The organism is Pseudoclavibacter sp. RFBJ3 (assembly GCF_002931375.1).
Classification (GTDB): Bacteria; Actinomycetota; Actinomycetes; order Actinomycetales; family Microbacteriaceae; genus Pseudoclavibacter.
The window spans coordinates 171,664-229,206 of the sequence record NZ_PSXZ01000005.1 but is presented as its reverse complement, the minus strand read 5'-3'; the positions used below and the strand labels follow the sequence as shown (position 1 = coordinate 229,206).

General features: G+C 69.8%; 47 protein-coding genes and 1 tRNA gene (2 of these 48 cut by a window edge). 16 read left to right on the top strand and 32 right to left on the bottom strand.

Annotation, left to right across the window (positions count from 1 at the left end; all coding sequences use genetic code 11):
* The 8 genes from C5E07_RS07215 to C5E07_RS07180 all read right to left on the bottom strand — a co-directional run.
* Positions 1–350, bottom strand: partial view of a universal stress protein gene (locus tag C5E07_RS07215; protein ID WP_104298942.1) — the beginning only. It extends 493 nt beyond the left edge of the window; only the first 350 of its 843 coding nucleotides appear in the window; it begins with the start codon at positions 348–350; its stop codon lies beyond the left edge, outside the window.
* A gap of 31 nt (positions 351–381) precedes the next feature.
* Complete coding sequence (locus tag C5E07_RS07210; RefSeq protein WP_104298941.1) at positions 382–1,554, bottom strand: hydroxymethylglutaryl-CoA synthase; 1,173 nt, start codon at positions 1,552–1,554, stop codon at positions 382–384.
* Between the two features lie 26 nt (positions 1,555–1,580).
* Positions 1,581–2,627 (bottom strand): hydroxymethylglutaryl-CoA reductase, encoded by a 1,047-nt coding sequence (locus C5E07_RS07205; protein WP_104298940.1) that lies wholly within the window; start codon positions 2,625–2,627, stop codon positions 1,581–1,583.
* Positions 2,624–3,709, bottom strand: a complete 1,086-nt coding sequence (gene fni, locus C5E07_RS07200) for a type 2 isopentenyl-diphosphate Delta-isomerase (RefSeq protein ID WP_104298939.1) — start codon at positions 3,707–3,709, stop codon at positions 2,624–2,626. Before fni ends, C5E07_RS07205 begins: the two co-directional genes overlap by 4 nt.
* Entirely contained in the window at positions 3,702–4,790 is a 1,089-nt protein-coding gene (locus C5E07_RS07195; protein ID WP_181057866.1) for a phosphomevalonate kinase, read from the bottom strand. The genes fni and C5E07_RS07195 overlap by 8 nt, the downstream gene beginning before the upstream one ends.
* Entirely contained in the window at positions 4,787–5,794 is a 1,008-nt protein-coding gene (gene mvaD, locus C5E07_RS07190) for a diphosphomevalonate decarboxylase (protein ID WP_219820053.1), read from the bottom strand. The genes C5E07_RS07195 and mvaD overlap by 4 nt, the downstream gene beginning before the upstream one ends.
* Positions 5,791–6,738: a mevalonate kinase gene (gene mvk, locus C5E07_RS07185; RefSeq protein ID WP_104298998.1), complete on the bottom strand. Its 948-nt coding sequence runs from the start codon at positions 6,736–6,738 to the stop codon at positions 5,791–5,793. Before mvk ends, mvaD begins: the two co-directional genes overlap by 4 nt.
* 125 nt (positions 6,739–6,863) lie before the next feature.
* A complete protein-coding gene (locus C5E07_RS07180; protein ID WP_104240842.1) occupies positions 6,864–7,274 on the bottom strand; it encodes a VOC family protein in 411 nt (136 codons plus the stop codon).
* A 113-nt stretch (positions 7,275–7,387) separates the two neighbouring features.
* Between C5E07_RS07180 and C5E07_RS07175 the strand changes: the two genes are divergently transcribed.
* The gene (locus C5E07_RS07175; RefSeq protein WP_104240841.1) at positions 7,388–7,816 is read left to right on the top strand and encodes a YdeI/OmpD-associated family protein; all 429 of its coding nucleotides are present in this window, start codon (positions 7,388–7,390) and stop codon (positions 7,814–7,816) included.
* A gap of 33 nt (positions 7,817–7,849) precedes the next feature.
* On the opposite strand, the gene C5E07_RS07170 is transcribed toward C5E07_RS07175, so the two are convergent.
* Positions 7,850–8,422 (bottom strand): TetR/AcrR family transcriptional regulator, encoded by a 573-nt coding sequence (locus tag C5E07_RS07170; protein ID WP_104298997.1) that lies wholly within the window; start codon positions 8,420–8,422, stop codon positions 7,850–7,852.
* A 70-nt stretch (positions 8,423–8,492) separates the two neighbouring features.
* On the opposite strand from C5E07_RS07170, the gene C5E07_RS07165 reads away from it, so the two are divergent.
* Positions 8,493–9,086 (top strand): NAD(P)H-dependent oxidoreductase, encoded by a 594-nt coding sequence (locus tag C5E07_RS07165; protein WP_104298937.1) that lies wholly within the window; start codon positions 8,493–8,495, stop codon positions 9,084–9,086.
* Here the strand turns inward: C5E07_RS07165 and C5E07_RS07160 are convergent.
* Positions 9,050–11,818: a rhomboid family intramembrane serine protease gene (locus C5E07_RS07160; protein WP_104298936.1), complete on the bottom strand. Its 2,769-nt coding sequence runs from the start codon at positions 11,816–11,818 to the stop codon at positions 9,050–9,052. The two genes, C5E07_RS07165 and C5E07_RS07160, sit on opposite strands and share 37 nt — an antisense overlap.
* 118 nt (positions 11,819–11,936) lie before the next feature.
* Here C5E07_RS07160 and C5E07_RS07155 point away from each other — a divergent pair, with 118 nt between their 5' ends.
* From C5E07_RS07155 to C5E07_RS07125, 7 genes are all read left to right on the top strand, one after another.
* The gene (locus tag C5E07_RS07155) at positions 11,937–12,173 is read left to right on the top strand and encodes a hypothetical protein (RefSeq protein ID WP_104240838.1); all 237 of its coding nucleotides are present in this window, start codon (positions 11,937–11,939) and stop codon (positions 12,171–12,173) included.
* Positions 12,174–12,278: 105 nt separating this feature from the next.
* Positions 12,279–22,712: a non-ribosomal peptide synthetase gene (locus C5E07_RS07150; RefSeq protein ID WP_104298935.1), complete on the top strand. Its 10,434-nt coding sequence runs from the start codon at positions 12,279–12,281 to the stop codon at positions 22,710–22,712.
* A gap of 80 nt (positions 22,713–22,792) precedes the next feature.
* Entirely contained in the window at positions 22,793–23,002 is a 210-nt protein-coding gene (locus C5E07_RS07145; RefSeq protein ID WP_104298996.1) for an MbtH family protein, read from the top strand.
* Positions 22,999–23,982: an ATP-binding cassette domain-containing protein gene (locus C5E07_RS07140; RefSeq protein ID WP_104298934.1), complete on the top strand. Its 984-nt coding sequence runs from the start codon at positions 22,999–23,001 to the stop codon at positions 23,980–23,982. Before C5E07_RS07145 ends, C5E07_RS07140 begins: the two co-directional genes overlap by 4 nt.
* On the top strand, positions 23,979–24,779 hold the full coding sequence (locus C5E07_RS07135) for an ABC transporter permease (RefSeq protein WP_104240835.1): 801 nt from the start codon (positions 23,979–23,981) through the stop codon (positions 24,777–24,779). Before C5E07_RS07140 ends, C5E07_RS07135 begins: the two co-directional genes overlap by 4 nt.
* Positions 24,776–25,540, top strand: coding sequence for a 4'-phosphopantetheinyl transferase superfamily protein (locus C5E07_RS07130; protein WP_181057863.1), 765 nt, complete (start codon positions 24,776–24,778; stop codon positions 25,538–25,540). Before C5E07_RS07135 ends, C5E07_RS07130 begins: the two co-directional genes overlap by 4 nt.
* Positions 25,541–25,644: 104 nt before the next feature.
* Positions 25,645–25,914, top strand: coding sequence for an acylphosphatase (locus tag C5E07_RS07125; protein WP_160070539.1), 270 nt, complete (start codon positions 25,645–25,647; stop codon positions 25,912–25,914).
* A 36-nt stretch (positions 25,915–25,950) separates the two neighbouring features.
* Here the strand turns inward: C5E07_RS07125 and C5E07_RS07120 are convergent, their stop codons facing one another.
* The 16 genes from C5E07_RS07120 to ileS all read right to left on the bottom strand — a co-directional run bounded on the left by C5E07_RS07120 (position 25,951) and on the right by ileS (position 42,508).
* On the bottom strand, positions 25,951–26,703 hold the full coding sequence (locus C5E07_RS07120) for a DUF1345 domain-containing protein (protein ID WP_181057861.1): 753 nt from the start codon (positions 26,701–26,703) through the stop codon (positions 25,951–25,953).
* Between the two features lie 85 nt (positions 26,704–26,788).
* Positions 26,789–26,864: transfer RNA gene (locus C5E07_RS07115), tRNA-Ala, on the bottom strand.
* Positions 26,865–26,940: 76 nt separating this feature from the next.
* Entirely contained in the window at positions 26,941–27,726 is a 786-nt protein-coding gene (locus tag C5E07_RS07110) for a sulfite exporter TauE/SafE family protein (RefSeq protein ID WP_258063086.1), read from the bottom strand.
* A gap of 5 nt (positions 27,727–27,731) precedes the next feature.
* Positions 27,732–28,136 carry a ribosome silencing factor gene (gene rsfS / locus C5E07_RS07105; RefSeq protein WP_104298995.1) on the bottom strand — a complete coding sequence of 135 codons (405 nt, stop codon included), beginning with the start codon at positions 28,134–28,136 and terminating at the stop codon, positions 27,732–27,734.
* 70 nt (positions 28,137–28,206) lie between these two features.
* Positions 28,207–29,046 carry a hypothetical protein gene (locus tag C5E07_RS07100; protein WP_104298931.1) on the bottom strand — a complete coding sequence of 280 codons (840 nt, stop codon included), beginning with the start codon at positions 29,044–29,046 and terminating at the stop codon, positions 28,207–28,209.
* A complete protein-coding gene (nadD, locus tag C5E07_RS07095) occupies positions 29,043–29,672 on the bottom strand; it encodes a nicotinate-nucleotide adenylyltransferase (RefSeq protein ID WP_104240830.1) in 630 nt (209 codons plus the stop codon). The genes C5E07_RS07100 and nadD overlap by 4 nt, the downstream gene beginning before the upstream one ends.
* Before the next feature lie 20 nt (positions 29,673–29,692).
* Positions 29,693–29,962 (bottom strand): hypothetical protein, encoded by a 270-nt coding sequence (locus tag C5E07_RS07090; RefSeq protein ID WP_104298930.1) that lies wholly within the window; start codon positions 29,960–29,962, stop codon positions 29,693–29,695.
* Positions 29,963–29,990: 28 nt separating this feature from the next.
* Positions 29,991–31,499, bottom strand: coding sequence for a GTPase ObgE (gene obgE / locus C5E07_RS07085; RefSeq protein WP_104298929.1), 1,509 nt, complete (start codon positions 31,497–31,499; stop codon positions 29,991–29,993).
* Positions 31,500–31,604: 105 nt separating this feature from the next.
* On the bottom strand, positions 31,605–31,859 hold the full coding sequence (gene rpmA / locus C5E07_RS07080; protein ID WP_068481308.1) for a 50S ribosomal protein L27: 255 nt from the start codon (positions 31,857–31,859) through the stop codon (positions 31,605–31,607).
* Positions 31,860–31,877: 18 nt separating this feature from the next.
* Positions 31,878–32,186, bottom strand: coding sequence for a 50S ribosomal protein L21 (rplU, locus tag C5E07_RS07075; protein ID WP_068481311.1), 309 nt, complete (start codon positions 32,184–32,186; stop codon positions 31,878–31,880).
* Between the two features lie 222 nt (positions 32,187–32,408).
* Positions 32,409–35,066, bottom strand: a complete 2,658-nt coding sequence (locus C5E07_RS19735; RefSeq protein ID WP_258063798.1) for an Rne/Rng family ribonuclease — start codon at positions 35,064–35,066, stop codon at positions 32,409–32,411.
* A 287-nt stretch (positions 35,067–35,353) separates the two neighbouring features.
* A complete protein-coding gene (locus C5E07_RS07065; protein WP_104240827.1) occupies positions 35,354–36,616 on the bottom strand; it encodes a M20 family metallopeptidase in 1,263 nt (420 codons plus the stop codon).
* 105 nt (positions 36,617–36,721) lie between these two features.
* Entirely contained in the window at positions 36,722–37,144 is a 423-nt protein-coding gene (ndk, locus tag C5E07_RS07060; RefSeq protein ID WP_104240826.1) for a nucleoside-diphosphate kinase, read from the bottom strand.
* Positions 37,145–37,218: 74 nt separating this feature from the next.
* Positions 37,219–37,671 (bottom strand): DUF4233 domain-containing protein, encoded by a 453-nt coding sequence (locus C5E07_RS07055; protein ID WP_258063797.1) that lies wholly within the window; start codon positions 37,669–37,671, stop codon positions 37,219–37,221.
* Positions 37,668–38,996: a folylpolyglutamate synthase/dihydrofolate synthase family protein gene (locus C5E07_RS07050; protein ID WP_104298994.1), complete on the bottom strand. Its 1,329-nt coding sequence runs from the start codon at positions 38,994–38,996 to the stop codon at positions 37,668–37,670. Before C5E07_RS07050 ends, C5E07_RS07055 begins: the two co-directional genes overlap by 4 nt.
* Before the next feature lie 221 nt (positions 38,997–39,217).
* Entirely contained in the window at positions 39,218–42,508 is a 3,291-nt protein-coding gene (ileS, locus tag C5E07_RS07045) for an isoleucine--tRNA ligase (protein WP_104298927.1), read from the bottom strand.
* 356 nt (positions 42,509–42,864) lie between these two features.
* On the opposite strand from ileS, the gene C5E07_RS07040 reads away from it, so the two are divergent.
* Positions 42,865–43,350 carry a hypothetical protein gene (locus tag C5E07_RS07040; RefSeq protein WP_104240823.1) on the top strand — a complete coding sequence of 162 codons (486 nt, stop codon included), beginning with the start codon at positions 42,865–42,867 and terminating at the stop codon, positions 43,348–43,350.
* 78 nt (positions 43,351–43,428) lie between these two features.
* Here C5E07_RS07040 and C5E07_RS07035 read toward each other — a convergent pair whose 3' ends face one another.
* Both C5E07_RS07035 and C5E07_RS07030 read right to left on the bottom strand, forming a co-directional pair.
* A complete protein-coding gene (locus C5E07_RS07035; protein WP_104298926.1) occupies positions 43,429–44,922 on the bottom strand; it encodes an HNH endonuclease signature motif containing protein in 1,494 nt (497 codons plus the stop codon).
* Positions 44,923–45,097: 175 nt separating this feature from the next.
* Positions 45,098–45,736: a TetR/AcrR family transcriptional regulator gene (locus C5E07_RS07030; protein WP_258063796.1), complete on the bottom strand. Its 639-nt coding sequence runs from the start codon at positions 45,734–45,736 to the stop codon at positions 45,098–45,100.
* 46 nt (positions 45,737–45,782) lie between these two features.
* On the opposite strand from C5E07_RS07030, the gene C5E07_RS07025 reads away from it, so the two are divergent.
* The 4 genes from C5E07_RS07025 to nikE are packed head-to-tail and all read left to right on the top strand — an operon-like array spanning position 45,783 to position 50,959.
* Positions 45,783–47,432: an ABC transporter substrate-binding protein gene (locus tag C5E07_RS07025; RefSeq protein WP_104298924.1), complete on the top strand. Its 1,650-nt coding sequence runs from the start codon at positions 45,783–45,785 to the stop codon at positions 47,430–47,432.
* A 40-nt stretch (positions 47,433–47,472) separates the two neighbouring features.
* Positions 47,473–48,456 carry an ABC transporter permease gene (locus tag C5E07_RS07020; protein WP_104298923.1) on the top strand — a complete coding sequence of 328 codons (984 nt, stop codon included), beginning with the start codon at positions 47,473–47,475 and terminating at the stop codon, positions 48,454–48,456.
* The gene (locus C5E07_RS07015) at positions 48,453–49,343 is read left to right on the top strand and encodes an ABC transporter permease (protein WP_104298922.1); all 891 of its coding nucleotides are present in this window, start codon (positions 48,453–48,455) and stop codon (positions 49,341–49,343) included. The genes C5E07_RS07020 and C5E07_RS07015 overlap by 4 nt, the downstream gene beginning before the upstream one ends.
* Positions 49,340–50,959, top strand: a complete 1,620-nt coding sequence (gene nikE / locus C5E07_RS07010) for an ABC transporter ATP-binding protein (protein WP_104298921.1) — start codon at positions 49,340–49,342, stop codon at positions 50,957–50,959. Before C5E07_RS07015 ends, nikE begins: the two co-directional genes overlap by 4 nt.
* Positions 50,960–50,989: 30 nt before the next feature.
* Here the strand turns inward: nikE and C5E07_RS07005 are convergent, their stop codons facing one another.
* The 3 genes from C5E07_RS07005 to C5E07_RS06995 are packed head-to-tail and all read right to left on the bottom strand — an operon-like array spanning position 50,990 to position 53,774.
* Positions 50,990–51,832 carry a hypothetical protein gene (locus tag C5E07_RS07005; protein ID WP_104298920.1) on the bottom strand — a complete coding sequence of 281 codons (843 nt, stop codon included), beginning with the start codon at positions 51,830–51,832 and terminating at the stop codon, positions 50,990–50,992.
* Entirely contained in the window at positions 51,829–52,557 is a 729-nt protein-coding gene (locus C5E07_RS07000; RefSeq protein ID WP_104298919.1) for a response regulator transcription factor, read from the bottom strand. Before C5E07_RS07000 ends, C5E07_RS07005 begins: the two co-directional genes overlap by 4 nt.
* Positions 52,545–53,774, bottom strand: a complete 1,230-nt coding sequence (locus tag C5E07_RS06995; RefSeq protein WP_104298993.1) for a sensor histidine kinase — start codon at positions 53,772–53,774, stop codon at positions 52,545–52,547. The genes C5E07_RS07000 and C5E07_RS06995 overlap by 13 nt, the downstream gene beginning before the upstream one ends.
* Before the next feature lie 128 nt (positions 53,775–53,902).
* Here C5E07_RS06995 and C5E07_RS06990 point away from each other — a divergent pair, with 128 nt between their 5' ends.
* Entirely contained in the window at positions 53,903–54,439 is a 537-nt protein-coding gene (locus C5E07_RS06990; protein ID WP_104298918.1) for a metallophosphoesterase, read from the top strand.
* A gap of 33 nt (positions 54,440–54,472) precedes the next feature.
* On the opposite strand, the gene C5E07_RS06985 is transcribed toward C5E07_RS06990, so the two are convergent.
* On the bottom strand, positions 54,473–55,954 hold the full coding sequence (locus C5E07_RS06985) for a helix-turn-helix transcriptional regulator (RefSeq protein WP_104298917.1): 1,482 nt from the start codon (positions 55,952–55,954) through the stop codon (positions 54,473–54,475).
* 201 nt (positions 55,955–56,155) lie between these two features.
* On the opposite strand from C5E07_RS06985, the gene C5E07_RS06980 reads away from it, so the two are divergent.
* Positions 56,156–57,543, top strand: the 5' portion of a protein-coding gene (locus C5E07_RS06980; protein WP_104298992.1) for a phosphoenolpyruvate carboxykinase (GTP). 487 nt of this gene lie beyond the right edge of the window; the window shows 1,388 of its 1,875 coding nt (coding positions 1–1,388); the start codon lies at positions 56,156–56,158; its stop codon lies beyond the right edge, outside the window.

Sequence of the window (57,543 nt, the reverse complement as noted above, 5' to 3'; positions counted from 1 at the left end):
CCACTCGCCCGCCCTGAGGACTCCCCCCGGTTGCTGCCGACCACAAGGAGGCTGGACGTCTTGGACAGCTCCGTGAGGGTCTCGATGATGGCTCCGGTCATGACGGCCGTCTCGACCTCGAGCGCCGCGTCCACGGCAAGCGCCGCCTCCGCGGCCTCCTGGAGGATGCGAGCCGCAGCGCTCTCCGCTTCGATGAGGAGGTCTGGGTTTCCGGCCCCCGCGATCCTCGGATCGACGATGTGCACGAGCTTCAGACGTTTCCGACCGCGAGAGGCTCGCGCGGCCGCCCATCGCGTGGCGACGATTCCAGGCTGGTTTCCGGCGACTCCGACGGTGATGTTCTCGCTCATACCCGAATGCTAACGCCGTCGCCCAGTGGAATCACTGCGTAGAGGTGTACTCCCGCTTGAGATCCGTGAATCCCGCCAGTCGGAATGGGCCGGGCGTCTCGTTGGGGAGCGTGAACTCGCCAAGTCCACTCGGGTCGCGTCGCTCATGCCACACGAGGTATTCCGCGGCGTCGATGGGGACTCGCGCCTCGAGAACCGCCCGATTCTCCTCGGCACGCAAATGCTGTCGATATCCGGGCTGCACCGTCCCCGCGAAGAACTCCGCGACACTTCCGGAGCCATAGCTGAGGAACCCGATCTTCGCTGCCTCGAGGTCCTCATCGCTGTCCAAGAGGCTGAGGAGCGCCAGATAGATCGACGCGGTGTAGGTATTTCCTATGATTCTGTTGTATTTCAGCGTCGACGCGATCTGCGCGTCGAGCACCCCGGCGTCCAGATCGCCACCCGCGGTCTTGATGAGGTGACGGTGCGCTTTCGACGCCATCTTGGTGAACGGCTGGTGATAGCAGAAGCGGCTGAATTCGCTGATCGGGAATCCACCCTGGGCCGCGTAATCGCTCCAGGCGTTCTCGACGGCCTGCAGGTAGGCGCGAATGGAGTACTTTCCATCGACGAGCGCGGTGACTCGCCCGTTCGGCCGCCAGAAGTCCATGATGTCGCTCGTGAAGACTCCGGAGCCTGGCTCGATGACCACCAGGTCCGGGTCCGCAGCGACGAGCATCGCGACAGCCCCCGCGCCCTGCGTGGGCTCCCCGCTCGAGCCGAGCTCGTAGCGCGCGATGTCGCTGGCGATGACGAGCACCCGCTGACGGGGATCACGGGCGACCAGGGCGGTGGCGAACTGCAGCGCGGCGGTCGCCGAATAGCAGGCCTGCTTGAGCTCGACGACGCGGCAGGTCGCCGGAAGGTCCAGCAGCTGGTGCACGTACACACCGGCGGCCTTCGACTGGTCGATGCCGGTCTCCGTCGCGAAGAGCACCGTCCTGATGCCCTCGACGCCGTGCCGGTCGATGATCTGCTTGGCCGCGGCCGCACCCATCGTGACGACGTCCTCGTCGGCAGCGGTGATGCTCATCCGCTCCTGGCCGATGCCGATCGTGTACTTCTCGAGTTCGGTCCCGAGCCGCTCGGCGATGACCGAGAGGTCGAGCACGCGTGACCCCGTCGCGAACGCGAGGTCGTGGATGCCGATTGGTGTAGTCATAGTCTTCGATCGTCTCCGAGCGTCGCTCAGTTCGCGGCGCGTTCCAGCTTGATGTGCGAGGCCATGAGCTCGCCTTGGTTCGTCTGGGCGGCCATGAGGGAGAGCTCGCCGCAGAGAACGGTTGCCGCACACAGTACGGCCAGTCTCCGAGCGTTCGCTCCGGGCTCTCGCTCTTCCTTGCAGCCGAGTCGGGCGAGGTTCGCCTCGATGAAGTCGAGGCCCTTGCCGTTTCCGACGCTGCCGACGATCAGATTGGGCAGCGTGCAGGAGAAGTACAGGTCGCCGTCGCGCACCTCCGCATGGGTGATGCCCTGCGAGCCCTCGACGATGTTCGCCGCATCCTGGCCGGTCGCGAGGAAGAACCCGAGGAGCATGTTCGCGTAGTGCGCGTTGCCCGCCCGGAGACCGCCGGCGAGCATCGTGCCGATGAGGTTCTTGCGGACGTTGAGCTGGGCGATCTTCTCAGGGGTCGATCGCAGCCACCGCTCGACGGTGCGGCGCGGGAGCACCAGCTCGGTGACGACGTTCTTGCCCCGGCCCAGGATGCCGTTGACGGCAGTCGCCTTCTTGTCTGAGCAGAAGTTGCCAGAGATGGACTCGTAGCGAAGCTCGGGCCAGCGACGCAGGATGAAGTCCATGAGTCGCTCAGAGGCGAGCGTCACCATGTTGTGGCCGGAAGCATCCCCGGTCGTGAGCTCGAAGCGCAGGAAGAGCAGGTTGCCGGCGATTTGCGCGTGCAGGTCGATGAGGCGCGCGAATCGGCTGCTGGTCGCGACCACCTCCTGCAGCAGGTGCATGTGCGCCTCGATCTCGCGGAGCGCCTTGAGCGCGACGCCGGCGTCGTCTGCCTCGAAGAGCACCGAGCGGCTCATGCGCTCATCGATGAGCGTCGCCTTGATGCCGTCGGGCACCAGCATCGACATCTTGGCACCACGGCCGACCGACGGCCACAGGGGTTGCTCGTAGGTTGCGAGCGGCACGAGCTGCTCACCCTCCATGACGTTGCCGGTCACGCGAACCGGACCGACCCACTTGAGCGGAACTGGTGCGTGGTCGAGGAGCTCGGTGCTCATCGCTGTCCTTTCGATGGGAGGGTGCCCCGCCCGCGTGCACGCGAGACGGTGGCCGGGTCGATGCCGCGGGAGGTGCAGAAGTCGAGGAGGGCGCCGTGGAGGACCAGCTCCTGCTGGCTGAGCGCGCCAGGGGTGACGGCGCCGAGCATCGTCTGGAGCGATGTGAGCTGTTCCTGCCAGGAGCGGATGTGCTCGATGAGCGTCTCGACCCCGTGCTCGACGAGCACCTCGAGGAAGTGCCCGGAGACCCCAACCGCCCGCGCGCCCAGCGCGAGAGCGCGGAGTACGTCGAGGGGTGTGCGCACTCCCCCCGACGCCAGGAGGACCGGCAGAGCGGCAGTGCTCGAGTCAGCCTCGATGAGCGCCTCCGGCGTCGACTGGCCCCAGCCCACGAGGGACGCGTAGTCGCCGAGGCGGCGCCGGGAGTTCTCGATCCTGGCGAAGTCGGTGCCGCCGCGCCCGCTCACATCGGCGTACTGCACGCCGAGCTGGGCCAGCCGCTCCAGGGTGCTCGCGCTGAGTCCGAAGCCGACCTCCTTCACGATGACCGGCACGCTCACGCGCTCCACGATCGACTCGATCGCAGCCGGCCACGCGGCGAAGTCCCGGTCGCCTTCCGGCATGACCGTCTCCTGCACCGAGTTGATGTGGATCTGCAGGGCGTTCGCCTCCAGCAGGTCGACGGCGCGCTGAGCGTCATCCGGCGACACGGTCGCGTTGACGTTCGCCATGACGAAGCCGGTGGGGTTCTCGTCACGGATGACGCGGAAGCTGGCGGCCGTCGATGCGTCCTTGAGGTAGGCGGAGAGCGAGCCGGCGGCCATCGCGATCCCGGTCTCGCGAGCTGCGCGCGCCAGGTCGCCGTTGATGATGCCCGTGCGCTCGCTGCCGCCCGTCATCCCGTTGAGGTAGAACGGCACCGGCCAGCTCGCGCCAGCCACCTGCACGGCCGTCGAGACGGTCGCCCGGTCGACCCCGCCGAGCGCGTGATGGATGAAGCGGACATCGTCGAAGTCGTTCCGGACGATGCCGGGACGCTGCGCGAGGGCCAGGTCGACGTGCTCGTCCTTGCGGTTAGCCATGTTCTCGAACTCCAACTCGACGGTGCGGTACGACGTGCAGATCCAGGACCTCGATGCCGGCGGCGCGCCACGCGGCATTGAGCTCCTCGTTGTGGGCGGGTGCCAGGGCAATGCCGCAGTCTCCGCCACCGGCCCCGGAGGTCTTCGCGGGGATCCCGACCGAGCGTGCTGCCGCGATGAGCGCCGAGAGCGCCTCGGTGCGGATGCCGATGCCGCTCAGCTCGTCCAGCGCCTCGAGGTTGGCCTCGGCGTCGCGGATGGCCGCGAGGGCCAGCTCGCTGCGCTCGGCACGCACGGCGGCGACGAGCGCTGCCGTTATGCGATCGCTTTCCGTCAGGAAGGCCGCGTACTGCTCGGTCGACCGCCAGTCTCCGGCGTGCAGGGTGCTGACGAGCTCGGCGGTCGAAGCCGGCGCCGAGGTCCACCCCACGTGCAGGACGACGGAGCTCGGGGACGGAAGCGCCTCGAGGACGAGTCCGGGCCAGGCCTCGACCAGGCTCGCCTCGACCCCGCTGCGGCGTCGGAGCTCGCGAGCGGCGAGGCGATCCGGTGAGGCATAGTGCACCCACCCGCCGAGTGTGCTCGTCGCGATGTCGGCGCACGATGCGGCGGGGCGCAGCTCGATCGTGGCGAGGCTCGCGAGGCGGTACACCGCGTCGTCGCCGACGTCGATGCCGAAGTGCTCCGCCACGGCGCGGACGGTGACGACGGCGACCGCGCCGCTCGAGCCGAGGCCGAACTTGCGACCGCTGACGTCGTCGAGCTCGCTCTCGATGTCGAGCGCGAAGGGCTGCGGCTCGATGCCACGCTCGTGCGCCAGCTGGACCAGCACTCGGATGCACTCCCGGACGAGGTCCGCCCCGGGGGCATCGATCGAGACGAGGTCGCCGTCGATGTTCACGGGGACCGGCTGCGCGCCGAACTGGTGCGAGCTGACGGTGCTGCCCTCGTCGGCCGAGGCAGCCCGCAGGCTCGCTCGGATGAGTCTCGACACGCCGACGACCACGGCGTGCCTGCCCGGTTCGACGACCGCGTATTCGCCGTTGACGAAGAGCTTGCCCGGCGCCTCGGCGACGATCACCGCACCACTCCGGGGGCGGCGTCTGCCTGTGCGTCGGCGTTCGTGACCGCCACACCCGGACCGGCCGGGGCGATCACGAACTCGGTGCCGGGGGCCGAGGATGCGAGCGCGTCACGCACAGCCGGGGCCTCGGAGGCCCTGCACAGCGTCTTCACGTTCGGCCCGGCATCCATGGTGGCGTAGGCCTCGAGGCCACCGCGTCGGAGGGCGGCGACGGCATCGAGCAGCGCCATGCTGCCCGCCGTGAGGTAGCGGACCGGGGGCACGGCCCCGAGCATGGCCGCGTGCATGCGGAGGGCGTTTCGCTCCGAGATCTCGCCGACCTCCGTGAAGTCGCCACGGCGGAGCGCATCGCGCATGAGCGCCAGCTCGCCTGGGTTCGTCTCGACCCATGGCGCGTTGTATGGGGAGGTCTCGACGGTCCGGCGCATGGCCTCCCTGCTCGAGATCGACTTCGCCCCCGCGTTGACGATGCCGAGCACCATGGCGGCGTCGATGTGCGCATCGTCGACCGGCTCGGCGTACGAGCTGAGGTCGTCGGTGCCCGCGTTCCAGACGGCGAAGCCGCCGAAGATCGAGCGTGAGGCCGAGCCAGAGCCGCGCCGTGCGAGCCGCGACAGCTCCCTCGGCGACAGGTCGAGGCCGTACGCCGACGATGCTGCCGCTGCGAGCGCGGCGAAGCCGGAGGCGGAGGATGCGAGACCAGCGCCCGTCGGTCCCGCGTTGCTCGTCTCGACCCGCGCTGACCGCGCGCTGCCGGCGAGTTCGCCGACGTGGTCGAGGAAGCGCGCGACCTTGGCGGCCGCGGCCTCCGGCATAGCCGTGCCGTCCTGGAGGATCTCGTGGGACTGGCCCTCCCCCAGGAGCGAGACGGTCGTCGTCGTCGGGTAGACCGCGAGCGTCAGCGACAGGCTCGAGGTCTGCGGGATGATGAGCGCCTCATCGCGCTTCCCCCAGTACTTGATGAGCGCGATGTTCGGGTAGGCGACGGCGGTCGCGGTCACAGCGGCGTGCCAGTGCTGGTGACGCTCCAGGTCTGGATCGCACCAGCGCTCTGCAGCGCAGCCGCGACGACCGCTGCGTTTCCCCGATCGACGACGGCGACGATGCACCCGCCGAGCCCGCCTCCCGTGAGCTTCGCGCCGAACGCGCCAGCGCCGGTCGCAGCCTCGACCAGCTCGTCGAGGGCTGGGTGGCTCACGCCGAGACTGGAGAGCAGCACGTGCGCCTCCGACATCCGGGAGCCGAGCGAGCGTGCCTCGTTGGTCTCGAGGTCGGTGATGGCCAGGTCGGAGAGCTCCCCGAGGGCGTCGATGATGGACATCGTGGCGTCGTGGTCGCGTTCGAGCGAGGTGCGCACGTCGTCGACAGCCTGGCGCGTGGATCCGTGCACACCGGTGTCGGCGATCACGAAGCAGGCGTCGAGGGCGACCGGCACGGGCACGGCGCTCGCGTTCTGGAAGCGGATGGGCGACGGGATGGTCGTTGCGAGCGCATCGAGCCCGCTCGGCTTGCCGTGCGCCACCTGCTCGGCCAGCTGGACAAGCGCGAAGTGCTCACCACCGGAGAGCGTCACGTTGTGCAGGCGGGAGACGGCGTCGACGATCGCGCCGGCCGCAGCGGCACTCGACCCGAGTCCTCGTCCGAGCGGGATGTTGCCGCGAACCGCGACCGTGAGTCCCGCGAGCTCGCCCCCGATCGCGCGCAGCGTCTCCTCGATGGCCTTCCTCGGAGCCTCCACGATCTCCGGAGCTGCCGCGAGCGGCCCCGTGTAGTGGTCGGACTCGAAGCGCGGCTCAGTGCCCTCGCGCCAGGCGGTCGCTCGCATGCGCATGGCACGCAGCGGAAGCGCGACGGCCGGCTTCCCGTAGACGACGACGTGCTCGCCGAACAGGATGAGCTTGGCGTGCGCGCTTCCGCGCCCAACGGCTCGTCCGATTCGCGGCAACGCAGAAGTGTCGAGAGAAGCAAGCGACGTCACGTCGAAACTCGATGGCACCAGGGTCACTCACCTCGCAGTAGGTCGGCGTCAAGTGTACGGCGCAGCCAGGCCGAACGCATTTCGGGCACTCGTCAGCTTCCCAGGATGTTGACCATCCATGCGACCCCGAAACGGTCGACCAGCATTCCGAAGGTGTCTCCCCACGGCGCCTGCACGAGCGGCTGCTCGATCTCGCCGCCGTCGGCCAGCTTGTCCCAGTACCCGCGAAGCTCCTCGGCGGCGTCGCCGCTGAGCGAGATCTCGACCGTTCGTCCGGGGTTGGGCTCGATGAAGGAGGGCGTGTCGGAGGCCATGATCGTGAACCCGCTGGCAGTCGTCAGCTGGCCGTGCATGATCTTCTCCGATTCGGAGGGGTCCATCGGCATGCCGGAGCCGCCGAACGTGCTGAGCACGAGCTCGCCCCCGAACACCTCCCTGTAGTACTCGAGCGCCTCGCGCGCGTTGTCGAGGAGGTGGATGTACGGGTTGAGGATGACGGCCATGGTCGTCCCTTTCTCTCCTATGGACGACGGGCCTCGTCACACCATCCGATCGTGGCACAGGCCGCCGACATTTCGAGGCATCCCGGCAGGGAATACCGTGAAACAATCTCGGCATGGAATTCACGACGACCATGAGCCTCATGGGGAGGAACACGGGCATCGAGGTGCCGGTGGAGGTCATCGAGCGGCTCGGCGCAGGAAAGAAGCCGGCCGTCGTCGTGACCGTCAACGGCTACACGTACCGGAGCACTGTCGCGGTCATGGGCGGGCGCTTCCTCATCTCGTTCAGCGCAGAGAAGCGCAAGGAGACGGGCATACAGGGTGGCGACCCGATCACCGTCGTCATCGAGCTCGACACCGAGCCGCGCACCACGGAGGTGCCCGCGGACCTCGCCGAGGCGCTCGACGACGCGGGCGCACTGGCGCGTTTCGATGCCCTCTCACCGAGCGCCAGGAAGGCCCACATCACCAAAGTCGAGTCAGCGAAGGCCGACGCGACTCGCGAACGCAGGATCGCCGCCGTCGTCGCGTCGCTGGCATAACTCCCGGGTCACATCCGGGTTATGCATGACCACCTAGCGTCGAAGCGACTCGGCGAGCGCTGGCCTGACCTGGGCGAGCGTGAGGTGGCCCGCGATCACGAGGTGGGACAGGCCCTGCACGGTTGCCCAGAGCGCCGTGGCACGTGCCTCGATCCTGGCGGGGCTCGCCTCCGGGTCGAGGCCGGCGGCCGCATTCCCGAGCAGCCCCTCGAGCTCCTGGATGAGTGGCGCCATCGTGGCACTTGGCGCCCCCGGGATGCAGACCTCCGGGTCGTAGATGAGCGTGAAGGCGTGTGGATGCTCGACGGCGAACTCGACGTAGGCGACGGTGAGCGCGAGGGCACGCTCCTGTGGGGCGGCCCCGGGAGCATCCGCCGAGCTGACCGCGTGCACGAGGTGCTGCATGCTCACCTCGCCGAGGCGCTTGAAGAGCCCGGTCTTGTCTCCGAAGTGGTGGTACGGCGCGTTGTGGCTGACACCCGCCTCGCGGGCCAGCTCCCGGAGGCTCATCGTGGCGTGCGACTTCTGCGCGAGCAGCTCCATGCCTGCGGCCTCGAGGACCGGGCCGAGGTTGCCGTGGTGGTACGGCGCATTCGATCTTGACATGAGCAACATCATAGCTAAGCTGACTGTCGTCCCATCTTGACACTGTCCACTTCAAGGCTCTGGAGCCCGAATGCACACCCTCGTCATCGACGGCCACCCCAACCCCGACTCGCTCTGCGCGGCCCTCGCCGCGCGCTATGCCGACGCCCACGGCGACGCTCAGGTCCTCGCAGTCCGCGACCTCGTCTTCGATCAGAATCTCCGACGCGGCTACACCAGGCGCCAGGAGCTCGAACCAGATCTGCAGCAAGCCTGGAGCGCGATCCAGGACGCCGCACGCATCGTGATCGTCACCCCGGTCTGGTGGGGCTCGGTCCCGTCACTCCTGCAGGGGTTCTTCGACCGGCTGCTCCTGCCGCGCATGGCCTACGACGCCTCCGGCCCGCTGCCGAAGGGCCTGCTCAAGGGACGCAGCGCGCGCATCATCCTCACCGCGGACAGCCCCGGCATCTACCTGCGTCTGACCGGCAACACGCCGATCAGGCAGCTCAAGACCCACGTGCTCGGCTTCGTCGGCCTCGGGCCGATCGCGGTCACCCGCTACTCCCCCGTCAAGACCTCGACCGAGCGGCGTCGCGAGCAGTGGCTCGCCGACGCGGCCCGGCTCGGCGCGAAGGACGCGAGACGCTACTTGCCCGCGCCGAGACCCGCCCTGATGAGCTGACCCGTCGTCGCCGTCGGGAGGTAGGCGCGCGTCAGACCGATGCCGATGCGCGGGAGGTCGGCCTCGTCGCGGTAGAGCAGGTACATGGGCTCGTATCGCGGATTGAACTTCGTCTTGAAGCTGTGCAGCGAGGAGAAGCCGTAGAGCGGCTCCAGGAGCTCGGAGACCTGGCTCAGCACCTGGTCGAGCGCCGTCGCCTCCGCCTGCCCCGAGCCCGCGAGCGGCGCTCCGGAGAGCGAGGCGAAGGCGGCGCCCTCGTCCCGGAAGGCGAGGGCCGAGGAGATGATGAGGAACTCCATGACGGGCTTGAAACCGCCGTCACGCCGACGCATGAGGTCGAGCGTCCAGCCGCGGACCGCGCCATCCTGTCCGTACACCGGCAGCCACGACGTGACGCCGTGCACGCTGCCGTCGTCGTCGATCGCGATGCCGAGGCGCACGGCCGGGTCGAGGGCCTCATCGACGCCGCCGAGCGTGAAGCCCATCTCTGGCAGTCCCTTGTCGCCGACCCAGTCCTCCGAGATCGCGCGCACCTGCGCGAGCACCGCCCATGGCTCCTCGGCGAGGGTCGTCATCTTGAAGCGGATGCCCTCGCGCTCTGCACGGTTCACGGCGGAGCGCACCGGCTGCCATGGCTTGCCCTTGAGCTCGAGCCCGGGGAGGTCGATGATCGTGTCCTCCGCGACCTGCACGCGCTGCCAGCTCGCGGGGGCCGCATCCACCGTCGCGCGGGTCGCCGAGAAGAAGGCGGGCGTGTGCCCGGCGAGCTCGGCCCGAGAGGCGAAGTCGTGGATGAGGTCGCTGAGCTCTTCCTTCGGCGCGACCGGGTCGCCGAGCGCGAGGGCGACGCCCGAGTACTCCTGGTAGGCGATGTAGCCGTCCTTCTTCGCACTCAGCAGGTAGTGGTTGCGCGGCCAGAGCGTCATCCACGAGATCGTGCTGCCGCCGACCCTCGGGAGGATCTCGCGAGCCTCCTCGACCGTTCCTCGGCGCTCGCCCGAGAGGGAGTTCTTCGACGGCCGCACGCGGACCGCGAACGAGCGGCGGGCGACGATGAGGAAGACCACGACGAGCACCCAGAGCAGGGAGCCGGCGAAGTTCATGGTGAGGCCCTCGTCGAGGCTGCCGGAGGTCGCGACCACGACGACGATGAGGGCGAGCTCCAGGAGGTTGAAGACGCCGAGCGCCACCGCGACGACCCAGGCGAAGCGCTGGCCCCGCCTGATCCCGTTGGCGACGAGGAGGATGACGACGACGTCGATGGCGACGCCCACCCACGTCTCCGTCTCCGCGTCCGTCTTGCCGAGCGGGCCGTCGAGCGAGAAGAACGCGGCGACGACCTGGGCCGCCCCGAGCGCGATCAGGGCCGTGAACGCGATCAGCCGGTCTTCGCGCGTGCTCGTCGCGAGGCCCGTCTTGCGATGGCGCTGCACGGCGTAGATCGTGAAGATGACGGTGACCGGCAGGAAGTGCTCGATGTCGGCGAGGTCGCCGACGTAGAGGAGGCGCAGGGAGACGAGCGCCCCGAGCGCGAGCCCGAGTCGAAGGCGCCACGGCGGACGCAGCACCCAGACCAGCGCCGCGGTGAGGGCGGCGATGCCGCCGGATGCGCCGACGTCGAGGTCGTCGGCGAGGCGCGTCGCCCACTCCCAGCCGGTCGGAGCGAGCGCCGCGACGATGGCGAGTGTGCCGAGCACCGCGAGGGCCTGGCCGCCGAGGAACACGAGGGCGGTGCGCTTCCAGCCGAAGCGGAACTCGAAGACGCCGCCGACGATGAGCAGCTGCACGATGAGGAGCCCGTAGTGCCAGGCGCCGCCGCCGAGCAGCGATCCGGTGATGGGGGTCCACCACATGCCGGCCTCCAGCGGCGGGATGCCGAAGGCGACATCGCCGTACCAGGGCTGCGCCCGTGAGAGGTGCCACATGGCCCCCGTCGCGATGCCGATGGCGATGATGACGAGCGAGAGCGCGGTCGTGAATGGGGCCCGGCGAGCGAAGGTGCCGATCGGGCGCACGGCTGCGGCGAGGGCGTCGCGAGCGGCGGCGTCTCCCGGGGTGGAGTCCTGCGCGTCTTTCGCCGCGGGGATGAGCAGGTCGAGCTCCTGCTCGGTCTCGCTCGTCGCCTCCGCACCCTCAGGTCGGCGCCGGGCTCGATAGACGACGATCGCGACGATGACGATGACGAGGACCGCGGCGACCGCGAGCGCGGCCCAGCCGAAGGCGTGGATGAGTGCCAGGGCGCTCTTCCCGAGCGCGACGGTGATGGCGGTGACGCCCGTGGCCCAGGCGATGCCGCCGAGCGCGTTCGCGAGCAGGAAGCGCCCGTACGGCATGGCCATGGCGCCGGCGAGCGGGCCGGCGAAGACTCGGAGGAGCGCGATGAAGCGTCCGAAGAAGACCGCGTACGCACCCCACTTCTGCATGAGCCCGACCGCGGCGTTGATGCGCGCGACGCCGAAGTACTTCGGGTACCGCTGCGAGAGGTAGCGCAGCAGGCGGGCGCCCCAGCGCTTGCCGATGTAGTAGCCGATCGAGTCGCCGACGATGGCGCCGACGGCCGCGGCGGCGGCGAGCAGCCAGGGGTCGATACCCGTGCCCGCGACGCTCATGAGCACGGCTGCGATGAGCACGCTCTCGCCCGGAAGGGGCAGGCCGAGGCTCTCGAGCGTGACGATGACCGCCACGAGGAGGACGACAAGAAGTGGGGGGAGCGCTATGAGCCAGTCGAACACGGGTTCAGGCTAGCTGTGAAATGCCCGAGAGACGCGGGATTGTTGCCAAACCGCCGCCAGATGCGCTCCGAACGACCCCCGTGACCAACCCCGGACACAGCGAATTGAGGAGCAACACATGAAGAAGACGACGACTCGGACCATCGCCAGCCTCTCCACGGCCGCAGCCCTCTCCCTCGGCGCCGTCGCCCTGACGGCCGCTCCCGCGAGCGCCGCCGAGCTCGCACCCGCGTCGGCTTCGAGCTCCGTGTCGACGCTGGCCGGCGGTGCCCTCATCAACGGCCCCCTGATCGACGGCCCGCTCATCGACCTCGGCGGTCTCCTCAACTCTCTCCAGATCGGCCAGTTCCAGTAGCGGGTCCGCCTCCGCCCGAAGGAGGCAGCCCAGCGGCCAGCGCCGCACGCCGAGCAGGACATCAGGTGCCGAGGGAGACCTCGGCACCTCTATGAGGAGCGCACAGTGACCGAGACCAGCCGCCGCATCGAGACGAACCAGCAGACCACCGCGGGTTCCCCAGATCGCCTTCCCCTCACGGCAGCGCAGCTGGGCATCTGGTATGCCCAGCAGCTCGACCCCGAGAACCCCAGCTACCAGATCGGGCAGTACCTCGATCTCCGTGGCCAGGTCGATGAGCGGCTGCTGCGGATCGCGTTCACGAAGACGGTTGCCGACCTCGACGCGATGAGCCTCGTCCTGGCCGAGGACGGCGACGGGCCGTACGCCGTGCTCGAGCGCCCCTCCCCGACGGCCGACCTCCTCACGACGTCCGATCTGCGCCAGCTCGGCGAGGAGGAGGCGGTCCGGGTCGCCCGCGAGCGCATGGACCTCGAGCTGGAGACGCCCCGGTCGATGACCGGCGGCGACCTGCTCGGCACGACGCTGTACCGCGTCGCCGAGGAGCGCTGGCTCCTGTTCCAGCGCGTCCACCACGTGCTCCTCGACGGCTACTCGGCCGTCGTCGGCCTGCGCTACCTCGCCGGCGCATACACCCGGCTCGAGAAGAGCGCCCCTCGCGGCGTGCTCGGCACGCTCCTGTCCGGGCCCATCGCGCACCTCGCCGCCAGGAGCGCGTCTCCCTTGCCCGGCCTGCACGAGCTCCACGAGCATCTCGACGAGTACGCGTCGTCGGAGAAGCACGAGGCGGATGCCGACTACTGGCGCGCCCAGCTCGCCGACGACAGCGTCGTCACGGGCCTCGAGGGCACGACCGGACGCGCCGCCAAGCGCGTCGTGCGCGTCTCGACGAGCATCCCGGAGGCCGACGCGGCTCGTCTGCGAGCGCTGGGCCGCGACCTGCCGAAGACGGCCGTGGGCCTCGTGGCCCTGTACCTGTCGAAGATGACCGGACAGGCGCGGGTCTCCCTCGGCCTCCCGGTCACAGCGCGTCGCGGCAAGGTCGCGAAGACGACCCCCTCGATGCTCTCGAGCATCCTCCCCCTGCGCGTCGACGTCTCCGCGGGGCTCAGCCTCTCCGACGTCATCGCCAATGCCGGTGACGCGGTCCGCGGCGCCGTCGCCCACCAGCAGTTCCGAGTCGAGGAGGTGGCCCAGACGCACGCGCTCGCGGGCCCTTCCGTCAATCTCCTCCCCGTCATCGACGAGCTGGTCTTCGGCCGCGCGCGGGGCACCGTGAACATCCTGTCGACGGGACCGGTGCATGACCTGTCCGTCGTCATCTCGGGGCTCACGAGCGAGGCCGCCGCGCCGACGCTCCAGCTCGAGGGCGACGCGGATCTGTACACGAGCGACGTCCTGCGCGAGCACGCCTGGCGGATGCTCGAGCTGCTCTCGCAGGTCCTCGACGAGCCTGCGACCACCACCGTCACCGACGCCAACGTCGTGCGCGCCGATGAGATCGCGGGGCTCCTCGAGCAGGGCTCAGGCGACGACGTCCCGATCGGCCAGGAGTCCGTGCTGCGTGCCTTCTCGAAGGTCGCAGCGGTCCGAGACGCGGAGACGGCCGTCGTCGCCGCAGACGGCACGCTCACCTTCGCTGAACTGGACGCGCTCTCGACGAGGCTCGCCCACCACCTCGTTGGCGAGGGCGTCGGTGCGGGGCGCACGGTCGCCGTGCGCATCGAGCGCAGCCGACACCTCCCAGTGCTGGTGCTCGCGGTGCTCAAGGCCGGCGGCGTGTACGTCCCCCTCGACCCCGAGTACCCCATCGACCGAGTCGGCAACATGATCGAAGACGCGCAGCCAGCGCTCCTGCTCACGAGCAAGGCGCAGGAGCAGCGCGACCTGGCGGCGGGAGCGCAGTGGCGGGTCGCGACCCTCCCGATCGACGCCGACACGTCGGTCGCCTGGCGTCGGAAGACGGCGGACCCCAGCGGCCTCCCGACCGTTGCCCCCTCCGAGCTGGCCTACGTCGTGTTCACCTCGGGCAGCACCGGCCGCCCCAAGGGCGTCGGCGTCGACCGCCTCGCCCTCCGGAACCTCTTCGAGCACCACCGGGCAGAGATCTTCGACCCCGCAGCCGAGCGCCTCGGCAGGCCGGCGCGGGTCGCGCACACGGCTGGCCTCTCGTTCGACGCCGCCTGGGACCCGCTACTCTGGCTCTTCGCCGGCCACGAGCTGCACATGATCGACGACGACGTCCGTCGTGACCCCCAGCGGCTCGCCGCATACTTCGCCGAGCACGGGATCGACGCGATCGAGACGACCCCGTCGTTCGCCGAGGCGCTGATCGCCGGCGGACTGTTCGAGCAGGACCGCTACCCAACCGAGATCGCGCTCGGCGGGGAAGCCGTCGGACCCGCGCTCTGGGATGTCCTGGCGGCCCAGCCGGACGTCCGCGCACTCAACCTCTACGGGCCGACGGAGACGACCGTCGACAGCCTCATCGCGCCGATCGAGAGCGGCTCCGAGCCGCACATCGGCACCTCCGTGCGCAACACGCGCCACTACCTCCTGGATGCATCGCTCACGCCCGTTCCCGACGGCGCGATCGGCGAGCTGTACCTTGCCGGCGCGAACGTCGCCTCCGGCTACGTCGGGCAGCCAGGCCTCAGCGCCGAGCGCTTCCTCGCCGACCCCTTCGCCGGCGACGGGACGCGCATGTACCGCACCGGAGACGTCGTGCGTCGCCGCCGCAGCGGCTCGCTCCGCTTCCTGGGCCGCATCGACGAGCAGATCAAGATCCGCGGCTACCGAGTCGAGCTCGCCGAGGTGGAGGCCGCGCTGCGTCGGCAGCCCGGCGTCTCGGCCGCCGCCGCGATCGTGGTCGGCGAAGGCGCATCCGCCCGCCTCGTCGGCTACGTGACCGGTGACAGCGAGATCACGGACCTGGCCGCCCGCACCAGGGCCTCCCTCGCGACCGAGCTGCCGGGCTACATGGTTCCGAGCAGCGTGCTCGCGCTCAGCGAGCTGCCGATAACGCCGAACGGGAAGCTCGACCGGCGCGCACTTCCCGCTCCGGACCAGGCGCCGAGCGACCCCGTGCAGCAGCCCCGCACCCGCGCGGAGCGCGTCACGGCCGAGGCGTTCGCCGACGTGCTCGGCATCACCTCGATCGGCGTCGACGAGGACTTCTTCGCTGCGGGAGGGCACTCGCTGCTCGCCACGAAGCTCGCCTCGAAGCTCTCCGAGCGCCTCGAACGCCAGGTCACGGTGCGCGACGTGTTCGAGCGGCCCACGGTCGCAGGCCTCGCCTCGCTCGATGCCGAGGATGCCGACGCCGCTCGGACGCTCCCGCTCGTTCCGACACCCCACGCGGACGAGCTCCCCGTCTCACTCGCCCAGCGTCGCCTGTGGTTCCTGAACAGCCTCGAGCCAGGCTCGAGCGCCTACAACATCCCCGTCGTGCTGCACCTGGACGGCGAGCTCGACGTTGCCGCCCTCCGCTGGGCGTTCCGGGACGTCGCGGAGCGCCACGAGCCGCTGCGCACCGTCTTCCCGTACATCGATGGGGAGCCGCGCCAGCGCATCCTCCCGATCAACGAGGGCGCCCCCTCCTTCACGGCCGTCGAGGTCCCCGCGGACCGCGTCGACGAGATCGTCAGGCAGGAATCGCTGCGCCCCTTCGACGTGACCGACGAGGTTCCCCTGCGCGCTGTGCTCCTGCGCCGCTCCGCGACCTCGCACGTGCTCGTCGCGACCATGCACCACATCGCCTCGGACGGCTGGTCGCTCGCGCCCTTCGCCGCCGACCTCTCCGCCGCCTACACGGCGCGCACGGCTCCCGAGTCCGCCGGCTCGAGCGCCGCCCCGTCCCCCGCGCTGCCCGTCTCCTACGCCGACTATACCCTGTGGCAGCGGGAGTCGCTCGGCTCGGAGGAGGACTCCACGAGCGCCATGAGCACCCAGCTCGACTTCTGGCGCCGGGCGCTCGCGGGCGCACCGGACGAGATCGACCTGCCGCGAGACCGCGAGCGCGGGAGCCGGCCGAGCGACATCGGGCACCTCGCCTTCGAGCTCGACGCCGAACGCCACCTCGCGCTGCGCCGTGTCGCCTCGGAGCACCGCACGAGCCTCTTCATCGTCCTCCACGCCGCGGTCGCAGCCGCGCTCGGTCAGCACGGCGCTGGCACCGACATCGTCCTCGGCACACCGGTCGCGGGCCGCGTCGACCCCAAGCTCGAGCGGCTCGTGGGCTTCTTCGTCAACACGGTCGCGCTGCGCACCTCGCTCGTCGGCAACCCGACCCTCGCCGAGCTCATCGAGCGCGTCCGGGCGGGGAACACCGAGGCCTACGCGCACCAGGACGTGCCGTTCGATGCTGTCGTCGACGCCGTCCGCCCCCCTCGCGTCGCCGATCGCCACCCCGTCTTCCAGGTGCTCCTGACGCTGCAGAACACCGAGCCAGCCCGGCTCGACCTCGGTGATGTCGAGGTGACCGTCCCTGGCCAGGTGACGACGGCGGGCGTGAAGACCGACCTCATGCTCGACTTCTCGACGCCCGCTGGCGACGCGGGGCCGCTCGAGGCCGCGCTCGCCTACGACCTCGCCCTCTTCGACGAATCGACGATCGAGCGCATGCGCGACACGGTCGACCGGATGCTCGCCGCCATGGTCGAGACGATCGAGCGCCCCCTCTCGGAGATCCCCGCCGTCGACGCGGCGACGCGGCACCGCATCGACACGCAGGCCCGTGGCCGCTCGCTGACCGTCGAAGGGACCGTCCTCGACGTGCTCGCGGCCAGCATCCGCCACGCACCCCGGGCCTCTGCGCTCGAGGACGCGCACGAAAACCTCTCGTTCGCCGAGCTCGGAGCCCGCGTCGACGCCGCGGCCCTGGGGCTCGTCGCCTCCGGTGTGCGTCCCGGCGATCGCGTCGCCATCGCGCTTCCGCGCTCGGGCGACGCGGTGACCCTCGTGCTCGCCGCGCTCCGCAGCGGAGCGATCGCCGTTCCCATCGACATCGACTACCCGGACGCGCGCATCGCGCAGATCCTCGAGGCGAGCATGCCCGCGCTGCTCGTCGCGAGCGATGCGGACCGGCTCGCCACCCTCGCCGCTGACTCCGGCACTCCGGCAGTCGCCCCCGCCGCGCTCGTCGCGCTCGGGGAGAGCGCCGAGAACACGAGCCTGCCAGAGCTCCCCCATGCCGAGCAGCCCGCCTACCTCGTGTTCACCTCGGGCACGACCGGCACCCCCAAGGGAGTGCAGGTCCCGCACTCCGCGCTCGCCAACGTCCAGGCGCAGCATGAGGACGCCATGATCGCCCCGCTGCGCTCGCGCCTCGACGGGCGAGCCCCGCGTGTCCTCCACGTCGCCGGCCTCGGCTTCGACGCCGCCTGGGACCCGATCCTCTGGCTCGCCGCCGGGTCAACGCTCGTGATGGCCACGGACAGCACGCGACGAAGCGCCGACGAGCTCGTGCAGCGCGTCGTTGACGCCGCGATCGACGTGCTCGAGACCACGCCCTCCTACGTCCGACAGCTCATCAGCACGGGACTCCTCGACCGCGCCGCGCACCGGGAGACGCCCCTGCTCATCGCGCTCGGCGGCGAGGCTGTCTCGCGAGAGCTCTGGGACTCCCTCCTCGCCGCGGACGGCGTCGACGCATGGAACCTCTACGGCCCGAGCGAGTTCGCCGTCGATTCCGTCGTCACCCGCATCAGCGAACCAGGACACGTGCGCATCGGCCGCCCTGTCGTGAACGTGACCGCGCGAGTGCTCGACGCATTCCTCAGGGATGTGCCGGACGGAGTGCCGGGAGAGCTGCACCTCGCCGGCTCCTCGGAGGCGCACGGGTACCGCGGGCGAGCCGCCGAGACCGCGACCGCCTTCATCGCCGACCCTTCCGGCGACGGCACCCGCCTCTACCGCACCGGCGACATCGTCCGCCGCCATGGATCGGGCGAGCTCGAGTTCATCCGCCGCGACGACGACCAGATCAAGCTGCGCGGCTTCCGCATCGAGCTCGGTGATGTCGAACGCAGCCTCGAGCGCGCGGCTGGCGTGGATGCCGCAGTCGCGACCATCCACGCGCCTGCCGGACAGGACAGCGCGCGGCTCGTCGCCTGGGTCGCCGGGACCGCCGACGCCCAGACCGTCACCGCCCACGCCCGTGCCGCACTGCCCGACTACATGGTGCCCTCGAGCGTCACCGTGCTCGAGCGTCTGCCCCTGACCCCGAACGGGAAGGTCGACCTCGCAGCGCTGCCCGCGCCCGAGTCCGCCGCGGGTTCGCGGCGCCCGCAGACCGAGGACGAGCGCGCCATCTGCGCGGCGTTCGCCGCCGTCATCGGCCTCGACGAGGTCGGACTGGACGACGACTTCTTCCGCCTCGGCGGGCACTCCCTGCTCGCCGTCGCGCTTGCCGGGGAGCTGCGCACGCGCTTCGGCACCGCACCGGCGCTCCGCGCGATCTTCGACGCCCCCACGCCTGCTGGCCTGCTGGCGCTGCTCGGCCGCACCGGCGAGCGCACCGAGGGCGCCCACATGGTGGTCTCCAGCACGCGCCCGCCGCTTCGAGAGTGGACGGCAGCGAACCCCCGCGTAGCCGGACAACCGCTCCCGCTCTCCCCCGGTCAGGCCCGCCTCTGGTTCCTCAACCGACTCGCGCCGAGCTCCGGCGACTACAACGTCGTCCTCAGCGCTCGGCTCGACGGCGAACTGGACCGGGTGGCGCTCGTCGGCGCGCTCGACGACCTCGTCGCCCGCCACGAGGTGCTGCGCACGAGCTACCCGGAGGCCGACGGGGCACCTGTGCAGCGCATCCACGCCCCGGTCTCCGGCCTGCTCCAGAGCGAGCCGGTCGACGCCTCCGCCGGGTTCGACCTCACTCGCGACCTGCCCTTCCGCGCGGGACTCTCCGAGCTGGGCGACGGATCCTGGCTGCTCCAGCTCGTCATCCACCACATCGCGACCGACGGAGCCTCGCTGGCCCCCCTCGCCCACGATCTCGCAACCGCGTACACGGCGCGAAGGAGCGGCTCCGCAGCACTCCGGCGCCCGCTGCCTGCCCAGTTCGCCGACTTCGCGCGCCTGCTCACGGCGCATGAGGACGAGGCACGCGAAGCACGCGAGCTCACCGCCTGGACCGACTTCCTCGACGGTGCGCCGTCGGTGCTGGAGCTCAGCGCAGACGGCGCCCGCGAAGCCGGGAGCGCCCAGCCGGCGCGTCAGCTGGCCTTCACGGTCCCCGCGAACGTCGCCACCGGTCTCGGCTCAGTCGCCGCCGGCACGTCCGCGAGCGGCTTCCACGGCTGGCTCGGCGCGCTCGCCGGCTTCCTCATGCGCACGGGCTCGGGCACGGACCTCGTGATCGGGGCCCCGTCGGCGGGGCGCCAGGATGCTGACCTGAGCGACCTGATCGGGTTCTTCGTCAACACGCTGCCCCTCAGGATCCAGCTCGGAGACGACGCCACCCTGGCAGGCGCCGTCGAGGCCGCACGAGCGTCAGCGCTCTTCGGCATCGACCACGAGCAGGTGCCGTTCGAGCGCATCGTCGAGGCCGTCGCGCCGGAACGCGTGCTCGGACGCCACCCCCTGTTCCAGACGATGCTGGCCGTGGAAGAGCAGAGCGATCTGCCGCTTGCGCTCCCCGGCGTCGATGTCTCGCCCGTGGCCCCGGAGAGCACGGGAGGCGCGAAGTTCGACCTGTCCTTCACGCTGCGCCCGGCCGAGGCCGGCTCCGACGTGCCAGGAGTGCTCGAGTACAACTCCGCGCTGTTCAGCGAGGCAGCGGCCAACGGCCTCGTCGAGCGACTCCTCGCCTTCCTCACGGTCGCGACCGAGACCCCGGATGCGCCGCTCGCGTCGATCACCATCCCTGGCACCCCGGAACGGCTGCCGGCCTGGCGGCCTGACGGCGACGTGGCTGCGGACGCGGACCTCCGCTCCGTGCTCGAGGCCTTCGATGCCGCGGCGGAGCGCACCCCGGACGCACCGGCCGTCGTCGCCCCGGACGGTGCGGTCGATTTCCGGACCCTCGCCGAGCGAACCGAGCAGGTGTCCCTGGCGCTGCGTCGCAGCGGCGTGACACGGGGCGGCGTCGTCGCCTACCGCCTGCCACGGTCGATCGACACCGTCGCCGCTCTCCTCGGAATCTGGCGGGCCGGTGCCGTCGCGATGCCCATCGACCCCGAGTACCCGAACGAGCGCGTCGACGCGATGCTCGATGCGGCCCGTCCCGCGCTGGTCATCGACGGAGGACTCGACGAGATCCTCGCCGAAGGCGCCGGCGCCGCCGGCGAGGCGGGCAAGGCCGGCGGCTCCGAGGTGCGCACCGCGCAGCTCGACGCCCCCGCCTACCTCATCTTCACCTCGGGAACGACCGGGGTCCCCAAGGGAGTCCAGGTGCCCCACCGTGCTCTCGCGAGCCTCCTGCGCAGCCACCGCTCGACCCTGCTGCCGGACGCCGCCGAGCGCCGCATCCGCGTCGCGCACACCACCGGCGTCGGCTTCGACGCGGCCATGGACCCCATCCTGTGGCTCGCGAGCGGCCACGAGCTGCACGTCATCGCAAACGACGTGCGCCGCGACCCGGAGGCGCTCGTCCAGCTGTTCGCCGACCGGCAGATCAGGGCATGGGAGACGACGCCGAGCTACGTCGAGGCGCTCACCGCGCAGACGGGCCTCGAGCACTGGCTCGACTCCCTCTCAGCCGCGGACAGCTTCACGCTCCTCCTCGGCGGCGAAGCGATCAGCGGCGAGCTCTGGACCTGGCTGCGTCGCCGGACCAGCACCCGTGCCTGGAACCTGTACGGCCCGACCGAGGTCGGCGTCGACTCGATGCTCGCCAGCATCGAGGACACGAAGGAGCCCACGCTCGGATCCACGACTCGGGACGTCGTCGGCCACGTGCTCGATGCCCGCCTCCGACCGGCACCAGCTGGCAGCATCGGCGAGCTCTGGCTCTCCGGGCCCCAGCTCGCCGACGGCTACACGGGCCGCTCAGCAGCCACCGCCGAGCGCTTCGTCGCCGACCCCTTCGCCCGCGACGGCAGCCGCATGTACCGCACCGGCGACCTCGTGGTCGTGCGGGACGCGATGCCTGACGAGCCCAGCCGCGTCGTCTCGCTCGGCCGCACCGATGCGCAGCTCAAGATCCGCGGACACCGCGTGGAACCCGAGGAGCTGACCCGCGTCATCTCCGAGCAGCCCGGCGTCGCCAGTGCCGTGGTCCTTCCCGTCGAGTCGGCCGGACAGACTGTGCTCGGCGCCTGGATCGTGCCGAGCGAGCTGCCCGCCGAGTCGGACGACACGGCGCGGGAACAGCTGGCCGATCAGGTGCTCGCGGCCGTTCGCGGACGGGTGCCCGACTACATGCATCCGGTCGGCATCAGGGTCATCGCGCGCATCCCGCTCACCCCGAACGGCAAGCTCGACCGAGACGCCCTCCCGGAACAGCAGGCGAGCGGAGGCACCGGGCGCGCCCCGAGCACACGCGCCGAGCTGGCCGTGGCAGCGGCCTTCGCCGAGACGCTCGGCGTCGACGACGTCCGCGCCGACGACTCGTTCTTCGCGCTCGGAGGCCACTCGTTCGTCGCGCAGCCGACCATCCGGGCCATCAACGACGCGCTCGGCACCGAGCTACCCGTGCAAGCCATCTTCCAGGCGCCGTCGGTCGAGGGCCTCGCCGCCCTCGCAAGCGACGGTGGCGGTGACATCGCGGAGAGCCTCCGGATGATCCTGCCGCTGCGCCCAGCGCGCGACGCGGACGGCTCCACCGCCGGCCAGGAGCCGCTCTTCGCGGTCCACCCAGCGAGCGGAATCTCCTGGAAGTTCGCGGGGCTCCTCGCGCACCTCGAGGGCAGCCGGCCGCTCTACGGACTGCAGCTGCCCGGCATCGCGCCCGATGTCGATCACGAATTCGAGCACAGCTCGCTCGAGGAGCTGCTCGACGCGTACGTGGAGGCCATGAAGAGCGTGCAGCCCGAGGGTCCGTATCGGATCGTCGGATGGTCCTTCGGCGGACGCCTTGCGCACCACCTCGCCGCCCACCTCCAGCGCGGCGGCGACGAGGTCGAGCTCCTCGCCATCATCGACGCCTACCCGACGGAGCATTCTTCCGTCGCCGGAGTCGACGGCGGCGACCGCATGTGGCGCGCGTTCCTCGACGCCAACGAGGTGGCGGCCCCAGCAGGCGAGCTCGACGCCGAAGCGGTGCGCGCAGTCCTGGCAGCGGCGGGCAACCCCCTCGCGGACATCCCGGCACGGAGCATCGACCGCATGGTGCGCGGCTTCCTGCGCGTCGGGGCGCTCCTCGACACGACCCCGATCCCCACCTTCGAGGGCGGGCTGCACGTGTTCGAGGCGCGCGTCGACGTGCCGGCAGACCGGCCAGCCCCACAGGCCTGGGCGGCGCACGCCACGGATCGGGTCACCTCGAGCGGAGTCCAGGCTCGCCACTCGGCGCTGCTCGACGACGCCTCCCTCCGCGTGATCGCCCCAGTGCTCGACACGCTCATGTCCGATTCACATGCACAGCTTGCCAACCGATAGCGAGCCTGCTCCGAAGCACCTGGAGAACCATTCGCGCCACCTCACTCACGAACCCCCGCGTGAACAGAGAAGGGAACATCATGACCAATCCGTTCGATGACATCTCCGCAGAGTTCCGAGTCCTCGTCAACGAGCTGCAGCAGCACTCCCTCTGGCCTGACTTCGCCGACGTGCCCGCAGGCTGGGTCGTCGTCTACGGCCCAGCCCCCAAGCAGGCCTGCCTCGACTACGTGACCGAGAACTGGCGAGACATCACGCCCGTCCGCGAGCGCGACCTGGCGGTCTCGTGATCTCGATCCGCGGGCTCAGGAAGCGCTTCGGCGACTTCACCGCGCTCGACGGCGTCGACCTCGAGATCCCAGCAGGCTCCGTCCACGCACTCCTCGGCCCGAACGGGGCGGGCAAGACCACCACCGTCCGAGTCGTCACGACCCTCCTCGACCCGGATGCCGGCGACGTGCAGGTCGCCGGCCACTCCGTCCGGCGCCAGGCTCAGGACGTGCGCCGCAGCATCGGCGTCTCCGGCCAGTACGCGGCCGTCGACGAGAAGCTCACCGGAGTCGAGAACCTGACGATGGTCGGCCAGCTCTACGGCATGCGGCGCCGAGACGCGAAGGCACGCGCGAACGAGCTGCTCCGCGACTTCCGCCTCGACGACCTGCACCCCAAGAAACGCGCGGGCGACTACTCGGGCGGCATGCGCCGCCGCCTCGACCTTGCCGGCGCCATCGTCGCCAGGCCGCCCGTCGTGATCCTCGACGAGCCGACGACGGGACTCGACCCGCGCGGGCGTCGCGATACCTGGGATGCGATCCAGACGCTCGCGACGGCAGGCACGACGGTGCTCCTGACAACCCAGTACCTGGAGGAGGCCGACCAGCTGGCCGATGCCATCTCGGTCATCGACTCGGGCCGGATCGTGGCAGAGGGCACCGCGTCGGCGCTCAAGGCGCGGGCAGGAGGAGCCGCGATCGATCTTGTGCTCGAGCGGGCGGAGGACGGCCACAGGGCTCTCCAGATCGTCGCCGCGATCGGACGCGAGGCGTCCCTCGACGACCGCGCCGTGCGCATCACCGCCAAGGCACCGAACGGCAGCCGTGATCTCGCTGCCGTGCTCGCCGGCCTCTCGGAGGCCGGGATCGGCACGATCGAGGCGGCGCTGCGTCAGCCGACCCTCGACGAGGTCTTCCTCCAGATCACGGGGCAGCGACCCGACGACGCGTCCGCCGAGCTGCACACCGACGACGAGCGAGAGGCGGTCACCGCATGAGCGCAATCACCGCGGCCTTCCGCGACGGCAGCATCGTCGCCCGCAGGAACGTGCTCAACGTGCAGCGCACGCCTGGCGCCCTCGTGACCGGCATCGCGCAGCCCATCATCTTCGTCCTCATCCTCGCCTTCGTCTTCGGCGGCGCGTTGGGCGGCGCCGACTACCGGCAGTTCCTGATCGGCGGCATTCTCGCCCAGACCCTGACCTTCAACTCCTCGTTCACCGCCGTCTACCTCGCGAAGGACCTGCAGTCCGGCCTCATCGATCGGCTCCGCACGCTCCCCATGTCGCGCGTCGGCGTCATCCTCGGACGGACGAGCTCCGATCTCGTCACGAGCATCATCTCCATCGCCGTGATCCTGACGTGCGGACTCGCGATCGGCTGGCGCGTCGAATCCGGCCCGCTCGAAGTGCTCGCCGCCTTCGCGCTGCTGCTGCTCTTCGCCTTCGCGACCTCCTGGATCGGCGCGACCATCGCGCTCACCGCGAAGAGCGTCGAGGTCGCGCAGAGCCTCGGCCTCCTGTGGCTGTTCCCCGTCTGCTTCATCTCCGGTGCCTTCGTCTCAGCGGACATGCTTCCCGGCCCCCTTCGCGCGTTCGCGGAGTGGAACCCGGTCACGGCGGTCGCAAGCGCCGTCAGGGAGCTCTTCGGCAACGCGGCCCCGAGCGGCTTCACGGCTGCCGGAGGATGGCCCGCCGAGAACGCCGTCCTGTACGCGTTCCTGTGCAGCGTCGCGATCATCGCGATCTTCGCGCCGATCGCCGTGTGGCAGTACCGCCGCATCAGCCGCCGATGATCGCCGTGCTCGCCGCTGGCATCGACGAGGTTCTCGACGCCGCGTCGCAGTGCGCGAGCGCCGACGACCTCGCCGCCGCCGGCGCTCGGAGCACCGAGGAGCTGCGTCGCCGCACGCTGGCGGGGCGCGCCGCCCTCCGGCTGCTGGCGGCGTGGGGCCGCGGGGTCCCGCTCGAGCTGGCCGGCGAGCTCGACATCGCCCGCCGCTGCGCAGACTGCGGCGGGCGCCACGGGCAGCCGACGAGCAGCGACCTCTCGCTCAGCTCCTCGACGACGAACGGCCGGGTGCTCGTCGCGATCGCCGACCCGGCGGACGCGATCGGCGTCGACATCGAGACCGTGCCGACACAGCTGTGGTCCGAGTTCGACGCGTACGCCCTGCACCCAGCAGAGCGGCTCCGGATGCCCGCGTCGACGCAGCGGGTGGGCGTCGCCGCTCGCATCGCCCTCTGGACGGCGAAGGAGGCCGCGCTGAAGGTCTCCGGCCGTGGCCTCCGAGACGAGCCGTCCTCGCTGCTCGTCGAGGAGCATCCGCTCGATGGGCACCCTTCCTGGCGCATCGTCCACGGTGCGCCGAGTCCCGCATCTGGTCCGTCTTCCGTGAGTGTGCGCCAACTCGCGATCGGCGGCAGCGCGGAGGCATCGATCGCCACCACCCGCCCCCAGGAGGTACGGCTCTGGAGCATGCCCGAGCTGCTGACCGAGCTCGGCTGCCTCCCGGACACCGGCTACGACGTGGGCGAGCTCTCGCACCTGACCTGACCGCGGAAGCTCCCCGAGCCCGCCAGATGGGAAAAGGCTGTGCTTCTCACCTCACACGGGCCGGCATCTTCCCGGATTCCAGGCGTGGAAAGCACAATGTGGCTATGCGGAGAGTCAACGTCATCGTGGCCGGGACTGTCCAGGGTGTCGGCTACCGCTTCACCACGGCGCAGGAGGCGCAGCGTCTGGGTGTGAGCGGCTGGGTCCGCAACCTCCACGACGGCCGGGTCGAAGCCGAGCTCGAAGGAGAGGAGCACCAGGTGGATGCGCTCCTCGCGTGGATGAGCAAAGGGCCCCCGTACGCCGAAGTCACCGCATCTCGCGTCTCCGAGCGGACCCCAAAGGGAACCGAGGGCTTCCGCGTCGTGCGCTGAGCCTTCCGGCGTTAGCCTCCCCGCGTTGCCCTCCCCCTAGGTCGTGAGCCCGCCGAAGAGCACCGAGACCATCATGGCGACGATGACCGAGTTGAACGCGAACGCCAGCACCACGTTGGTCCGGGCGATGCGCCAGCCGCGGCGCGACGTGATCTCGGCCGACGCCGTCGCCGCCATCGTCGACATCAGGACCGCGAGCGTCAGGTAGTCGCCGAAGCGAGGCTCCTCCTCGAACGGGAACACGATCTGCGACCGGCGCGCGGCATCCCGCTCGCGCTCGTCCGCTCCCCCATGTCCCGCCTCAGCATCAGGGACCGCGTCGAGGCGGAGGTACTCCAACGCGAACGCGTAGACCATGAGCGCCCACGAGGCCGCGACCGTGGCGAGCCCGAGCACCACGAAGATGGTCTGGTCGCGGAAGGCGGGTTCCTGCGCGATAGCGACCGTGAGGGCGACCGCGACCATGGCGCCCGCCATCGTCCAGTCCGTCGCTCCCCCGTAGCCGACGAGCCGATGCCACCAGCGGCGCTTCGTGATGCGCTCTCGCCTCGAGGCGACCCGCAGCTGCACCGCGTCCGCGTTGCGATAGGCGAGGTGCGTCCAGACCAGGTACACCGTTCCGAACAGCGGCCAGAACACGATGAAGACGCTCACGAGGTAGCGAACCGTGTCGCCGATCTCGACGCCGAGGCGTCTCGCCACGAACAGGTAGAAGGCCGCTGCGAACGGCACCGCGATGAGCGCGCTCCAGTTGGCCCGTGCAGTGTCGCCCATGATGCGTCTCGCCATGCGGACATCCTCCCGCATCGCGCGGGGAACCGAGCGGCAGCTCAGACGAAAAAGCCCCGGTCAGCTTCAGCTGACCGGGGCTTCGTGGTGGATCTGAGGGGATTCGAACCCCTGACCCCCTGCATGCCATGCAGGTGCGCTACCAGCTGCGCCACAGACCCGCACCCGTTTCCGGGAACTCGAAAATAATAGCTCAGAAGCTGGGACGCACCAAATCGAGGCGGCCAGCGCGTGTCGCTACCGAGCGGTGCGACGGGGCCACGCATCCACACCCATGCGCACCGCGATCACGACGAGGAAGGCCGCGAAGAGCAGATTCGCGAGCGACGGCGAGATGGCGGCGGCGCTCAAGCCCCCGAGGCTCGTCGTGAGGCAGGCGGCGCCACCGACCGCGAGGCCGGCACCCACATCCACGTTCTTGCGTCGCAGGTTGCTGATCGTGCCGGACAGCGCCGTCGGAATCATCATGAGCAGGGAGCTGCCCTTCGCGAGCAGGTCGCTCGAGCCGAAGAGCACGACCAGCATCGGCACGACCACGACTCCCCCGCCGATGCCGAGCAGACCGGACAGCACGCCCGTGCAGAGGCCCAGGAACACCAGCAGCGCCCCACCGAGCAGATCGATGTGCACTGCGGCGTCCCTCGACGGCACGACGAGGAAGAGCGAGACGATGACGACCCCGATGAACGCGATGAACGCCCACTGCAGCGTGCGCTTCGAGATCTTCTCCAGCAGCCACGACCCGAGCGGGGCACCCGCGATCGCACCCACGGCCAGGAGCCCCGCCAGGAGCAGGTCGACGTTGCCGCCGACCGCGTACGTCACCACCCCGACGATCGCCGACGGCAGGATGGCGAGCAGCGAGGTGCCAGCGGCCAAGCGGGTGTCGAGCCGCACCAGATAGACGAGTGCAGGCACGATGAGGATGCCCCCGCCGACCCCGAAGAGCCCAGAGAGGAAGCCCGCGAGCAAGCCGGTGAGGATGAGCCAGGCCCATCCGCCCTTCGACCTGCGGGGCGTCACGCCGCTCAGCTCTGCTCGGCCTGGTTCGGCTGCTCGGCGGCTGCGTCGCCCTCGCCGAGATCGAGCTTCACGACGGGTGCGTCGTTCCACAGTCGCTCGAGCCCGTAGAACGTGCGCTCCTCCTCGTGGAAGACGTGCACGACGATGTCGTTGAAGTCGAGGAGCACCCAGCGACCCTCGCGACGGCCCTCTCGGCGCAGCGTGCGCTGCCCGATGTCGCGCATCGCGTCTTCGATCTCATCGGCGATGGAGAGCACCATGCGCTCGTTGCGACCGGAGACGAGGAGGAAGATGTCCGTGAGCGGCATGTTGTTCGAGACATCCAGGGCGACGATGTCGAAGCCGAGTCTCTTGTCGGCAGCCTTCGCTGCGATGTCTGCCAGTTCGATTGCTCGCGTACTCGCGGTCATTCGGTCCCTTTCATTGAGAGCCCAGATGAGCTCAACGTGGTGTCCGAGAGGCGATGCGCTCGCCAGCTGATCAGAACCAACCCTGAACAATACCCAGGATCACTGCGACAACGCCAGCCACAGCGACGGCAAGGCCACTCACGACCGCCCAGATCGACAGCCGCACGCCGTGCCCACGGCGGGGTGCGAGCGGCATTCCAGGCTCGCGCACCGCGCGGCTGGCCGCGACCGGACTGCGCTCCTCGACGGCCCTCGAGTGCAGCTGCTCGTCGCCCTCGTCAGCGTGGTCGATCTCCGGCGAGTCGAGCCCCGTCGTCAGCGTGCCGAAGTTGGAGAGCTCGCGGGAGACCTGCATCTTGCCCGTGATCATGAGATCACCCGCGCCGCTGAGGGCGCCGGTGATATCGGGCGAGCTCATCTCCGGCATGACGATCATGCCCGTCGGCGTCTCGTCCGTGGAGTGGCTGGCCATGACGAGGCGTCGGAAGTAATCGCCGCTCGTGCCGTCCTCCTGAGCCTCCTGCTCGACGGCCGCCGGGCTCCGATTGAACGAGTCGCCGGGCAACTCGGGGGCCTCAGCGACGTCCGGGGTCTCAGAAGCCTCAGATACCTCAGTGGCCTCAGTGGTCCCGAGCGTCGCCGGCACGTCGATCGGCGTCGGTGAGAGGCCGTCGTTCTGGAGCGGAGCCTCGAGCGCGACGCCGGATGCGAGCTGCGCCGACTCAGCAGGAGGGGCCGGCGCGGCTGGAATGACGGGAACGATGGGAGTTGCTGGAGCGGCTTCGTCGGATCCCGCCCCGGCCTCCACGGAGACCGTCGGCGCCATCGTCGGGAGCTCGGGCTGCTCGCCCTTCTCGCGGCGACGTTCGAGCTCGCGAAGCTCGCGGCGGGTCAGTGGGGCGTCACTCATATGGCATCAATCTCTTCTGCCGTGTACAGCCTGTGCTTGGCCATGTACTGCACGACACCGTCTGGCACCAGGTACCAGACCGGCTTCTCCTCGTAGGCCCTCGCCCTGATGTCCGTCGAGGAGATCGCCAGGGCTGGGATCTTGAGCGCCGTCACCTTGTCGGCGGGGATGCCGTCGGTGCGCATCTCGTGCCCCGGTCGCGAGACGGCGACGAACTGGGCGAGCTCGAACAGCTCGAGCGAGTTCTTCCACCCGAGGATCTGCGCGATGGCATCCGCACCCGTGATGAAGTACAGGTCCGCATCCGGGCGGAGTCGCTGGACGTCGCGCAGCGTGTCGATCGTGTACGTGGGGCCGTCGCGGTCGACGTCGACACGACTCACCTTGAACCGGGGGTTCGAGGCCGTCGCGATGACCGTCATCAGGTAGCGGTGCTCGACCGGGGTGACGTGCGACTTGTGCGACGGCTTCCCCGTCGGCACGAAGAGCACCTCATCGAGATCGAAGTGCGCCGCCGCCTCGCTCGCCGCCACGAGGTGCCCGTGGTGGATCGGGTCGAAGGTTCCACCCATGACGCCGACTCTGCGGCGCTCGGGAACGGGGGAAGGCTCGACGGTGTGAGGCATAAGGCGGGCGCGTCTCCGCGCTAGTGCTTCGGGTGCTCCGAGCCGGCCTCGATGACGCCAGCGTGGTTGAACGGCTCGTAGGGAACGACCTTGGAGTCGACCGGGTTGCTGTGCCACGTGTTGCGGAACGCGTACGTGACGACGATGAGGGCCACGAAGGCGACGAGCGTGACGACACCGAACATGATCGGGGGCATCACCAGCTCGTTGACGATGTGGTGCCCCTCTTCGGCCAGCACGGATTGGGCCAGCACGGCATCAGCAAGCGCAGCGGGAATCAGCTCGATCATGCGTCCCACCCTACCAATGTTCGCGAGGTCACTCGTCGACCTTCCACACGCCGCCCTCGCGCTCGCGCTCGAGTTCGGCACGCGCCGCGGCCTTGCCGTCCATGCGCTCGTAGTAGCCCTCGCGCCGCTCACGCGTGGTGGTGCGGCTGTTCTCCTCGAGGCGACTGTCCGTGCCACGCGGCGAGACCGTGAGCTCTGCCGCGCTCGTGAGCGTCGGCTCCCAGTCGAAGACGATGCCCTGCGCGCCAGGCCCGATGATGACGGCGGAACCGGCGACTGCACCGGCCTTGAAGAGGGCTTCCTCGACACCGATCTTGTTGAGGCGGTCCGCGAGGTAGCCGATGGCCTCGTCGTTCGCGAAGTCCGTCTGCGCGACCCAACGCTGCGGCTTCTCACCGAGGATCCGGTACGTGTTTCCGTGCGTTCCGCCCTCGACGCGGATCTCGAACGGCTTCTCGTCGACGGGGCGCGGACGCAGCACGATGCGCGGCTTGATGGCCAGCTCGGCGAGCTTGGCCTCCCTGTCGCGGTCGATGAGCTCGCCGAGCGCGAAGGAGAGCTCCTTGAGACCCTCGTGGCTCACCGTCGAGATCTCGAAGACACGGTAGCCGCGCTCCTCCAGCTCGGGGCGCACGAATTCGGCGAGCTCACGCCCATCGTGCAGGTCGATCTTGTTGAGCGCGACGAACTGCGGACGCTCCAGGAGCGGCGTCTGCCCCTCCGGCACCGGGTAGTTGCCGAGCTCCTCGAGGATGACATCGAGGTCGCTGATCGGGTCGCGGCCCGGGTCGAGCGTTCCGCAGTCGAGCACGTGCAGCAGCGCGGAGCACCGCTCGACGTGCCGCAGGAAGTCGAGGCCGAGGCCCTTGCCCTCGCTCGCGCCCTCGATGAGGCCGGGAACGTCGGCGACCGTGTAGCGGTACTGGGCCGCCTGCACGACGCCGAGGTTCGGGTGGAGCGTGGTGAAAGGGTAGTCGGCGATCTTCGGCTTGGCCGCGGACATCGCCGCGATGAGGCTCGACTTGCCAGCGGACGGGTAGCCGACGAAGGCCACATCCGCGACGATCTTGAGCTCGAGCTGCACCTGCAGCTCCTCGCCTGGCGTGCCGAGCAGAGCGAAGCCAGGCGCCTTGCGCTTCGTGTTGGCGAGCGACGCGTTGCCGAGACCGCCCTGTCCGCCTTCGGCAGCGACGTAGCGCATGCCGGGCTCGGAGAGGTCAGCGAGTTCGACGCCGTCCGCGTCGCGGACGACCGTTCCGACGGGAACCGGCAGATCGAGCGGCTGACCGGTGTACCCGTTGCGCCAATCGCCCATCCCGAAGCCGCCCTTGTCGCTCGAGCGATGCGGCTTGTGGTGGTACGACAGCAGCGTCGTCTCCTGCGGGTCGGCGTAGAACGTGATGCTGCCGCCGTTGCCGCCATCACCGCCGTCGGGGCCGGCGAGTGGCTTGAACTTCTCGCGCTTGACAGAGACGCAGCCGTTGCCACCCTCTCCAGCGCGCAGATACAGCGTCACCTGGTCGACGAAGGTGGCCATGAAGAGCTCCTGTAGAACGATAAGTCGTGAAAATACGGATGAGGGGCGGACCGTGGCCCGCCCCTCATCCTGACACCGCCCTGGATTCAGGGACTGTGCTTGCTGCTATTCGCCAGCGACGATGTTGACCACCTTGCGGCGGCCCTTCGCACCGAACTCGACGATGCCTGCCGAGAGGGCGAACAGCGTGTCGTCGCCACCGCGGCCCACGAGGGCGCCGGGGTGGAAGTGCGTGCCGCGCTGACGGACGAGGATCTCGCCCGCGCTGACGGTCTGGCCCGCGAAACGCTTCACGCCGAGGCGCTGAGCGTTCGAGTCACGGCCGTTGCGAGTCGAGCTCGCTCCCTTTTTGTGTGCCATTGAAGTCTGCTCCTCGACTTACTTGATGTCGGTGATCTTGATGCGCGTGAGCTCCTGACGGTGGCCCTGACGCTTCTTGTAACCGGTCTTGTTCTTGTACTTCTGGATGACGATCTTCGGGCCGCGGAGGTCGTTGAGGACCTCTGCAGTCACCGTGACCTTAGCGAGCTTCTCTGCGTCACTCGTGATGGTCTCACCGTCGACGAGCAGCACAGCCGGAAGCGTGACGTTGCCCTTCTTGTCGGCAACAACACGGTTCGTGGTGAGCACAGTGCCCACCTCTACCTTCTCCTGCCGTCCACCGGCGCGCACAACTGCGAATACCACTTCAGTACCTTTTCTCCGAGCCCGACAAGGTCGGACGCTGTGTCTTCAAACTCTGGAAGCCCTGCTCGCTGCGGCGAGCTGACTCTGCCCTGCAACCGGGCGAGGGAATGCCAGCACGAATGCAAACGTGCAACAGCGAACCACTTTACCCGGCAGGGTCGGTGCGCGCAAGCGCACCCACCCACTCGACGCTTTCGCGTCCGGTCGCCCTACCCTGCCATCTTACTCGGCAGAGAGCGGCGGCGTCGTGATGCGGCGGCGGCGCGGACGCCCCGAAGCACCCTTGGGCGGCTCAACCGTCGCCGGTTGCGCTGCCTTCGGCGCAGACCCCGTCGGCGCTTCCTGAACCTTCTCAGGGGCGGCGGCGGGCGTCGTCACCTCGACCGCGGCGGGGGCCTCGGTCGTTTCGCCCGCTGCCGGCTGCTGCTCACCCTCTGGGGTGACCAGCGCATCCAGCAGCGAGTCGAGTTCACGAAGCGCTGCCGGGTCGGCCTCGCGCTTGGTCTGTGCCGGCTCGGCGCTCTGGGCCGAGTCGAAGTCGAAGAGGTTCTCGCTGGCGCGCGCCTTCCGGTCGTCGCCATCCGACTGCTGCACCGCATTGCGGTCGAGCGTCACCGGCTCGCTCGGCGCCTGCTCCGGAGCCTCCGACGTCGCCGGAGCCTGAGCATCCGTCTTGGCGCGCCTGCGGCCGCGACGCGAACGACGCGACTCACCCTGCTGCCCGGACTGCTCGTCGCCGCCACGCTCGTCGGCGACCGGCGCCTGGGCGCTCGCCTGCACGACGGGCTGCTGCTCTTCCGAAGGCTCGCCCTGCTTCTGCCCGGTGAGCGTCGACGCCGCGATCTTCGAGAGAGCGCCCCGCGCCTCCTCGGTGATGCCGTGCGTCGACGTCGCGGCCGGAGCTGCGACGGCACGAGGAGCCTGCTGCTCACGCTGCTGACCACCGCGGCCCTTGCGGCTGCTCTTCGCGTTCGCGCTGCTGTCAGGCGCTCCCCCACGGTGCTTGAGCACCGGGTCGTGGAAGACGATGACACCACGGCCAGCGCAGGACTCGCACGGCTCGCTGAACGTCTCGAGCAGGCCGAGACCGAGCTTCTTGCGGGTCATCTGCACGAGCCCGAGGCTCGTCACCTCTGCGACCTGGTGCTTCGTGCGGTCACGGCTCAGGCATTCGATGAGGCGACGCATGACGAGGTCTCGGTTCGATTCGAGCACCATGTCGATGAAGTCGACGACGATGATGCCGCCGATGTCGCGAAGACGCAGCTGGCGGACGACCTCTTCGGCCGCCTCCAGGTTGTTCTTGGTGACCGTCTCCTCGAGGTTGCCGCCGGAACCGACGAACTTCCCCGTGTTGACGTCGACGACCGTCATGGCCTCCGTGCGGTCGATCACCAGCGAGCCGCCGGACGGCAGCCAGACCTTCCGGTCCAGCGCCTTCTCGATGTGCTCGGTCGCGCGGTACTCGGCGAAGACGTCGCCGCCCTGGAACGCCTCGACGCGGTCGACGAGGTCAGGGGCGACCTGGTGCAGGTAGTTCGTGATGGTCTCGAGCTCTTCGCTGCCCTGGATCACGATCTTGTGGAAGTCCTCGTTGAAGACGTCGCGGATGATCTTGACGAGGAGGTCGGGCTCGGAGTGCAGGAGCGCCGGAGCGGGTCCCGCCTCGATGCGCGAGGAGATGTCGGCCCACTGCGCGGTGAGTCGGTTGACGTCGAGCTCGAGCTGATCCTGGGTCGCGCCCTCGGCAGCCGTGCGCACGATGACGCCGACGCCTGCCGGCAGCGTCTCCTTGAGGATCTTCTTGAGGCGTGCGCGCTCCGTGTCCGGGAGCTTGCGGGAGATGCCGTTCATGGAGTTCCCCGGCACGTAGACCAGGTAGCGACCAGGCAGCGACACCTGGCTCGTGAGGCGGGCGCCCTTGTGGCCGATCGGGTCCTTCGTGACCTGGACGAGCACGCGGTCGCCCGGCTTGAGGGCGTTCTCGATGCGACGCGACTTGCCGCCGACCTCCGCAGCGGCCCAGTCGACCTCACCGGAGTAGAGCACGGCGTTGCGGCCGCGCCCGATGTCGATGAAGGCAGCCTCCATGCTCGGGAGCACGTTCTGCACGCGACCGAGGTACACGTTGCCGATGAGCGACGACTCCTGCGAACGCGCGACGTAGTGCTCGACGAGCACCTTGTCCTCGAGCACGCCGATCTGGACGCGGTCGTCCTTGGCGCGGACGAGCATCACGCGGTCGACCGCCTCGCGACGAGCGAGGAACTCGGATTCGGTGATGACCTGCCGGCGACGCCCGCTCTCGCGGCCCTCGCGGCGGCGCTGACGCTTCGCCTCGAGACGCGTGGACCCCTTGATCTTCTGCGGCTCCGTGATGAGCACGGGCTCTTCGACCGGCTGCTCCTCGCGGGACTGACGACGACGCGTCGTCGACTGCTGGCGCTCTGCCGGGGCCTGTCGGCGGTCGTCGCGCGACGACTCCCTCGACCGCTCGCCGCGGTCGCCGCGGTCGTTGCGGTCAGCGCGGTCACGCTCGCCACGGTCCGAACGCTCGCCACGCTCGGAGCGGTCGTTGCGATCCTGCCTGTCGTAGCGATCGTTCCGGTCGCCGCGCTCTTGGCGCTCGTACGGCTCGTCGTCCTGACGGCGACCGCGGCCGCGGTCTTCGCGTGGGCTGCGTTCCAGCACCGGGGGCAGATCCGGCTGCAGGAAGAAGAGCGTCGTGGAGGAGATGACGGACGGGACCGACGACGCGGACTCCTCGGTCGACTCGTGCTCCACTGCGCCTACCTCTGCCGCAGTCGCGGACTCCTGGCCCGCCTCTGCGTCGAACTGCTCATCGGTGGTGTTCTGGTCTGATTCGTTTGTGGTCACCATTTCTGGTGTGCTCCTACTCCGGCGTGGCGCAAAGCGTGCGCCCACCCCTCCGGGCGATGAAGATGCCATGCATCCTCATCGAAAATGGTCTCCGCCCGTTCGGCGGAAAGGTTGTACGTGGTGTGCCGCGGTTGCGGCGATCCTGCCTGCGGCCCGTGCGACGGAGCGTTGCTCTGCTCGTGGCTCGTGCCTGAAAAACTTCGGGTGCCGTGGGACTCTGCCCGGTCGACCTTTCCAGTATCGCACGGCCACCGCATCCAGACCCGATTTCGGCTGTGCGCCCACCGTCAGGGCAGGACCCGCCTGTGGTGTGCGATGCCGAGGATGCGCTCGGCGGCCGCGCAGTACCCGGCGAGGAACGCGCTCGCCACGAGCCCGACCGCATCCTCCGTCGGAAGGAAGCGCGGGTGGTGGAGCGTCGGGGCGTAGGCACCTCCGGGCCCAGGCAGACCTGCCGTCTCGACGCCCGCGAAGCACATGATCGAGGGAACCTCGTCGCAGTAGTACGAGAAGTCGTCGCCGCCGAGCGAGCGCATGGGCTCCGCCCCGTCGACGCCGAGGCGCGCGAGCCAGTCGTCGGCATCGGACGCGAGGTGGGTGTCGTTGATGAGGACGGGCATGTTCTGGTGCATGTGCACGATCGCCTCCGTGCCGTACGCCTCAGCAGTGCGCACCGCGAGGTGCTGCACGGCCGCGAACAGCAGCTCGCGGTCTTTCGGCGCCGTCGTGCGCATCGACGCGAGCAGCCGGGCGCTCGAGGGCAGCACGTTCGCAGCCCCCTCGCCTGCGGTGAGCGTCCCGACGCTGATCACAGCGGGATTCATGGGCGAGATCGTGCGACGGACGACCTCGGGGAGTCCGAGCGCGATCTGGGCGACGGCAGCGACGGGGTCGGCCGCCTGGTGCGGGTACGCGCCGTGGCCGCCTCGTCCCTGCAGCGAGATCTCGATCTCGTCGGCAGCCGCGTTGATGTAGCCGCCGCCGATCGCGATCGCCCCTCGAGGGACGCCCGGGTGGACGTGCGCGCCGATGACGTGCTCGACCTGGAAGCGCTCGAGGCCGCCCTCCTGCACGATCTGATGCGCGCCCGAGGGGTAGGTCTCCTCCCGTGGCTGCAGGATCGGCACGAGTCCGACGGGGAGGTCGAGGTGGTCCGCGGCCCGGATGAAGGCGACGAGCGCCGCTTGGTGGACGTCGTGCCCGCAGGCGTGCATCGCGCCGTTCGACGAGGCGAACGGCACCCCGGTGAGCTCGGTCAGCGGCAGCGCATCCAGCTCGGCGCGCACCCCGACGGCACCCCCGGTCGCGGGGCCGAGGCGCCCGATGCGCCCGGAGTCGGCGATGCGGTGCATCGTGACCCGGTCGCCGAGCTCGGCCTCGAGGCGGGCAGCGGTGTCGTTCTCCTCACCGGAGAGCCGGGGGTCGGCGTGGAGCTCCTGACGCAACCGGACGGCCGCTGGCAGCTCCTCGCGCAGCGCAGCCCGCCACGCCGAGGCCAGCTCGTCGAGCCGCTCGCTGTGCTCCGTCGACGACGATCTCCCAGCCTTCATCTCGCAACTCGCCCCCGAATCAATGTTCTTGCACCTGACGGCCTGCCTACCGCGAAGCCTACGACTCGGCCGAAGCCCGACCGAGTCGTCCACCTCTCGAGTCGGTCAGGCCGCGAACCAGATGCCGAGCTCGCGCTCGGCGGACTCGACGGAGTCGGAGCCGTGCACGATGTTGAGGAGCACGCCGGCATCCCAGTCACGACCGAGGTCGCCTCGGATCGTGCCGGGCGCGGCAGTCGTGGGGTCGGTCGTGCCGGCGAGCGATCGGAAGCCCTCGATGACGCGGTGGCCCGCGACGCGGATCGCGACGGTCGGCCCCGACTGCATGAACTCGAGGAGGCCCTCGTAGAACGGCTTGCCCTCGTGCTCCGCGTAGTGCTCCGAGAGGAGCGCACGGTCTGCGTGGACGAGGCGGAGGTCGACGAGCGAGTAGCCCTTCGTCTCGATGCGGCGAAGCACTTCGCCCGTGAGGCCGCGCTGAACGCCGTCCGGCTTGACGAGGACGAGCGTCTCTTCGATGGTTGCCATGGTTCCTCCATTGGTCGTGGTGGTCGGCCCTGCGAGGGGCCAGGTCGTTCGGTGAATGCGTGCAGGTCAGCTGGTCAGCTGCTCGGTGGGTTGTTCTGCTCCGTGATGGGCATCCCGTCGACGCCGATCTCGCCCGCCGCGAGGCGACGGTTGTACTCGGCGATGATCGGAGCGCGCTGCCGGTCGATCTGGCCGCCCTTCCACATGAAGTACGTCCAGGATGCGAGGAACAGCGCCCCGACCACGAACATACCGGGGTGGAGGAAACCGGCGGCGACGAGCAGGATCTGCACGGCCCACCCGAGCCAGATCCCCCACTCGTACCTGAGCAGACCGATCGTCACGACGATGAGCACGGCGAAGGTGAGGCCGAGCGCAAACGCCGGAACGGGCTCGAGCACGCGCATCCCGAACACGAGCAGCGTGCCGAGGAAGACGACGAAGAGCTCGAAGCCCAGGAAGATGGAGCCGATGACCTCGCGGATGCTGCGCTGACGGGGCAGCCGCCCGCTGTTGCGCGGACTCACGACTCCTGCGCCCAGCCTTCGTCGCGCGAGAGGGTGAGCGCGGTGCCGATGAGCGTGACGGAGCCCGTGATGAGCACGGCGGCGTTCCTGCCATCATCTGCGCCCTCGGCGAGGAGATCGAGGGCGATCTCGCGGGCGCGCTCGATGGCATCCTCCGCTCGCTCGAGCACCTCGGGCTCGCCGCCGGTGACCTCGCGCACGATGTCGCCGAGCTCCTCGGCGTCGATGGCGCGCACCGAGTCGGACTGGGTGACGACGAAGCGCTCCGCGATGGGCTGCAGGGCGCGGACGATGCCGGCCGCGTCCTTGTCCGCCAGGACTCCGAGCACCACGACGACGCGCGAGAAGTCGAACGACTCGGTCACGGCCCTCGCGAGCGCCTCGGCGCCGTGCGGGTTGTGGGCGGCGTCGATGAGCATGGGCGGGGTGATGCCGATGCGCTCGAGGCGACCCGGCGACTTCACCTCGCCGAACGCCGCCTCGACGAGCTCATCGCGCAGGCTCCGGTTCGCGCCGAAGAACGCCTCGACGGCAGCGAGCGCGACGGCGGCGTTGTGCGCCTGGTACTCGCCGTCCAGCGGCAGGAGGAGGTCCTCGTACGTGCCAGCGACGCCGCGAACCGTCACGAGGCGTCCGCCGACGGCCAGCTGGTTGCTGACGACGGAGAAGTCCTTCGGCTCGGCGTGCATGTGCGCCTCGGACATCTCTGCGGCACGTGTGATCTCCGCGAGGACCTCGGGCTGCTGCTCTGCGGTGACGACGCGCGCGGCGGGCTTGATGATGCCGGCCTTGGTGCGCGCGATCTCCGAGAGCGTCCTGCCGAGTCGCTGCGTGTGGTCGAGCGCGATGGGCGTGAAGACGGCGACCTCGCCATCGGCGACGTTCGTGGAGTCCCACTCGCCTCCCATGCCCACCTCGACCACAGCGACATCCACGGGAGCGTCGGCGAAGCACGCGTAGGCGAGCACCGTGAGGGCCTCGAAGAACGTGAGGCGCGGCTCTCCCGCCGCCTCGAGCTCCGCATCGACGATCGAGAGGAAGGGCGTGATGTCCTCCCAGTTCGCGACGAGTCGTTCGTCGCTGATGGGACTTCCGTCGACGGCGATGCGCTCGTTGATGCGCTCGAGGTGCGGACTCGTGAGGAGGCCCGTGCGCAGGCCGTGGGCGCGCAGCACGGTCTCGATGATGCGCGCGGTCGAGCTCTTGCCGTTGGTGCCCGTGATGTGGATGACCGGGTACGCCGTGTGCACGTCTCCGAGGAGCTCGACGGCGCGCCTCGTCGCGTGGAGTCGCGGCTCGGGGGCCGCCTCCCCCACCCGCTCCATGAGCTCGTCGAAGACTCGCTCGCCTTCGCTGACCCAGTCGGTGCCCTCGAGGAGCGTTCGCTCGTCTTCCTCGCGCTCCGTCAGGACCTCGTCCTCGTCGTCGGAGAGCGCCGGCGTGAACGTCTCGGCGATATCCCTCGGCTCGAGCTCGAAGTCGCCGGATGCGTCCGATTCGCCGGACTGCTCTTCCCAGTCGCCGGAATCCTGCTGGTCGCGTTCGCTCACGCCACTACCTCCACGTCGATCTCAAGGGCACCATACGTGTCCGCGCTCACCTCGTCGTCAGCCGGCGACGCGAGTCCGCCGGTGACCTGGAACTCGACCGCGAGGGTCTCCCCCGAGATGAGCTCCCGATGCGCCTCGATGGCGGCGACCGACGCGTCGTCGGCGCGCAGGGCGAGGCGGATGCGGTCGGAGACCTCGAGTCCTGCCTCCTTGCGCGCATCCTGGACCGCACGCACGACATCGCGAGCGAGGCCCTCCGCGGCGAGCTCCGGACTCACGTTCGTGTCGAGCACGAGGATGCCGCCGCTCGGCAGCAGGGTGATGGCTCGGTCGTCGCTCTCGCCTGCGGTGACGAGCTTGACCTCGTATTCACCCGCCTCGAGCTGCAGTCCGCCAGCCGTGACGACGCCGTCGACCTCGCTCCAGTCTCCGGACTTCGAGGCCTTGATCGCCAGCTGCACCTGCTTGCCGAGGCGCGGGCCAGCCGCGCGCGCGTTGACCTGCAGGACGCGGTCGATGCCGTACTTGGCCTCGGACTCGGCGACGAAGCGCTCGAACTTCACGGACTTCACGTTGAGCTCGTCACGCAGGATGCTCGCGAAGGGCTCGAGCGCGTCCGTGTTCGGCGCGACGACGGTGAGGCTCGCGAGCGGGAGGCGCACGCGGCGCCCGGCCTGCTTGCGCAGGGACAGCGCCGAGCTCGTGACGCGGCGGACCGCATCCATCGAGTCGACGAGCGCCTGATCGCTGGGGAACGCCGACGCGTCCGGCCAGTCGGTGAGGTGCACGCTGCGGCCGCCCGTGAGCCCGCGCCACACCGTCTCGGAGATGAGCGGCGTGAGTGGCGCGGCGACGCGCGTGAGCGTCTCGAGCACGGTGTAGAGCGTGTCGAACGCCTCGGTGCTCGTGGCGTCGTCGGTCACTCCTCGCCAGAAGCGGTCGCGCGAGCGACGCACGTACCAGTTGGTGAGCACGTCCCCGAAGTCGCGGAGGCGCGATGCGGCGGTCGTCGAGTCGAGTGCCTCGAGGTCTGCCTGCACCTCGGAGACGAGCACGCCCAGCTTGGCGAGGATGTACTGATCGAGCACATCGCTCGAGTCGGTGCGGAACGTCGCCTCGTACGCCTGGGTCGAGCCGACCGCGGTGTTCGCGTAGGTCGTGAAGAAGTAATACGTCGACCACAGCGGCAGGAGGAACTGGCGGACGCCCTCGCGGATCGTCTCCTCGGTCACGATGAGGTTCCCGCCGCGCAGCACGGGGCTCGCCATGAGGAACCAGCGCATGGCATCCGACCCGTCTCGGTCGAACACCTCCTGCACGTCCGGGTAGTTGCGGAGGCTCTTCGACATCTTGCGACCGTCGTTGCCGAGCACGATGCCGTGGCTCACGACCCGCTTGAACGCGGGGCGGTGGAAGAGCGCCGTCGAGAGCACGTGCATGACGTAGAACCAGCCGCGCGTCTGCCCGATGTACTCGACGATGAAGTCGGCGGGCGAGTGCGAGTCGAACCACTCGCGGTTCTCGAACGGGTAGTGCACCTGCGCGTACGGCATGGAGCCGGAATCGAACCACACGTCGAGGACATCGGGGATGCGCCGCATCGTGGATGCACCGCTCGGGTCGTCCGGGTTCTGGCGCGTGAGCTCGTCGATGAACGGGCGGTGGAGGTCGGTAGGGCGCACCCCGAAGTCGCGCTCGATGTCGTCGAGCGAGCCGTAGACGTCGATGCGCGGGTAGTCGGGGTTGTCGCTCTTCCACACGGGGATGGGGCTGCCCCAATACCGGTTGCGGCTGATCGACCAGTCGCGGGCCCCTTCGAGCCACTTGCCGAACTGGCCGTCCTTGACGTTGTCCGGCACCCAGTCGATCTGCTGGTTGAGTTCGACGAGCTCGTCGCGGAACTGCGTGACGCGCACGAACCAGCTCGAGACGGCCTTGTAGATGAGGGGCTTGCGGCAGCGCCAGCAGTGCGGGTAGGAGTGCTCGTAGCTGGCCTGCTTGAACAGGCGGCCGTCGGCCCGCAGGAGCTGGGTGAGCGGCTTGTTGGCGTCGAAGACCTGCAGGCCGGCGACGGGCTCGACGGCGGAGAGGAACTTGCCGCCCTCGTCGACGGAGAGGATCGTTGGGATGCCGGCGGCATCGCTGAGCACCTTGTCGTCCTCACCGTAGGCGGGCGCCTGGTGCACGATGCCGGTGCCGTCGCTCGTGGTGACGTAGTCGCCGAGCAGGAACTGCCACGCATTCTGCGTACCGTAGGTCTCGGTGTCGGCGTAGAAGTCCCACAGGCGCTGGTAGCGGACGCCGGCCAGCTCGGCGCCCGTGAGGCTGCGGCTGGTCGCGTCGACCGCGTCCTCCGCGCTCTCGTAGCCGAGCTCCTTGGCATGGGCCGCGACGCGTGCGCTGGCGAGCAGGAAGGAGCCAGCGCCCGTCGCCGTGCCGTCTGCCGCGCCGAGCGGGCCAGCTGGCACGACGGCGTAGTCGATGTCCGGGCCGACCGCGAGGGCTAGGTTGGTCGGGAGCGTCCACGGGGTCGTCGTCCAGGCGAGCGCCTTCACGCCGGCGAGGCCGAGCGCATCCGCTCGATCCCCCTCGAGCGGGAAGGTGACGGTGACGGTCTGGTCCTGACGCATCTGGTAGACGTCGTCGTCCATGCGCAGTTCGTGGTTGGAGAGGGGCGTCTCGTCGTTCCAGCAGTACGGGAGCACGCGGAAGCCCTCGTAGGCGAGCCCGTCGTCGTAGAGCTTCTTGAAGGCCCAGAGCACCGACTCCATGTACGAGATGTCGAGCGTCTTGTAGTCGTTCTCGAAGTCGACCCAGCGGGCCTGGCGGGTGACGTACTCCTGCCACTCGCGCGTGTACTTGAGCACCGACTCGCGGGCGGCGTCGTTGAACGTGTCGATGCCCATGGCCTCGATCTCGGCCTTCGACTGGATGCCGAGCTGGCGCATGGCCTCGAGCTCGGCGGGCAGGCCGTGCGTGTCCCAGCCGAAGCGGCGGTGCACCTGGCGGCCGCGCATCGTGAAGTAGCGGGGGAAGACGTCCTTCGCGTACCCGGTGAGGAGGTGCCCGTAGTGCGGGAGCCCGTTCGCGAAGGGAGGGCCGTCGTAGAAGACCCACTCCTCGGCGCCCTCGCGCTGGTCGATGGAAGCCTGGAACGTGCCGTCTTCGCGCCAGAAGTCGAGCACGCGCTCTTCGAGGCGCGGGAACGACGGCGAGGCGGCGACGCTGTCTCTTGTCGAGCTGGCGGGATCGGCGGCTGGTCCGAACGAGGCCTTCGGGTAGCTCATGCGGTGGAACTCCTGGCAGTAAGTGGATGTGCTTGGTCTGCTTCAGGGACGCCTTCCGGCGCGGTACCACCCCGATTGCGCGCTCCCCCGGATCTGCTTTCCGTTGAAGGAAGGACGTCCGGCGGCGCTCGCCACTCGTTCCGGGCTGTGACGGGCCCTCCCGACCGGTTCTACTTGGCCTGCGTTCCTCGAGAGGCTCGCTCACCGTTCTTCCGGGGACTCCCCGCTGATGGGCGGATCACAGTCATGCTGCCAACATCGTACGCGCCCGGGCAAGGTGCGCGAAACGGACAGGCTCAGGGGAAGGCTGTGTACGCTCGCTTCTTCTGGATTCATCGACGGACGGCACTCAGCGCATGCTCACCTCTCACCTCTCGAAGCTCGCAGCGACCGGCATCTTCGCGACCATCGCGCTCACCGGATGCTCAGCGCTCGGCGGAGGGGAGACTGCGGCTCCGTCTCCCTCGGCTGCGACGACGACCGAGGCCACGACGGCCGAGGGCGGCGGAACCTGCGCGGATGTCCAGGCCGAGATCGATTCGATCAACACGAGCGTCCAGGGCATCCCCGACCAGGTGCCCGGTGACATCCCCGGAGCTGTCGCGACGCTCGAGACCGTAGGCGCCAGCCTCACGACGCTGCAGCAGAGCGTCACGGACCCCGACCTCAAGACGCACGTCGACACGCTCGTCACCGAGGTGACGGAGCTGCAGACCACAGCTGGGGAGCTCACGAACGGCGAGGGTGGCTTCGCGGCCGCCGCGAGCATCCTGACGCAGCTCGGCGAGGTCGAGTCGGCCCTCTCGTCGCTGACGGCTTACTGCGAGCTGCAGACGAGCTAGAGGAACCGAAAGGCCCTCGAGCAGCGCTGTCCGGAACCTTGCGAGAACTGCGGTCCCGCGCGACGGTCTCGCCTGCAGTCAGCTTCCGTGAAGCGGCTCCTGCAGTGCTGAGCCGCGCAGAGTTCTGCGCCGGAAGAGTCGATACTCCCAGCCCGGTCGGAGGGCTCGCCACCTGCCCGTCCGGTCGCGCACGATTTCGAGCTGGTTCTTGTGGGCCAGGTGATGATGGAAGCTGCAGAGGAGCACTCCCTCGTCGACGTTCGTGACGCCGCCTTCAACCCACGGCGTGGTGTGGTGCGCTTCGCACATGCCAGGCGGCTTCCAGCAGCCCGGCGTGATGCAGCCCCCGTCGCGGGAGGCGAGCGCTCGGCGTTGCGCGCGACTGTACAACCGCTGACGGCGGCCGAGTCTCAACGGTTCTCCGTTGGAACCCAGGAGCGCCACCTGCACGAACCCGTCGCAGAGGGTCTTCGCGACCAGGCTCGGCGGCACTGGCGTTCCGGTGCGCTCGAGATGCGGCACGTCGAGCGGGCGCTTGGCCTCTCCCTTCAGGCCAGGGTCCGTCGTGGTGATGACCACGGTGGGCGCCTCTCCGCCCGCGCGGGGAGCGTCCGGGGCTTCCGCGAATCGCGCGAAGACCGACTCCACGGCGTCCATGCGCTGCTGGGCTGGCGTGCGTCGGTCGGGGATTTGCTCATCTGGATGCGAGACGTCCACGTCCGCCGCGTCGATTCCCTCGGCACCGCGTCCGTCAGCGCCAGCGCTCCCGATGGGCGGGGCATCTTCGAAGGCAACCTTGCGGCGGGGCGAGGTGACCGTCTCGCACACCTTCCGGAGCAGCTCCCCCTGCTCCGGAGTCGCAACGAATCGCCCCGTGACCGTGCCATCCGAACGCTCCCGCATCCAGAATCCCCGCTTGCGCGCAACGCGCTCCGCGAGCGGTTCCGTGCCGTCGGGGTCGAGGAACGCCACCCACTGCGCGGCCTGGACCCGAAGCAGTTCCGGAGTTGCCGGGGCAAGATCTTCTGGGTTCACGCCCCGCGCCGAGTCGACAAGCTCTGCCTCAGCCGCGTCGAGATGCGCTCGCTCGGCACGGCCGTTCACGGGCTTCAATCCCTGCACGATCGCGGACGCCTGCGCGAGCGAGATCTGCGCGGCTGCAAGCGCCGTCGCAACGGCCGGATGTGCCGGCCCGAGATGCTCGCCCGTCAGACTCATCGGGGCGCGGGTGGTCTCCGCGACGCGAACCAGCGACCCGGCCTCGGCGCAGGGGACCCCCAGAAGCTGCTGGAGCATCTCCGCGAGGTTGGCGAAGCCCATGCTCCGGACGAGCTCGTCGCGCGACGAGCCCTCCTCGTCACGTCGAAGCACCTCCCCCGCAACCTCGACCAACGCCGCGTCCAGCGCGCGCCGACGGCTCGCGAGCTCCGCGATCACCACGGGAATCTCCATCGCCAGCAAAACCAGGGCGGTGCCGGGGGCCGCGATGAGCGCGTCGACCGTCGCGGTCTCCGGCGACGACCGCCTGGAGGCCGCCTCGTTGCGCCCCGTGCCAGCCTGCCCAAGAACCATGATGACCTCCCCCCCGGGATCACCTCGAGCCTAGCACCCAGAGCGTCACTTGGTGTCTGTTGACCAGGAATTTATCGGTGTTCTTCGAAGACAGAATCGAACCACCAAGCTCCAGATCAGAGGACACCAGGCTGCAGCGGGCGTCTCGAGGCCGAACGCCTTCAGCACCGCAGGCCTACGCGGCCGAGTACGCCAGGAAGATCGGGGCGCTCGCCTCGTCCACGACGCTCGAGAAGCTGCCTCGGGTCGGCCCCTCCTCGATCCAGAACACGGTCGCGGCGATGGTCGCCGAGATGATCGAGCCTGCGCAGACGGTTCGCTGCAACCAGCCCAGCCCAGGCTCTGCTCGGGCGAGGAAGTCCGTGAGCGCCGACTGCTGGGCGAGCGCGCGCTTCGTGCCCGTCGCGGCGAGGTCTGCACTCGTGCCTGCCACACTGCGCAGCGAGCCCGCCCAGCGGACGGTCTCGGGCTGCACCGTGTCGGCGATCTCGAGGAGCACCTTCCGGAGCGTCTCGAGACCGTCTCCCCTCTTCGGAACGCCGCGCGCGACGAGCTCGGTCGCCGCGGCCTCGAGCCGGAGAGGAACCTCGGCGAGGAGCGGGTCGAGACCGACCCACAGCACGTCGGCTTTGGCAGCGAAGTAGTTGAAGAACGAGCTTCTCGCGACGCCGGCACGGCGGGCGATGTCGCTCGCGCTCGTCTGCTCGTAGCCCTGCTCGAGGAACAGCTCGAGGGCGGCCTCTTCGAGCGTCTCGCGACTCGACGCGGAGGGTCGGCCTCGACGCGCGACCCGTTCCTCGTGCTCCGTCATCATCTTCTCATTTCTGCATGGTGTTCAAATAAGCAGTTACACTCTCCGAGTGCCAGCATCAGCCACCCGCCGCGCGGCGAAGCCCATCGCGCTCCTCGCCCTCGCCGCAGCCCTCATCGTGCCACTTGCCGCATGCTCCAGCGAGGCGACCTCGTCGGACCAGCCGCAAACCCTCAGGTACGCCTCAGGAGACGCTGAGCCCACGTGCCTCGACCCGCACGTCGGCGGCAACTGGCCCCAGGCGATCCTCGCGAACCAGTTCCTGGAGTCGCTCTTCTCGAAGAACGACGCAGGGGAGATCATCCCATGGCTGGCAACAGGAGCCGAAGCGTCTGACGACCAGCTGAGCTGGACGATCACCCTCAAAGAAGGCGTGAGCTTCACCGACGGCACCCCGTTCGACGCGGACGCCGTCGTGGCGAACGTCGAGCACATCAAGAACCCCGAGACCGCCTCCTCGACGGCCATCCTCGCCCTCGGGAAGGTCTCCGAAGCGGTCGCAGTCGACGCGCGCACCGTGCGCTTCGACCTCAGCGAGCCGGACAGCGCGCTCCTGGAGTCGCTCGCACAGACCTGGCTGGCCATCGAGTCCCCAGCCGGGCTCGAGCGCGGGACCGAGGAGAACTGCCTCGCCCCGATCGGCACCGGCGCCTTCCAGGTCGCGTCGTGGGAGAAGCAGTCCCAGGTCGTGCTGACTCGCAACGAGAACCACACGTCAGCGCCGGAGGACGGCGTGACGAGCGAGGGCCAGCCCGGAGCGACGGTCGGCACCATCGAGTGGAAGTTCATCCCGGACGCCGCCACCCGCCTCGCCGCACTCCAGTCCGACCAGGTCGACATCATCGACTCCGTGCAACCGGATGCGCTCTCGCAGTTCCAGGCGAACGGCACGGAGGAGACGCTCATCGGCGCCCGCCCCGGTGTGACGGCCCGCATCGAGCTCAACACCACGCGTGCACCCTTCGACGACCCCAAGGTGCGCGAGGCGTTCGCCGCCTCCGCCGACATCGACGCTGCGGTCGAGTCGCTCTACTTCGGAACCCTCGACCGGTCGACCTCCGTGCTCTCGAGCGCAACGCCCTTCGCGACCTCGCACCCCGACTCCTTCGGGTTCGACGCGGCACGCGCATCCACGCTGCTCGACGAGGCCGGCTGGACCGAGCGCGACGCCGACGGCGTCCGCACGAAGAACGGCGAGCGCCTCGAGGTCGCATTCCCGGTCTCCACGAACCAGTCGATCCCGGCCGAGATCTCCGTACTCGAGCAGATCGGAGCGACGAGCGCCGAGGTGGGCTTCGATGTGCAGCTCGAGCTGCTCGACCTCTCGACCTGGTACGAGCGCAGCGGCACGTGGGAGTTCGATGCCATCGTCGCGCCGTACTCGAAGAACTCCGCCGACGTGCTCCGCATCGTCTACTCGACCGACAGCATCACCCCCGCCCCGAGCGGCTACCACGCCAACAACACCGGCCTCTCGCTGCCCGCTCTCGACGAGGCGCTCGACGCGGCCGCGAAGACCAGTGACGACGCCGAGCGCGAGCGGCTCTACGGCGAGGCCCAGCAGCTCATCATCGACAGCGGCACCGTCATCCCGCTCTACGACCAGACGGTGCAGTTCGCCTACGGCGCCAACGTGCACGGCTTCCGCCTCCAGCCGAACGTCAACGTGCCCTCGCTCGTGAACGTCACCATCGAGTAGCTGGGCCACGACTGAGCACGGCGCACGAGACAATCGAGCGATGACAAAGGATGCGCGATCTCGCGCGGCACGCCTGCTGCCGCTGATTCCGCGCATCCTCCTGCGTCTCGGCGGCGCGGTGTTCGTGCTGTGGGCCGTCGTCACCGTCACCTTCTTCGCGGTGCGCGCCGTGCCTGGCGACCCCGTGCTCGCGATCCTCGGCGGGCCGGGCTCCAACGCGAGCGCCGAGGCCGTCGCGCAGGCCCGCGCCGAGAACGGGCTCGACCAGCCGCTCTTCCTCCAGTACCTCGCGCAGCTGTGGCGCACGGCGACCGGAGACCTCGGCTTCAGCTACGCCCAGCGCGAGAGCGTCGCGTCGCTCATCGGCGAGCAGCTGCCCGGCACGCTCGCCCTCGCCGGCCTCTCCCTCCTCCTCGCCTGGGCGATCGCGCTCACCGTGGCCTGGTGGTCGACCGGGAGGAGCCGAATCGCGTGGGGCATCGCATCGACGCTCGAGGTCGTCGCGGCAGCGGTGCCGCACTTCTGGCTGGCCTCCGTGCTCGTGCTGATCTTCGCTGGAATGCTCGGGCTCCCCGTCGCCGTCTCGGGTCCGGGACTCTCCGGGCTCATCCTGCCGAGCGTCACCCTCGCGCTCCCCCTCGCCGGGTACCTGGGGCAGGTCATGCGCGAGCAGATGCTCGACGCCCTCGAGTCGCCGTTCGTGCTGGCCGCGCGAGCGCGCGGCGAAGGGCCGAGCGGCATCTTCTGGCGGCACGTGCTGCGCCACGCGGCGATCCCCGCAGCCGGCCTCAGCGGCTGGGCTCTCGGCTCCCTCGTCTCCGGCGCAGTGGTCGTCGAGACGATCTTCGCGAGGCCAGGACTCGGCCGCTCTCTGCTCGCCGCGGTCGGTGCGAGGGACGTGCCCTACGTGATCGGCGTCCTCGTCGTCGTCGCGGCCGCCTACATGCTCGTGACCGTCCTCACCGACCTGATCGAGCCGGTCATCGATCCGCGCTCCCGCGACCGAGCGGGCGTGACCGCATGAGTCTCGACGCGGCCGCGGTTCGGGATGCTCGTGCGGGCACGACGGGACAGCGCGACGGCCGCACCCGCACCGGCTCCCGCTCGCGGCGCGGGCTCTGGCTCGGCGTCTGGCTCGCCGTGGCGGCGATCTACCTGCTCGCCGCGGTCTTCCCGCAGCTCCTCGCCCCCGGCGACCCGCTCGCCGTGAACCCCGCCGATGCGTTCTCGCCTCCCGTCCCCGCGCATCCGCTCGGCACGGACGAGTCCGGCAGGGGTGTCTACACCCGCATCGTGCACGGCGCCTCGTCGTCGCTCACGATCGGCGCCCTCGCAACCGTGATCGGGCTCCTCCTCGGCGCCGTGCTCGGCCTCGCCGCGGGCCTCGGACCCCGATGGCTCGACTTCGGCACGACGAGGATCGTCGAGGTCTTCTTCGCCTTCCCAGGCATCCTCCTCGCGCTCCTGCTCATCACGCTCGCGGGCCCTGGCGTCGTCACGACGACCATCGCGGTCGGCCTCTCCACTGCCCCTGGCTACGCGCGCCTCATCCGCTCTCAGGTGCTGCGCGTGCGGGCGAGCGCCTACATGGAGGCGGACCTCGTGCTCGGCAGGTCGCGCTGGCACAGCTTCACGAGGACGCTGCTGCCGAACGTCGCCTGGCCCCTCTTCTCGCTCGCCACGCTCGGCCTCGGCCAGGCCATCGTGTGGGCGGCTGCGCTCAGCTACCTGGGCCTCGGCGAACCGCCACCCAGCCCGGAATGGGGATCGATGCTCTCCGCAGGCCGCCTCTACCTGCCGACCGGCAGCTGGTGGCTCACCATCTTCCCTGGCACCGCGATCGTGGGCGCGGCCGTCATGGCGACGATGCTCGGTCGCATCATGCAGCAGCGCACGAGGCAGGCAGGATGAGCGACGCGTCGCGCCCGGTACCCCAGCGGGAAGCGCTGACCGTGCGGGCAGAAGAGCTGCGTATCTCCTTCGGCGACTTCGAGGCGGTGCGCGGAGTCTCCTTCGACGTGCGACGCGGCGAGTGCCTCGCGCTCGTCGGCGAGTCGGGCTCCGGCAAGTCGGTGACCGCCAGGGCGCTGCTCGGGCTGAGCGGCGACGGCGCCCGAGTGGAGGCCAGCACGCTCAGCCTCGGCGGCGTCGACCTGCCGCTGGCGAGCGGCGACGGCGACTGGAGGTCGATCCGCGGCGGTCGCGTCGGGCTCGTGCACCAGGATGCGCTGGTCGCGCTCGACCCGCTCCGCCCCATCTGGCGCGAGGTCGACGACGCGCTGCGGCTGCACACCGACCTCGGGCGCCAGGCGCGCCGCAGCCGCGTCCTCGAACTGCTCGGGCGGGCCGGACTCGAGGATCCCGAGTCGATCGCGCGCCGCCGCAGCGGTCAGCTCTCCGGCGGCCAGCGACAGCGTGTGCTCATCGCCGCCGCCCTGGCGGGGGAACCCGAGCTGCTCATCGCCGACGAGCCGACGAGCTCCGTCGACCAGGCCGTGCAGGCGCAGCTGATCGAGCTGTTCGACGCGCTCAAGGCCGACGGCATGACGATGCTCTTCATCACCCACGACCTGGGCATCGTCCAGCGCCTCGCCGACCGGGTCGCCGTCATGAGCGCAGGACTCATCGTCGAGACGGCGCCGACGGCGCGGCTCTTCACCGCTCCAGAGCACAGGGTCACTCGCCAGCTGCTCGCCGCGCAGCCGAAGGCGGCTCTCGACTCGCTCAGGGCCGCGCCCGAGGTGGATGCGCCTGGGCCGCTCCTGGAGGTGCGAGGCGTCTCGAAGACCTTCCGGGGAGCGGGGAGCGCGCCCATCCAGGCCGTGCGGGAGGCGTCCTTCACCCTCTCGCGCGGCGAGACGCTCGGGATCGTCGGCAGCTCGGGCTCCGGCAAGTCGACGCTGGCCCGCATCGCGCTCGGCTTGGAGCGGCCGGACGCGGGCACCGTGTCGTTCCTCGGCGTCGCCTGGAGCCCCGCCCCCGAGCGCCTGCGCCGCTCCCGCCGGGCCAATCTCGGCTCCGTACCCCAGGATGTGCTCTCCAGCTTCGATCCTCGGCGCACGGTCGGCGAGATCCTCGCCGACGCGCTCACCGCTGGGCGCTCGACGTCCGTCCGGACGCGGCGAGCCGCCATCGACGCGGCGCTCGAGCGAGTCGGGCTCGACGGCTCGATCGCCGGTCTCCGCCCGCTCCACCTGAGCGGTGGCCAGCGCCAGCGCCTCGCCATCGCCCGCGCGCTCGCCCCCGAACCCGAGGTGCTGCTGTGCGACGAGCCCGTCTCATCCCTCGACGTGACCGTGCAGGCGCAGGTGCTCGCGCTCCTCGAACGACTCGTCGACGAGCTGGGCCTGGCCTGCGTGTTCATCTCGCACGACCTCGCCGTCGTCGCGCAGCTCGCCGACCGAGTCGCCGTCATGAGCGACGGCGAGATCGTCGAGACGGCATCCGTGTCCGAGCTGTTCTCCACGCCGAAGCACCCGGCCAGCCGCGCGCTCCTCGACGCCCACAAGAGCCTCGAGGTGCGCTGAGCCGACCGGGCGCATCGCCGCCGGTACCGCCTACTCGACCGTCAGGAACCCCGAGCCGACCGACACCGAGAGCGTGTTCTTGGCGGAGTCCGACTGCCGGACATTGACGTTCGCCATCCCCGACTCGTTCAAGCCCGTCTCGAGCTTGTAGGTGCCGTCCGGCAGCGAGACGCTTCCGAAGCCCGACTCGATGGAGATGTCGGTGCTCTTCGGGGCCGCTCCCCCGAAGATGGCATTGAGGGCCCCCGAGCTGGCGGCGAGCGTCACATCCCCCGGCACCTCGGCGTCGATGTTGGAAGCGCCAGACCCCGTCGTGAGGCTCAGGTTGGCAGCCGACCCCTCGAAGTCGCTCGCACCCGAGTTCGTCTCGATGACCAGGTCCCCGAAGTCGCCGTCGATGGTCGCGGCCCCCGAGGTGACGTTGACCTGCGCGTCCAGCTTCCCGTCCTCCAGGCTCTCCGGGAGGGTCAGCGAGAGCTCCTCCTCGCCGAACCCGCCGCCGTTCCTGCTGCCGCCCACCCGCTCGACGACGAGCTCGCCGCCCTCGGTCACGAGCTGCCACGCGTCGGCCTTCGTGAACCCCTTCGACTGCACACGCAGCTCGGCCTGCGAGACGTCGCCGAACTCGATCTCCATGCCGACCGAGTCGATGTCGACGCGCAGCGCGGTGACGCCGGCGATCGACTGGCTGATCGTGGTCTCGTCGCGCAGGACGTCGCGGAGGTTGGCGAAGAATCCGCTGGTCACGGTTCCGGCGACGACCATGCCGCCGATGATCGCGACCGTGATGGTGATCCACCCGAATCGCTTCGGGCTGATGCCGTCGGCGTCCGCGTCTGGGCGGGTGTCGGGCTCGAGAGTGGGTGTGGTCATCGGAGTTCTCCGTTCGTGGCGCGGGCGGTGAGGCCCTGTCCATCGAGGTGTGTCTGTGGCTGCGGGCGGGGCGCATGCCCCTGCCCGTCGAGGTGGGCGAGCACGGCGAGCACCCTGCGGTTGCCGCCGTCGCCCTGGTCGAGCTCGAGCTTCTGGAAGACCGCCGAGATGTGCTTCTCGACGCTCCCCGCGCTGACGTGGAGCGCCTCGGCGATCGCGTGGTTGGAGCGGCCTTCGGCCATGAGCCCGAGCACCTCGGACTCGCGGGGCGTGAGGCGCTCGAAACGCGCATCCCTGGTCTTCCTGGCGAGCAGCTGGGCGACGACCTCGGGGTCGAGCACCGTGCCGCCGGCCGCGACGCTGTCGACGCCGGCCAGGAACTGCTCGACGTCGGCGACCCTGTCTTTCAGGAGATAGCCGAGCCCGCCCCTCGAACTCGAGATGAGCTCCGACGCGTACCGCTCCTCCACGTACTGCGAGAGGACCAGCACGGCGAGGCCCGGGTCGGTGGCCCGGAGCCGGAGCGCGGCCCGGATGCCCTCGTCGGTGAACCCTGGTGGCAGGCGGACGTCGAGGATGACGAGCTCCGGGTCGGTCTCGGCGACGAGCCGGTCGAGCCTGCCGTCGTCGGCGAGGATGCCCACCATGGTGTGGCCGGCGTCCTCCAGCAGGCGGGCGATGCCCTCCCGCAGGAGCGCGGAGTCTTCGCAGATCAGGATGCGCATGGCACGCTCACCTCGATCGTCGTCGGTCCTTCCGGCGGGCTCGAGATCATGATCGCGCCGCCTGCCGCTTCGATGCGGTCGGTGACCCCGTCGAGTCCGCCGCCAGGGACGAGACGTGCCCCTCCATGTCCGTCGTCCTGGATGCGGGCCCAGAGCATCGAGCCGCGCATTCGGACCTGCACCGAGATCTCCGAGGCACCGGAGTGCTTCGCCGCGTTGCCGAGCGACTCGGCGACCGCGAAGTAGACGGCGGCCTCCGCATCCTTCGAGCAGCGTCCGGGGAGCTGCGCGTCGAGTACGACGGGGATGTGCGAGCGGGCAGCGAGCCCCGAGAGCGCGGCGTCGAGGCCACGGTCGGTGAGCACGGCGGGCTGGAACCCACGGGCCAGCTGCCGCAGCTCGGTGACGGCATCCTTCGTCGAGGCGTGCGCCTCGTCGATGAGCTCGGCAGCCCTGGCGGGATCCGAGCCGAGCTTCTGCTTGGCCATGCCGAGCGTCATCCCGATCGAGACGAGCCTCGGCTGCACGCTGTCGTGCAGGTCACGCTCGATGCGGTCGCGCTCCGTGGCGGCGCCGCGAACAGCGACGGTGCGGCGACGCCCCGCGTCGCGCACCTCCTCCTCGAGCTGCTGCTCCCGGTCGCGGGAGAGGAGGCTGATGGACGCCGCGCGCTGCACGTAGGCGAACGCGACGATGAGGGCGACGGCGACCAGCAGCATGCCGATGCCGATGAGCAGGCCGATGAACGGGGTGACCGCGAAGTCCATGCCCCAGACGGTCAGGGTCTCCCGGTTCTGCAGCGGCGAGAAGAGCGCGAAGACGCCGGAGACGCCGAGCTGCAGGGCGCCGAGGGAGAGCGTTCCGAGCACCGCGACGATCACGAGGTGCAGCATCGCCTTCCAGTTCGCCCCGTCGGCGAACTGCACGAGCGGCGTGAGCACGAACCGCCAGCCGTCGCGGCGACGCGAGCGGCGCATCCCGGCGTCGTCGAGCGGCCGGTCGTAGAGCGCCGCCACCCGGCGCCGCTCGAAGGCGGAGACGCCGCGGAACGAGAACGCGAGGCCAGCGAGGACGACGACGCCGAAGCCCAGCACGAAGAGCAGTCCGACGCCGAGTCCGAGGAGGCCGAACATGAGCGAGAGGAGGAGCGGCGCGATGACGCCGCCGGCGGCGAGGTGCAGCGAGGTCAGACTCAGCTGCTTGACGTTGTTCTTCATGTCCACAACGCTATGGTCGCGCGCCTCGCCGCGACACGGAGCATCCCTCACACCTCAGCGGGGGTTTTCCCCCAGATCCTCTTCCCCCACATCGGGAGGAATCCCGGCGCAGCTGCGAGCATGGACGTATGACTCTGGACGTCGTGATCATCGCCGACACCCACCTCCCGAAGCGTGCGAAGGCCCTCCCGGAGGTGCTCTGGCGAGCGATCGAACGTGCGGACGTGGTCTTCCATGCCGGTGACTGGGTCGACAGCGACACGCTCGATGCGCTGCAGGCTCGGGCGCGCAGGATGGTCGGCGTATGGGGCAACAACGATGGCCCGGAGCTGCGAGAGCGCCTGCCGGAGGTCGCCCGCGTCGAACTCGATGGCGTCCGCTTCGCGATGACCCACGAGACCGGGCAGAAGGCGGGGCGGGAGCGCCGCATGGACACGCTCTTCCCCGACACCGACGTGCTGGTCTTCGGGCACAGCCACATCCCGTGGGACACGACCACCCCCACCGGGCTGCGCCTCCTCAATCCCGGCTCCCCCACCGACCGTCGCCGACAGCCGCGGGTCACCTACCTGACCGTGCGGGTGGATGCCGGGCAGCTCACGCGAGTGGAGCTTCGGGACGCGCGCACGGGTGATCTGGTTCCAGACGCCGACGGCGCTGACTGAGCACCGGGTCCCGACTCCCAGCCCGGCTCCCGGCTACGCGTCGGCGGTCGCCGTGTCCGCGTCGATGTCGTGGCGCTCGAGGAACTCGAACACCTCGCGCTGGTCGACGCCGGGGAAGTCGCCCGTCGGGAGGGGCGAGAACACGTGCGCGTGCACTCGGGCGCTCGGCCAGGCCTTCGCCGACCAGCGCTCGCTGAGCTCAGCCCCCGGCGTGCGGCAGCATGCACCGTCGGGGCAGGTCGACGATGCGCGCTGCTTCGTGTCGCGCCCGCGGAACCAGCGGGCCTCGTCGAACGGCACGCCGATCGTGATGGAGAACTCGCCGGCGTCGGCGTGCCCGGTCTGGGTGGAGCACCAGAACGTGCCGGCAGGGGTGTCGGTGTACTGGTAGGTCTCCGTGGTCCGGTTCGTCCGGGCGAGGGCGCTCACGGCCGAGAACTTCCGGCACACGAACTGGCCCTCGACGGAGCCGGTGACGTCCTGCGGGAGCGGGAGGGAGTCGTTCTCGTAGGCCTTCGAGATGGAACCCTTGTCGTCGACGCGCAGGAAGTGCAGCTTGATGTCGAGGTGCGAGGTGAGCAGGTTCGTCATGCGCAGGGCGGCGGCTTCGTGGGTCACGCCGAACGCGTCCCGGAAGTCCTCGACGGCCATGTCGCGGCGCTCCTTCGCGTCGCGGAGGAACGCGACCGAACGCGCCTCCGGCATGAGGCAGGCCGCCGCGAAGTAATTGATCTCGAGGCGCTGGCGCAGGAAGTCGGCGTAGTCCTCGGGGCGGCGGTGGCCGAGCACCCGGTGCGCCATCGCCTGCAGCGCCATCGCGCGCAGCCCGTGCCCGCCGGGGATGGAGGCTGGCGGCAGGTAGATGCGGCCGTTCTCCAGGTCGGTGATGGAGCGCGTGGACCTGGGCAGGTCGTTGACGTAGATGAGCTGGAACCCGAGGTGGTCGGCCATCTTGCCGACCGAGTGGTGCATGAGGGCGCCGCGCGTGTGGTCCACCCTGCTGAGCAGCTCGTCGGCGAGCTTGTCGAGGTCGGGCATGTAGTTGTCGTGGGCGCGCATCGCGAGCCGCAGCTCGGTGTTGGCGCGGCGCGCCTCCTCGGGCGTCGCGCTCGCCTCGGTCCGGCGGCGCACGATCTCGCTGTGCATGCCGGTGAGGGCGCGCAGCACCTCGTCGGAGAGCGACTTCGTCGAGGGGATGCGCGGGAGCCCGAGCTCCTGGTAGACGGTCGAGGTCTGCGCGCGCTCGAGCTCGATCTCGAGGCGGGAGCGATCATCCGGCGGCGTGTTGGCGAGCATCTCGCTCAGGTCGACGTCGAACACCTCGGCGAGCTGCTGCAGCACGGAGAGCTTCGGCTCGCGCTTGCCGTTCTCGATGAGCGAGAGCTGGCTGGCGAGCAGCCCGGTCTTCTCGCCGAGCGCTTCGAGCGTGAGCGAGCGCTCCTTGCGGTAGTAGCGGATGCGCCGCCCGAGCAGGAGGGAATCCACTGCGCCGCCTTTCCCTGTGGTTGCTGTCATTTTTTGCGCAGCGGGGAAAGGACCGAGTCCGCTCATGGGTGCCTCCGGGCATCTGAATTGCTAATGTGTGAAATTTTGCCATTTTTCTCGGCCAATCTCCATCCCGGGGCGTCCGGCGCAGGTCAACACTGGGTGTACGACGCCATGCACGTATGCGAGACGGAGACAGCTCGCATGCAGAACCGTGAAAGCAGCATCGAAATGACTGAACAGGCACATGACCACCTCGACGTCCCGCAGCGGGCAGCGAACCCGGAAGTCAACGACTGGGTCCGCGAGATCGCCGCACTGACGAAGCCGAGCCGCATCGTCTGGTGCGACGGCTCCCAGTCCGAGATCGACGCCCTCACCGCCGAGATGGTCGAAGCAGGCACGCTCATCAAGCTCAACGAAGAGCTCCGCCCCGGGTCCTACCTCGCCCGCTCCGACGCCGGCGACGTCGCCCGCGTCGAGAGCCGCACCTACATCTGCTCGGAGAACGAGGAAGACGCGGGCCCCACGAACAACTGGCGTGCGCCGGCCGAGATGAAGGCCGAGCTGAGCGGCCTCTTCGACGGCTCGATGCGCGGCCGCCCCATGTACGTCGTTCCCTTCGCGATGGGCCCGCTCGGCGGTGCGATCACGCAGTACGGCGTCGAGATCACGGACTCCCCGTACGTCGTGCTGTCGATGGCCCTCATGACCCGCTCCGGCGACGGCGCCCTCGAGCACCTCACGCCAGGACGCGACTGGGTGAAGGCGCTGCACACGGTCGGCTTCCCGCTCGAGTTCGAGGACGGCTCGAGCCGCCCCGATGTCGCCTGGCCGCACAACGAGTCGAAGTACATCACCCACTTCCCCGAGACGCGGGAGATCATCTCCTACGGCTCCGGGTACGGCGGCAACGCGCTCCTCGGCAAGAAGTGCTTCGCGCTACGCATCGCGTCGGCCATGGGGCACGACGAGGGCTGGATGGCCGAGCACATGCTCCTCATCCAGGTCACGAGCCCTGAGGGCAAGACCTACACGCTCACGGGTGCGTTCCCCTCCGCGACCGGCAAGACGAACTTCGCGATGATGAAGCCCAAGCTCGATGGCTGGAAGGTCGAGACGCTCGGCGACGACATCGTGTGGATGCGCAAGGCGGCCGACGGTCGACTCAACGCCATCAACCCAGAGTTCGGGTTCTTCGGCGTCGCACCGGGCACGGGCTACCACACCAACCCCGTCGCGATGGAGACCATCACGACGAACACGATCTTCACGAACGTCGCGCTGACCGACGACGGCGACGTCTGGTGGGAGGGCATGACCGACGAGGCGCCCGCGCACCTCATCGACTGGCAGGGCAACGACTGGACTCCCGAGTCCGGAACGAAGGCCGCGCATCCGAACGCCCGCTTCACGGTGCGCGCCTCGCAGTGCCCGACCCTCTCCCCCGCCTGGGAGGCTCCCGACGGCGTGCCCGTCGACGCGATCCTCTTCGGCGGCCGCCGTGCGAGCAACGTCCCGCTGGTCTTCGAGTCGAAGGACTGGCAGCACGGCTGCTTCCTCGGCGCGACGCTCGCCAGCGAGCAGACCGCGGCCGCAGAGGGCCCCGTGGGCATCCT

What these genes read in the sequence shown, in the direction of transcription:
- fni (WP_104298939.1), bottom strand. Translation starts at nt 3,709, where the DNA reads ATGGCTAACCGCAAGGACGAGCACGTCGACCTGGCCCTCGCGCAGCGT.
- C5E07_RS07180 (WP_104240842.1), bottom strand. Translation starts at nt 7,274, where the DNA reads ATGGCCGTCATCCTCAACCCGTACATCCACCTCCTCGACAACGCGCGC.
- C5E07_RS07145 (WP_104298996.1), top strand. Translation starts at nt 22,793, where the DNA reads ATGACCAATCCGTTCGATGACATCTCCGCAGAGTTCCGAGTCCTCGTC.
- nikE (WP_104298921.1), top strand. Translation starts at nt 49,340, where the DNA reads ATGAGCGACGCGTCGCGCCCGGTACCCCAGCGGGAAGCGCTGACCGTG.
- rsfS (WP_104298995.1), bottom strand. Translation starts at nt 28,136, where the DNA reads ATGACCGCGAGTACGCGAGCAATCGAACTGGCAGACATCGCAGCGAAG.
- ileS (WP_104298927.1), bottom strand. Translation starts at nt 42,508, where the DNA reads ATGAGCTACCCGAAGGCCTCGTTCGGACCAGCCGCCGATCCCGCCAGC.
- C5E07_RS07210 (WP_104298941.1), bottom strand. Translation starts at nt 1,554, where the DNA reads ATGACTACACCAATCGGCATCCACGACCTCGCGTTCGCGACGGGGTCA.
- C5E07_RS07065 (WP_104240827.1), bottom strand. Translation starts at nt 36,616, where the DNA reads ATGAAGGCTGGGAGATCGTCGTCGACGGAGCACAGCGAGCGGCTCGAC.
- C5E07_RS07000 (WP_104298919.1), bottom strand. Translation starts at nt 52,557, where the DNA reads ATGCGCATCCTGATCTGCGAAGACTCCGCGCTCCTGCGGGAGGGCATC.
- ndk (WP_104240826.1), bottom strand. Translation starts at nt 37,144, where the DNA reads ATGGCAACCATCGAAGAGACGCTCGTCCTCGTCAAGCCGGACGGCGTT.
- C5E07_RS06995 (WP_104298993.1), bottom strand. Translation starts at nt 53,774, where the DNA reads ATGAAGAACAACGTCAAGCAGCTGAGTCTGACCTCGCTGCACCTCGCC.
- rpmA (WP_068481308.1), bottom strand. Translation starts at nt 31,859, where the DNA reads ATGGCACACAAAAAGGGAGCGAGCTCGACTCGCAACGGCCGTGACTCG.
- C5E07_RS07100 (WP_104298931.1), bottom strand. Translation starts at nt 29,046, where the DNA reads ATGAGTGACGCCCCACTGACCCGCCGCGAGCTTCGCGAGCTCGAACGT.
- C5E07_RS07205 (WP_104298940.1), bottom strand. Translation starts at nt 2,627, where the DNA reads ATGAGCACCGAGCTCCTCGACCACGCACCAGTTCCGCTCAAGTGGGTC.
- C5E07_RS07015 (WP_104298922.1), top strand. Translation starts at nt 48,453, where the DNA reads ATGAGTCTCGACGCGGCCGCGGTTCGGGATGCTCGTGCGGGCACGACG.
- C5E07_RS07020 (WP_104298923.1), top strand. Translation starts at nt 47,473, where the DNA reads ATGACAAAGGATGCGCGATCTCGCGCGGCACGCCTGCTGCCGCTGATT.
- C5E07_RS07165 (WP_104298937.1), top strand. Translation starts at nt 8,493, where the DNA reads ATGCACACCCTCGTCATCGACGGCCACCCCAACCCCGACTCGCTCTGC.
- C5E07_RS07030 (WP_258063796.1), bottom strand. Translation starts at nt 45,736, where the DNA reads ATGATGACGGAGCACGAGGAACGGGTCGCGCGTCGAGGCCGACCCTCC.
- C5E07_RS06985 (WP_104298917.1), bottom strand. Translation starts at nt 55,954, where the DNA reads ATGACAGCAACCACAGGGAAAGGCGGCGCAGTGGATTCCCTCCTGCTC.
- C5E07_RS07040 (WP_104240823.1), top strand. Translation starts at nt 42,865, where the DNA reads ATGCTCACCTCTCACCTCTCGAAGCTCGCAGCGACCGGCATCTTCGCG.
- obgE (WP_104298929.1), bottom strand. Translation starts at nt 31,499, where the DNA reads ATGGCCACCTTCGTCGACCAGGTGACGCTGTATCTGCGCGCTGGAGAG.
- C5E07_RS07035 (WP_104298926.1), bottom strand. Translation starts at nt 44,922, where the DNA reads ATGGTTCTTGGGCAGGCTGGCACGGGGCGCAACGAGGCGGCCTCCAGG.
- C5E07_RS07175 (WP_104240841.1), top strand. Translation starts at nt 7,388, where the DNA reads ATGGAATTCACGACGACCATGAGCCTCATGGGGAGGAACACGGGCATC.
- C5E07_RS07050 (WP_104298994.1), bottom strand. Translation starts at nt 38,996, where the DNA reads ATGGAGCGGGTGGGGGAGGCGGCCCCCGAGCCGCGACTCCACGCGACG.
- C5E07_RS07005 (WP_104298920.1), bottom strand. Translation starts at nt 51,832, where the DNA reads ATGACCACACCCACTCTCGAGCCCGACACCCGCCCAGACGCGGACGCC.
- C5E07_RS19735 (WP_258063798.1), bottom strand. Translation starts at nt 35,066, where the DNA reads ATGGTGACCACAAACGAATCAGACCAGAACACCACCGATGAGCAGTTC.
- C5E07_RS07135 (WP_104240835.1), top strand. Translation starts at nt 23,979, where the DNA reads ATGAGCGCAATCACCGCGGCCTTCCGCGACGGCAGCATCGTCGCCCGC.
- C5E07_RS07130 (WP_181057863.1), top strand. Translation starts at nt 24,776, where the DNA reads ATGATCGCCGTGCTCGCCGCTGGCATCGACGAGGTTCTCGACGCCGCG.
- C5E07_RS07170 (WP_104298997.1), bottom strand. Translation starts at nt 8,422, where the DNA reads ATGTCAAGATCGAATGCGCCGTACCACCACGGCAACCTCGGCCCGGTC.
- C5E07_RS07155 (WP_104240838.1), top strand. Translation starts at nt 11,937, where the DNA reads ATGAAGAAGACGACGACTCGGACCATCGCCAGCCTCTCCACGGCCGCA.
- nadD (WP_104240830.1), bottom strand. Translation starts at nt 29,672, where the DNA reads ATGCCTCACACCGTCGAGCCTTCCCCCGTTCCCGAGCGCCGCAGAGTC.
- C5E07_RS07120 (WP_181057861.1), bottom strand. Translation starts at nt 26,703, where the DNA reads ATGGCGAGACGCATCATGGGCGACACTGCACGGGCCAACTGGAGCGCG.
- C5E07_RS06990 (WP_104298918.1), top strand. Translation starts at nt 53,903, where the DNA reads ATGACTCTGGACGTCGTGATCATCGCCGACACCCACCTCCCGAAGCGT.
- C5E07_RS07125 (WP_160070539.1), top strand. Translation starts at nt 25,645, where the DNA reads ATGCGGAGAGTCAACGTCATCGTGGCCGGGACTGTCCAGGGTGTCGGC.
- C5E07_RS07090 (WP_104298930.1), bottom strand. Translation starts at nt 29,962, where the DNA reads ATGATCGAGCTGATTCCCGCTGCGCTTGCTGATGCCGTGCTGGCCCAA.